A 57,671-nucleotide genomic window follows, 5' to 3' on the forward strand; every position below is an offset into this window, starting at 1 on the left:
GAGCGCAAGGATTATTCAATGCAACGGTAAAAAAAATGTATGAAGATCCAGATAGTCAATATAGAGTCTTAGTTGATATTCCATTATTTGATCCAAGTGGTGAAGGTTTATGGGCACGTTTAACCAACTTCTACTCAACATCGGGCGCAGGTGCATTTTTTATGCCTGAAGTCGGTGATGAAGTTGTTGTTGGATTCTTAAATGAAGATCCTAGGTATCCAATCATTTTAGGAAGTATGTATAGTTCATCAAACAACAAACCATTTACAGGTTTAGATCCAGATGAAAACAATACCATAAAAGCGATTGTGTCAAAATCTGGAATCAACATACAATTTGATGATGATAAAAAGATCCTAACGCTAGAAACGCCAAGTAAAAACACAGCAATTTTTAGTGATGATGAAAAAAGCATTACCATCAAAGATCAGAATGATAATAAAATTGTGATGTCTGATAGTGGAATTACTATAACGAGTCCAAAGGACATTACCATTGAAGCAACTCAAAATTTAAACCTAAAAGGAACACAAGGTGTAAATATTGAATCTTCTGGCGGTGATGTGCAAATCAAAGGACTCAATATTAAAGAATCAGCGCAAATGGAATATTCCGCTCAAGGAAGTATGACAGCTTCCTTACAAGGAGGAACACAAGCTACCATAAAAGCCGCAATGGTAATGATTAATTAAATAGTTCTGAGATATGAGTAGTGAGATATCAGATTTCTCAATACTAAAATCTCAATACTCAATACTAAAAAAAGAAACTATGCCACCAGCAGCACGATTAACCGATTTTCATGAATGTCCAATGCAAACACCTGCGGTTCCTTCTCCAATTCCGCATGTTGGCGGACCTATTATTGGGCCTGGAGAACCCACAGTATTGATTGGCAAATTACCCGCCGCACGTGTAGGTGATATGTTAACCTGTGTTGGACCGCCAGATTCGATAGTAAAAGGTTCAGCAACGGTAATGATTGGCGGAATGCCAGCCGCTCGTATAGGCGATTCAACCGCACATGGCGGATCAATAGTTTTAGGATGTTTTACAGTAATGATCGGTGGATAAGCAAAGAATCATACAAAAAGAGTTTTTAGGCTCAGGTTGGTCCTTTCCGGTGAAATTTTCATCAGGAAGCTATCAAGTGCAGCTTACGAAATATGAAGATAACATCAATGAAATGATCAATTTGATCATGCAAACCACATTTGGCGAGCGTCCATTTGAACCACAATTTGGAGCAGGTTTGCAACGATTTTTCTTCAAGGAAATGCGTCCTACGTTACAAGGAGAAATTCGAGATGCTGTAAAATCGGCATTATTAGATAATGAACCTAGAATTAAAGTTGTAGAAGTAATTGTTGAATTTAGTGATTTACAAAGTGGGCTGGTTGAAATCACTGTTAATTACATCTATAACCAAACAAATACAAGACATAATTATGTGTATCCTTTTTACATAAAAGAAGGAACCAATTTAAAGAAATAAATGAATACTGTTGACCAAAATAACGCAATGCTATCGCTTGAAAAAGCCTTAGTACCTAAATCCAATCTGATCGATGGACGATCAGAGAAGGACCAGTTGCGCATGTTGGTCGATTTTGCGAAACTGTTTAATTTTTATGAACAAGACAATACCATCAATGGAAACTGGTCTCCTTTTTTACTAAAAGATCCTGTTTTTTTGGTAGCTTCTATTGCAAAAACATCGTTTCAAAAAGCCTATACGTTATTCATAAACACCTGTATTCAAGTACAACAAGTATTGACCAAAACAGTTGAAGATAGCGTTATTTCAACAGCATTCAATCAATTATTTGACCAATTGACTACTATTTTTCAAACCATTGAAAGTTGGACAGTTTTTATGAAGAATTCAACCTATGAATACAATCTGAAAACATATATTATTAACAATGTAAAGGAAACGTATAGCTTATTACTTTGGTCATTATTAGAATTTCAACAAGTATTATCAAAACAGGAAATTATTCCTTACATACAACCTGTAGATACATTTGCTTTTGAAAATTATGATCAAAAAATTTGGAAACAGAGCAAAGGTAAAATGCCGTATTGGACAGTGTTAGGATTGCCTACATATCCATGTGAAGATGATAATACACAACAATGTTTTTATATTTCAAAAATCACGATTACAGATGTTTTTAATGCATTGCAATACGCTGGTAAAAAAATATTTTCTTTTTACAGCAATTGTATTTCATATGCAGACACAGAATTGGAAAACATCAAAAAAATTCCAGGACACTTTCCTGATACTTTATTGTTTCGCACATTTACGAATTTACTCAAAATATATCAAGCGCAATTCAATTCCTTAGCAACAGCACATTTAAACTTTTACTATCAGGATATTTTATTACAAACACCTAAAAGTACTGTTGCTGATACAGTATTTGCTGCTTGCAATTTGACAAAAATAACTGAAACATTCAGGCTGCAAAAAGATATCACTTTTGCCGCAGGCGTAGATACGAATAAACAACCTATTTTGTTTGAAACTACAAACGCGACTTCTTTAAATCCTGCTAAAATTGTAAATGCATACACACTAGCGACTGGAAAAGACACTAATACCAACACACAATTATATTTGGAAAAATTACCACCTGTAAATGTCGTTACTAAAGACGAATCAGGTGTTGTACAGCAATGGCACACCTTTGGTTCGCAGCAAAAGCCAATAGGAACAATCCATACTATGGAATTAGCATTTGGTTCTCCTTTGTTATATCTCGCGGAAGCGAAAACCAGAACCATCACAATTGCATTATCACTTTCAAATGATACATATTCAGATATTATACAAAACAATACAACCTACTATTTGAGTACAGCTGAAGCTTGGGTAACAATTCCCGCTTCAAAAAGAACAGTTAGTATCGAAAATAATGTTGCAACAATAACAATTACGCTAGCAGTAACTGATCCAGCAATTACGGCTTTTACTAAAAATCCTGACGGATATACTAGTGAATGGCCATTGTTTAAAATGTCGTTTTCAACATATAAATCGACTACGATTCCAACAACAATTTCATCTGTAACAATTGGTGTTGATGTTGTGGAATTACAAAGTTTTCAATTATACAATGATTTTGGAGCAATAGATCCTACAAAACCATTTCAACCCTTAGGACCATCACCAAATGTGAACCATAACTTTATGATAGGAAGTAATGAAATTTTTAGCAAACCTATTAGTGATATATCGTTTACAATGACTTGGAATCCGTTTCCTGCTGATTTTGATTTTGGTACGTATTATGAAGAATATAACAACTTTTTAACAGGGCAATATTCTGAAGTTCCTGTAAATTTAATGAGTGAGGAAGAACTATTTAAGCTAATCATTAAAGCCGTTGAAGATTTATTTAAAAAAGTATTGGACACTCAAAAAAAGGTATATGATCAAATTTTAACCGTAGCTGTCAATACAATAAAAACATTAGTTGAAGTTGAAATAGCTACATTAAAAAAGTTGATTGAAACAGAAGTAAAAACACTAGAAAAGCAAATCAATGCTGACCATGCTGTTTTACAAGATATCAAAAATGGATTGGAAATACTTTTCCAAGATATTAAAAAACTACTTACTGATATCGTTACGGATGTTGAAACAAATGGTAGTATAAATAAAACAAAAGTAACCGCTGCTAAAAGCACAGCTACTACAAAAATTGCTGCTACAAAAGAAGCTATTTTAAAAAAGATATCAGACTTTAAAACGACAACTTTAGCAAAATTTCCAGAAAAAAAAGAATCATTTTTAAGTAGAGTTGGACATGCAATTGGAAGCATTTTTAAGAAAGAAGAAAAACTAGCTACCTTACCATTTCAATATTCAAACTTATCCTTTTTTGTAGACTTTACATGGTTACAAAATGGATTGTGGGAAGGTTTTACAATGCAGCAAAATGATACTAATTTTTCTTCTACAACAACTTCTGAAAATTTATTTTTTTCGTCCGATGGTGCAAAAGACACTATTCCGGCAACAAGAACGTTTGATTTTGCAGGAATTGAAGTTGCTACGTCACAAATAGATCCAACATTACAACAAAAACCTTTGCAGTTGTTAGATACCACTACACTTGGCTTTTTGAAAATGCAGTTCATCTTACCAAGTTACGGGTTTGGCTTAGACTTGTATCCAAAAGTAGTTGGCGCTATTGCGTTGTATAATGGTAGATTAATCGCACGTAAAAGTAACGATTCATTAGTAAATCCACCAAACATTCCTTTTACTCCAATCGTTAGTAAAATTACAGGAAATTATAGTGCTTCTACAACTTATGATTTTTCAACCAATGAACAAACGTATCCACTAGAATGTTTTTATTACACTCCGTTTCAAAACTATAAAATATATGATATTGCAAATGGAATCATCACAAAAGATACTACTATTGGCGAATCGCCAAAGCGTACAACAGACGGAACTATTATTTCATTAACGGCATTACCATTACTACCAAACTTTACATCGCAAGGACAATTGTTTTTAGAGTTAGAAAATGTAATCGCTCCTGCGCAAGTGTCTTTCTATTTTGAACTAGCGCGTACGTACACAGAACAAACTTTTGATGAAAAAACAGTAAATTTTTCATACTTAAGCACCACAGGTTGGAACACACTACCTGTTATTTCTGATGAAACAAACGGTTTTACTTGTTCAGGAATTATTACCGTAAATATTTCTAGAGATATTACCACACAACACGATATTATGCCAGGCAACAATAGTTGGATTGCCATTGGTACTACAAATAATCCTGACGGTTTTGCAAAAACAACGTTTTTAAAAACCAACGGAATTACACTTAAGAGAATTGTAAGTGCTACAGATGTTTCTACAAATGCGCCAGAATTAAACGCAAATGTAATCTCAAGTCCTGAAAATGCAATTCCTGAAATTTCTGCAACAGTACAACCATTTCCTTCATTTGGCGGAAAAGCGTCTGAAACCACACCACAGATGAACTCACGTGTAAGTACACGTTTAAAAACCAAAGATCGATTGATTACAGCAGAAGATTATTTCAATGTAATTCGTTTGGAATTTCCTGAAGTATATTATTCAAAAACTAGTTATCATTCATCAGCAAAAAAAGTCATCTCATATCTCGTAAAACGTGTTTCAGATGCTACAGTTGCCAATGCTTTTGAGCCTTTAGTAAGCGAATGTACTGAGCTTGCTATTGAAGAATATATCCAAACTAGAGTAAATGCTTTTACAAAGATTGCTGTTTCAAATTTTACACTTCAATATGTAAAAATTACAGCGAGCATTATCATTGATTCAAACTATGAAATTTCTATAGTTAGCAAAGAAATAAATGATGGAATAAACATATTTCTATCACCTTGGATTACGAGTGCACAAGAACAAATTACCATAGACAAAGGTATCAACACAGCACAAATAGCTTCATTTATTAACAGTTTTGACGCTGTAATAGAAGTAACAACTATTTCATTTCAAATTGGCACCAAAGATTTTACCACAGGAACCATTCAGTATGATCCTGAAGCAAAAAACGAATTCACACCAGCAAACGGAACTTTAGTAGTTCCGTCATTAAACAATATAACCAACGAAAGTAGCATTACGTATAGTTTTCATATATGACAACGGAAAATCACATAGTAGACACGCAACTTCCTTTAGAGCTTGATTTCCAATCTCTGAAAGCAGCCGGACTTGCCTACATCCAAAAACATAGCAGTACAGCTTGGACAAATTTGAATCCGAGCGATCCTGGTATAACTATTTTGGAACAACTCTGCTATGCATTTACGGAACTGGGTTATTGTGCAAATTTTCCAATGAAGGACATTTTAACACAAAAAAATGGATCGCTTCAAGTAGAAAATCAGTTTTACACACCAAAAGATATTTTAACAACATCACCGATCACAATTGATGATTATACAATGTTGGTGATTGATCAAATTGCGGCTGTAAAAAACATCATTATTGCACCTATTCCGACAGCATTCCCATTTGTACAAGGCATTTATAATGTGTATCTATTGTTGGATAAAAATTATACAGATCCTACTGTTGAGCACAATCCAGAATTTGATACATTTTTCTTACTAAACAATGTTAGAAACATTGCTGAAGTATTTTTAATGCCAACAACATTAGTTGAAAAAACTTATAGCATTACAGGAAATTTAGAGTTAAAATCTGGTTATCACTATCAAGATGTATTACCAAAAATTATACAAAGTATTAGTCAATATGTATTTCCAGATGTTACCCAAACTGGATATGATAAATTGCAAAAAGAAGGTGAAAGTACCAGCGCTATTTTTAATGGACCTATTTTAAAAAATGGTTGGATTCCTTCACAAAGTATTCAGCCTAAAAAAGATACCATCCAGCCATTTGAAATCACAAAATTAATTCATGATATAGAAGGCGTACAAGCAATTTCTAATGTTACTTTTTATTATGATAGTGAAAAAGAAGACTCGGCAACTTGTAATGAAAATGAAATTTTAGTTTTTGATTTTACACAATCATTAACAAGTACAAATCAGTTAAAAATTCATTCGGAAGGAGCACAACACAATTTAGACGTAAACACCTCATTGTTAGAAGAATTCGGAAGCATGCAACAGCTTTCTTCTAAAATAAACACAGTAGCTGCTGTAGTGACAGAACCTTCGCTTCCAGAAGGTAAATTTAGAGATATTACCAACTATTATGCAATTCAAAACACGTTCCCTGAAGCGTATAAGGTTGGTTTAAACGCGGTAAATAAAAATACACCTGCGTATCAAACAGCACAATCGCGTCAGTTGAAAGGATACTTAAATGTATTTGATCAAATGTTGAGCAATCAGTTTGCGCAATTGGCAAATATTGACAAGTTATTTTCATTTAAAAATTCAATTACAGGAAGTCCTGCCGATTTAGAAAATTACAACGCAACAAAGACAAAAGAACAAAAAGAAAATCCTAAATATCCAGCACCTTTTAAAGTGTTTTCTCCAACATATTTTTACCAATCGTTGTATGGAAGCGTGCCAAATATTGAACCGTTATTACTCGATTATACAACATTTAACTTTGGTCCTGTTCTCGAAACAGAAGATGAATTAGAAAAGAAAAAATGGACACTATATCAAGAAGATCCATACAATGCATATATGTACGGATTGCTGGTTGCTATTGAAGAAGACGCTATCAATTTACAACGTAGAAATGATTTACTAGATCATTTGTTAGCACGACATGGAGAATCACCTGCGGTTATTGACACCATTATTTACGGAACGATATATTCTGGAGACGTCCTAAAAGATCGTGTGATTATTAAAAGTGTATATCTACAAAACCTAGCCACTTTATCTTATCACAAAACCAAAGCATATAATACTATTGGAAGTACAATTATTAATAATACGTTTACGGAAGTTACTGCTGAAACTATTAGCGATGTTATTAAAGAAAGTGATCCGAAAAAGCTTTCCAAAGCCTTACAATTATTAAGAACAATTATTGTTAAATCGAATGATCGTGAAACTATTTTTAATTGTAGTTATATCGATGCTTCCCAAAAAGTAACCAAGCAAGATTGCATTGATTACACAACAATTATCTTAAAAATGCAACTCTTATTAGCGTTAGAGCAACACTATATCAATTATTTACAAACATATAAAAGCTTTGATTTTTACTATCACAAAGGATTCTATTTACAAAGTTTACATCTAACCGAAATAGAAAGCTTGCAAAAAAGTACTGCGCTATGGTTAATTTCAGAACGTAAAGGTTTGATTTCTGTAGAAACGAACATTTTATTACAATCGGCAGGTTTTACAGTATACATCAAAAAAGCAATCGATTCTTTAGGTGGAAAATTTAAGTATTATAGTAATAATACAATGTTGTCATACGAAGACTTCATTATATTAACTACCTCGTTTGATAGTATGACAACTGATGAAGTAAATACAATGCTAAGTGATACTTCAAAATGGACAATGAATTTTGAAAATCCAACTATAGAAAATGATAGGTTTGATACGCTTGGAACTTCAGATTATACCTATACAATTCAAATTTCGTGGGGAACTGAATTCACTACTACAATTCACAATCCAATTTTCGACAATACATTGTTATTCTATTTTCCAGATTTTATAACGTCACTTAACGCTACAGCATACAAACAACGACTTTCCTATTTCTTAAAAAGTCAATTACCGTTGCATGTGAGTACGCGTACAAGTTATATAGACGCTACAGATATGTCCAACTTGATTCCATTATTTTCTGATTGGCATAATGCACTTCTGTACAATGGGACTAATTCTGATTTTGACACAACACTAGCAACAACAACTGCTGGACAACTGATTTCCCATTTAGATAAACTTTACAAAAAGCACGCCAATGTATAGTTCGGGAGCACATATCGTCACGCGTTGCGAATGGAAAACAGCCTTTGATTCCAAACAGCTTGCTACTGCTTTACAAATGTATATAAGTAAATGGAGTACATACAAAATGCAGCGTATTATCAATACTGTTTTTGATCATTTTTGCCCAGAAGGACAAACTATGAAGATTAAAAAATTGTCGGTTGATTTAGGCGCAATCACGTATGAAAATATGGAACGCGAGCTTCCAATTCGTTTAAAAGATGCCTTATCTGATGCTTTGTATGCGTTGATTATGTATCCAAAAAGTGGTGATCAAACTTTGGAAGTTGTCAATGCTTCAATGGCACAATTACATATTTTAAAATCCCTTTTACTAGAAGGAATATTGCCTTGGAATTATCAAGAAAGTTACGGTTCTGCTAATCATATTATGAGTTTACAGTTGGCAAACAATCGATTGGAAATCATTCAACTTATTCAAGAAATCGGTGTCAAATTAGATGTTCGTAAACGTATTGCATGGCAATTTAATGAAACGTTGATTAAAAAAATAATTACTGGATTAGAACCTAATAATCATCAACAAATTATTAGTTTTTCAGAAGAATTTGTCAAAGTTCAAGAAAAGGAAAATGTACTCAAAACAAGTACACAAGCGTTCAAGAAAAATTTATGGTTATGGATTTTAAACTATTTATTTGTTGACAGAGGAACCATTTTTAACAAAATCGCTTTTGTACGCAGTACCATTGTTCAAATTGCCAATCATTTTAATATTTCATATGATGTTTTGGTAGAATTGATTGAAGCAGCAATCAACAGAAACAAAAGATATTCTATTGTAAGTAATGACTTTATCGCAATTTTAAAATTATTATCTGAAGAGTTACATCACAAATCATATACAGAAGTTAAAACACATAAACAGCAGGAAAATTTCTGGAAAAAAGTGGTTACATATTTTAGTTCCGCTTCCGCGAGAAGTAACTCGGCTCAAAAAAATGAATTCAATGAATTGGTAATTAATTTATCAAAATTAGATGCTACGCGTTTTCAAAAAATCATCGTAAGTGTAAATCAAAAACCAGCACATTGGGAAGCAATTTTAAAAGACTTAATTCCAGCAGCTATTGAAAATTTATTCATTGCGCTGTCGCCTACACAATCTAAGAACGTATTAACACAAATTGAATTTTTAACACAGTTAAATACTAAAATAAGTTCAAAAATTGTGCCTGTACAGTTGTATACTTTAGGAATTGAATTTTGTGTAACACATCAAAATGCATCGGTTTCAAAACATGATTTCTTAACTTTTATTATTGAAAAAATTGCTAAAAAACAACAGCAATCAAAGTTTAGCATATTAAATCAATTATTAGGAACTTCTATTACAAATGCAACCACTCAAAAAGCAGCATTTATTCCTTTATTCAATGAATTGAAAAGTTTATTTCAACAAGAAATTGTGTCTGCAAAAAACACAAACAATGAAGCATTACACACTATTATAGAAACCTATATTGAAGCAATTACTACAAGTCAACTCTCAAAAAATGAAACACATATACTTGAACAGAAAATGCTTCAATGGATTACTATTTCTCCAAAAGATTTTTGGAAAACTATTATAAAGACTCCAAAAACAACGTTTATTACAGCGCATGTAACAACATTAATTGCTACCTACGGAACACAACGTTTTCTAAAAGAAGTACATCCAACAATTGCTACATTTTTACAAAAAGTACAGCATGTTTTTACGGAGATCATTGCGAAAAACTCAAAACATACTGCTACACTTCGTTCTATAGCGCACTTACTAAATGAAATCAGTTTTGCAATTATTTGGAAGGAAAATATACAAAACATTGATCACTTTTTTGTCAAGTTGCTTCTAGGCATTCAACGTAAAAAAACAGTAAAAAATAACGCTGATCTTCAAGAAGTAATTCAGTTGATATTGACACATCCAAAGATCAAAACAATTGGTTTTTCATCACAAGAATTTGTGGCAATTCAACAACAATACAAGAAGCTTTCTCAAAAAACGGTTTTGGCAACTATTCTAGAAACTACACAGGAAATAAATCAACAACAGAAAGTAGCCGACTTGTTAACTGAAATTGTTAGAACTAAGAAAATAAAAAATTCAGAATATCAAAAACATACAAAAACAATTATTACCTATTTGCTTTCCAACGGAGAACATATATACACGAATTTGATTCCTAAATTTTTAAAAGAAATTGCCAAATCGAAATCAAACTTATCTAATTCTGAAATAGAAAAAATCTTGAAAAATTGTTTTTGGCAAACGTTGGTAGTATACACTTCATATAAAGGAAACGAACAACAATTCATCGCGCTATTTGAAGCTACAATTGCTACAACGTTTTCAGGAATTCAGTTTCAAAAAGATGTTTTCAATACAGTTTCAACCATTCAAAAAGAAACTGCAGAAACTCGTTTCGAAAGGATTATAAAAATTACAAAAACAGCAAATCAGCAAGAAAAAGTAGCAGAATTACTAGCTGAAATTATCCAACCTAAAAAAACACAAAATTCAGATTATCAAAAATATACACATACAATCATTCGTTATTTACTATCAAACGGAATCAATGTACGCAAAGAACTAATTTCCACATTTTTAACAAAAATCTCAACAGAAAAACCAAATCTAAACAAAGCTGAAATACGTCAAATTTTAGCTAATTGGTTTTGGAAAACGTTGGTTTCTTATGCTTCATACAAAGGAAATGAACAGCGATTTAAAATCTTATTTGAGACCAATATAATGGAAGTTTTTTCAAACTTGAAAACTGCTTCAAACGAATTGATTTCTATTCCAACAACAAATACTAGTACATTAACGATTCCTATAGAAATAACAGCTTCCACCCTATTTGAAACGATTCAACATGAGTTGAAAAAAGGAGCTACAGCTATTCGTATCGGTAACAAAACCTATACATTTTCAGAAGTATTTACACTTGGTTTAGAGACTTCTCCAACACAAATAAGAACTATTATTCAGGAAACTGTTTATACTAAAAAACAACGTAAACAATTACAACAAGCTATCACTTTTGAGGAATTCATTATTCTAATTTCAAAAGGTTTATCAGGTTTCGCTATAGAAATGTACAAATCGTTTCACATGCTATTTGTCATTGCAAAACACTTTGGAAATACACAAATTGTTGCAACATTAGAAACGCTGTTTTGGAACGAAACAATTGTTAGTATTCAAGCAAAATCAGTTACAGAAAAACAATTGAAAACATTATTAAAAGTAACCTTTGATGAACTTTCAAATGTTGATACGTTAGATCTTTTAACTATTGTAAGATATATAAAACGCAATCGCTTAGCTATTCCAAAAACATTAAAAACAGCATTGATTACGCACCATTCTATTTTTGAAGCAATTGCTTCAACAACGCCAAAAATTTCACTTTCTAAAGCCATTGAAACTTGTATTAGAGAAGGAAAAATTGAAGCATTGAGTACTTATCTCATTACAGAATTTACAATTCCTGCGTGGTTTCAGCATAGAGAAGCGTATACATACGAAGCAATAGTAAATATCCTTATTTCGGAACAACCGTTACTTGTTTTAAAAACCATTAGGAGTAACAAAGTCTCTGAAATACAACTCACAAAACTTACACAAACGATTCGTTTTTCAAACTTAATCAAAACCGTATCAAAATTATATCCATTACAACAAAAACGACTTGCCGATCTTCTAAAATTATATGAAAGCATGGCAATGATTTCTGTAACCGGAATTGCTACCAAAGAATTGCAAGATGTACTGAGTAAAAAAGTATGGAAAGCATGGCAAACTGCAAATTGGTCTTTGATTTCGCAAACAAATATTTGGAACGAACTCTTATGGGAAATTTGTGGTAAAAAAAGCATGAAAACGCATGATTTTGTCAAAGCGATTCAAAGTATTAAAACAAGTTTACCAAGTACGCTTCAGGTAACATTTACAAGCTTATTTCCTGAAAAGAAGAAAGCTTTACAAATAGCGACAGTAACACAAAATAAAACCCTAAAACAAACAGCAATGAATACGCAACAAACTTCACTTCCCGATGAAGGAATTACAATTCCAAACGCTGGATTGGTACTCCTCAATAATTATTTCTTAATGCTTATGGAGCGTTTAGGAATTATTTATAACAACGAATTCAAAACGGAAGAAGATCAAGAAAATGCAGTGCATTATTTTCAATATATCGTAACTGGATTGACGGAAACGGAAGAATCTTTATTAGTCTTAAATAAAATAATATCTGGTCTTTCGCCAAATACACCTATCAAAAGTTCTATAGATATGACAAGCGATCAAAAACAATTAATTGATGGATTGATACAAGCCGCTATTGGATATTGGCCAGAAATTGGTCAGACTTCAATTGATGGATTCCGTGGAAATTGGTTGGTTCGTGAAGGAATTTTGAGAGAAACCGAAGAACGTTGGGAATTGACCGTAGAAAAAAGAGCCTATGATATTTTACTCACAAAATCACCATTTTCATTTTCAATTATAAAATTACCGTGGATGCCAAAACCACTACATGTTACTTGGCCATTTTAAAAACTAACAACCATGAAAAAATATAGTAGTACACCAAATATAGACAGTAGTTAGCTCGATAATGATGAGTAAATACAAAATTAAATAACCACAGTAAGGTTAAAAATTATTAATAAACCAAAAAATAAAATTTATGAGTTCTTACAATGACAATCTACATTCTAGTGTTGTTTCCTCATTAAACGCACAAGAATTAGAATTACAAAAAGTAAAGGCAAAACAAGATGCGTCTATGTTTTCGCTTTACTATGCACAAGGTGCACGAATTACAGCTTCAGAAAAACTAGAAGTTACTTCTGAAAAATATGAATATGAACAAAAAGTAAATGGACAAGCAACGGTAGATAGCGATATTTCTACCAATGTATTAGCTTCTGCTAATAATGCAAAAACATATACTGATAAATCAGTTACTAATACTTCTGTAGCCGCTTCAAACATGCAAATAGCAACCAATGCTATTGTAAAGCTAAGTAGTGATACTGGAAGTATTTTAAGTATTGTGAGTGCTGGTGATTTTGGTACTGAAATTTACGATCAAGCTAAAAACGCTGCCATATTGATGGACAATACTGCGTACGTAGCCGAAGTAGCATCGCAAAAAAGTATGGAATCATCTGCAAGTATTTCAGAAGTAAGCACAAAAACTTTAGTAGATAAAGCAACGGTAACTGATACATCTGTAAAGGATTTATTAGCAGTAGTATCTGGTGAGTTAGAAGCTACAAATACGTTGGTTCAAACAGAAACATCTGAAGTTGCTACAACTAGTACTGAAGAAAAAAAGGCAGAAGGTCAACTAGAAGATTTAAGTGTTTCTTATAGAGCTACACGAGATGCTTACAAATTGAGTAATTCCCAATTAAACTTAGATTTGACCGTACTTCCAAGTATTGCACATCAAAAATTTACGGCTTCCTTTAATATATACAAAAACCCTTTCCACTTAGAAGCCAATACTACAGATGATAAAAGTACAGCAACAAAAAGTCCTGTAGACAGCTATTATGTAATGCTTGTAAAAGAAAGTCAAAGGCAAACATTTACGATTAATAATGCAGAAACAATTGTTAATAATGGATCTACACTATCATATGTGAAAATTGATCCTTCTGATGCTCGAAATGGTAGAATATCACAAACCATTTATATTTCTCAACCAAAAGGAACAGAACTAGGTGAAGTAAAAGTATTACATGACTCTGATGGAAACGAATTCAAATTAGGAGACGATTATGTAATATTTGTATTGACAGTGTTTACAACTGAGTATAAAAAATCTATCAATACGTTTGATGATTACCTATCAGCTGCATCTATGATGTTTACGATGAAGCATACACTTAACAGACCTAGTTTTGATTCAATAAGTGTTGCGCCAATTAATAGTGCTCCTCAAAAATTAGAGTTTGATATCTTACAAAAACTTGAATTTGATTTTGAATTTAACAAACCTGCAAAAACTAAAATTAATGTAGGATACCGTTGTATATTTTTACCTGATAACTGCGAATTAATTGATGGATTATTGACAGCAGCTGATTTACAACATATAGAAAAAGGGATTGAATTCGATGAGGAAATTGCTAATTATAACTATGAAATTCATGATTTACAGCAGCAAAATGACTACTTGAAAGGTAAAAAATCAAATGATAGTGGTGCTAAAGATGTTGATACAAAAGGTATTGATGCTAAAATAGCGCACAACAAAGCTGAAATAACAAAACTTGAAATAAAACTAAAAGAAGCAGAAAAGCAAAGAAAAGCAAACGATGAGTACAAAGCAAAACCAGGCTTTTTCTTCAACACCACAATTGCAGAACAAATACCCGCTGGAAGTTATACCGATGGTAATGTAGCAGCAATTTCTTTTTCTGAATACTTTCTAAAAAAATATCCAATACTTAGTAAAGAATCGAAGGATGGAGATGCTAAAAAATTAGAAAGCACTATTAAGAAATTTATCAAAGATTTCATTGGCGGAAAGTCAATTCTTGTATTATGTGTAGACTTTGTAAAAATTCTTAAAGAAATAATTAAAGCAGAGAAGAAGTTAGAAACGCTTCTTAAAAATGAAGCACTCATGAGTGATTTCGTATTGGTTTTAGCTGGTTATACTCCATTTACAGTAAGCATGGAATTTGCTGCAGAAACTACTGACAATTTTGGAAATCGTTTAATTGGTAGTAACTCATACATTCCTGCTGTATTGGTCGTAAGTGATACTACTGAAACACAAGAGAAAATGTTCAAAAACACACTTTCTAACTTTGGTAAAACTAATCCTTTTACGTATATCGCGGCAAATCAAAGTAACACGTACGAAGCTGCAAATGAATTAGTAAACAGTCAACCACAAAAATGTAAAAAATAGAACTCATGAATATAGACACTTTATATAGAGAATCGATAAGCACACGATATGGTGTAACCGAAAGAAAAAAACAAGAATTAGATCGCCTTACACAAGAAGTGCTCAATGCACAAGGCACTGTTGAAGAATACGAAGCAATTGTAAATTCTTTAACGCAGAAATTAGATAAACTTAATGCCGAACTTGCTACTGCAAAAACAAATAAAGATCAATCACTTAGCAATAAAGATGCGGTAGACACAGTAGTAGACAATGCTAAAAACTTACTACATAACTCTGAAATTGTAGTAAATGAAACCTCAAAAGCAAATGGAGATATCAGAGAAACTGCAGAACAAGCAAACTCATTGATAAACAAATTAATTTATGCTGCTGAAATTGTGAACAAACTAGCGAACCTAGTAATTCGTAAAAAAGCGACAAATCCGCTAATTTCAGATGAATTAATCTCCTTAGTTACACAAGCACAAACTGATGCTAATAATGCCGTAGCATTAACTTTAGTGGCTTTAGAATCTGTATTTGCTTCTCAGGCGACAACTTCTGAATCTGTTGCGGCTGTAGAATTAGAAAATGAGCAAATAGATAAACTTTATAAGCTACTTACAGAAGGAGATGTAGCATTAGAGAAACCTGACAATGCAAGTATCAACTCAGCCTCTACAACAGACCTTAAAAATACGTCTATCAAAAGCTACCTTTACGAAGCATATACAATTGCAAGCGCTATGTATGATGAAGTATTGACAGCTGCAAATGATACATCGAGTCAATTAAATAGTGCAAAAGCTTCGTTGAGTAATTCTCAAGTAAAACTAGCTTCATTAGAATCTGGATTGGCGGCAGCAAACGCAGCAGCATTAGCATCTTAATTTTCAGCACCTTAGAAACAATAATTATCTCAAAACAAATACACTATGGATAACGTATCTAAAAAATTCTATAAAAGTTTTTATAACAAAACTAATGGTTTTATTCCAGCAAAACCGTTAAATCAACATATGTATCCAGGCGATTTTTTCCAGATAAAAAATGGAGAAATCATTGTTTTAGGGAATATTTTCAGAAATTCTATTGTCAACGTCGAAGATGTCGTCTTTGATGATGGAATCAAACTCAATCCTGCTAGTTGGAACTTTAACGAAGGTGTCTCAAAAGCCTATTCAGGTAGAGATAGTGGGCACAACGCTATTGAAGGAGATTTTGAGTTTAGCAAACAACTACTCACATTTGACGGATTTGGAAGTTTCTTTTTTAAAGCAGAAGCTCCCGAATCCGTAAAATTTGCTAATTGGAGTGATTTTCAACAAGAGCTTATCATTAAAATGACACAAATTATCTACTCATTTAGAGAAGTATACATTGTTACAGAAACAGCAACTGCTAAAAATTGGACATTAGCCATTGCAGGCTCGGACAAAGCCGAATTGGAAATTGCTACAGAAACGGAAAACTTTGGATTGGTCGATCTTTTTGGTCATTCCGATTCAAGAACAATTCAAGCAAGAGACATTGAATTTTATCACAGAGAAGATAAAAAGAAACCTAGTTTTTTTAAAGCAAAAAAACTCATCGTACAACCACAAAAACTAGAAACTTTTATCAGTCAATTAATCGCTGATAGAACAGGAATTGCTCCGTGGGCAGCCACTTTTTATGACTATGATTTTTATCATGACAATACATTTACTTCGCCTGTTACGATAAATGCACAAGCTTCAGTATTAGATATGCTTCAGGCTAATCAGCTCAATCCAAATACAGCATTACAATATTTTGCATGGACAAATACAAACCTTGACGATGTAGAAAAACTATTCATAGATTATGGAAACTAATGAATACATATTTGCAATTCATCAAGAAATTGATTGGCTACAAAATGTCATCAATCAAGTAATAGGGAACTATTTACAACATGAAGGTGTGGATGCACATTGGACAGAATTAGAAGTACCTGATATTGAAGAAGTAGATACTCCGTATACAAATACCATTAAAGATTGGAACTTAAATACGCTTGAACGATTGGCGCTTATACTTGCTATTACTCCGCATATTCGTCCAGAAACTTTAGATATTTTTTTCGGTCAGAATAAAATATATAATCGCGGGTTTACCGAATTTGGAGGCATTATAGACAAAGGTCACAGCGGTTTTTTACCCACAGGACAAACTTTGTTGTTTTTATTAGCAGTATTAAATCCTGAATGGCATATTGAGGTACTTTCTTTTTTCGATAGCGATCATGTATTTCAAAAAGAACAGGTATTAGACGTAGAAAATACAGAAAGTTACTTGCCAAAACTCAATGGAATACTAAGTATTAATTATAGATGGTTACACTATTTCATAACTGGAGAAAAGCGAGCGTTACAACACAGTGTTAGCTTTCCTGCACAAAAAATAACAACCAATTTAGAGTGGGAAGATGTCGTATTGAACCCTAGTATTATGGATCAAATTACGGAATTGCAGACATGGTTAACCCACAAAGATACGCTCATGAAGGATTGGGGATTGTCCAAACGACTAAAACCAGGATACAGAGCTTTATTTTACGGTCCGCCAGGTACTGGAAAAACCTTAACAGTTTCCCTTTTGGGAAAAAACTTAGGAATGGATGTCTATCGTGTTGATCTTTCTATGATTGTTTCTAAATATATTGGTGAAACAGAAAAAAATCTATCACGCATATTTGACAGTGCAGCATATCAGAACTGGATTCTATTTTTTGATGAAGCGGATGCATTATTCGGAAAACGTACGCAAGCAAACTCATCCAATGATCGTCATGCCAATCAACAAACTTCATACTTATTGCAACGTATAGAAGATTTTCCAGGATTTATCATCTTGGCTTCTAACTTAAAAGCAAATATGGATGAAGCATTTTCAAGAAGATTTCAATCTACAATTAATTTTAAAATGCCATCTGTAAATGAACGTATCATACTTTGGAAAAAAGCATTTTCAGACACCTGTACTTTAGCTCCTGATATTAATCTATATCAAATTGCTGAAAAATATGAATTGGCTGGTGGCGCTATTATAAATGTGCTTCGTTATTGTGCATTGGCAGCAATTCAACGAAACGATACGGTTGTACAAAAACAAGAATTACTTGATGGAATCCGAAGAGAGTTTAAAAAATTAAACAAAACAATGACTTTATTGTAATGAAACAATGAATATGCAACAAAAAATACAAACTGGAGAATTCTCAAGAATATTTGTCATGAATTCTTGGAGTAATCCTATTCCTGAAGTAACACGGAATATTATAGTTGCTGATGCACTTAATCATTGTATTGAAAGTGGAGAATTGCTTGTGATAGGCTATTTAATAAAAAATCAATGTGTGTTTTTGATAGGTTTTAGTAGAAACATAAACATTGAAGAAACGTTGAATAATTTTTTCCGTCAAGTTGCCTTTGAAATTGAAGCATATTATCAACGAAAAAACACATATGGAAATTACAAAATTGCAGATTCTCTAAAAACAGGTTCGTACGCATACATTTTTACACCATATCCATTTACTGACGATTATATAAAAAGTATTATTATGGGACGAGAAGTAAATCTACCGTATTATGATCCTCGTTTAGCACGGTTAGAAGATTATTTACACAATGATAATTTTTGTTCAGCCTTAGATTATGCTGGTGGAAAAAGCCCTGTACTTGTAGCTGTTAAAAGAAAAAACCAACGAATATCTTGAAAATTATGTATCAAAAAAAACAACAAAAGACTTTACAACAAAAAAGTGCTGCCAATCATATTGCAGACACCAAAAATGATGTTGTAGCATTGAAAGACAATCGTTCAGTATCAACTATACAAAAAAAGAAAAACAATACTGGTTTACCCGATAATTTAAAATCTGGTATGGAAGGAATTTCTGGTCATTCTTTAGACGATGTAAAAGTACATTACAATTCATCCAAACCTTCACAACTCAATGCACATGCCTATGCACAAGGAACTAATATTCATGTAGCTTCTGGGCAAGAAAAACATTTACCACATGAAGCTTGGCATGTAGTACAACAAAAGCAAGGACGTGTAAAACCAACCGTCAAAAAAAATGGCGTAGCAATTAATGACAATCCTGGTTTAGAAAAAGAAGCTGATGTTATGGGTGCAAAAGCCATACAACAAAAAGCTGTTTCAAATGAAACAACACAACTGCAAGAAGTAGCACAATTGGGTAGAAAAAAGCACCCTAAAAAAGCTTCTGGGACAGGAATGGCGCGTAAAGATCCTGGACATGGAAATGTAAAAAGTAAGCAACATGCTAAAAAAAGAGCTAAAAAGGATGGAAAGCGTGCGGCAAAAAGAAAAGAAGAAATAGCACGATTACAACAAAAAAGAGAAGATGATGAAAGACGCAGAAATGGTGGCGGACCACCACCTGGAGGAGCTGGAGGCGGAATAGCTGTCTAAATAGTGTATTAAAATTTTAACCATTAAAAACCAAGTAAAATGCAAGCAACTAGTATATCAAATCATGAAAGTGATTTCTTTGAAACAGGAAGAGATTCACACGGAAAAGCATTCAATTTAACAGAAATGTCTGTTCCCATTAAAGGAACTAATGAAGTGATGGACTATGTAAATTGTAGATTGAAAAATGGCGATTCTTCGTTTTATTATCAAGAAAGAAATACCAAAACACAAATTGTACTGCATTTTACAGCTGGATTTTTAAGAGGTGATGTCGCGGCTTTATCAACACCAAATAATCATGTATCTACCGCTTTTATCATTCCCAGAAATGGAAAAACACTAAATATGTGGTCGTCTGCGTATTGGTCATATCATCTTGGGAAAGGAGCCGTTGGAGGAAACAAAACTGGTTGCAAAAGAACAATTGCTATTGAAATTTCTAATATTGGATATCTAAAAAAGAAAGGCGATCAATTGGTGACTATTTATAGTGATAAAGACGATTATTGTACATTAGATGAAACATATTATTATACAAAATTAGACACACCATTTAGAGGACAAGAGTATTATGCTACATTTTCAGATAAACAATACAAAAGCCTGATAAGTTTGCTTCGTTATTTAACTGCTGAATATGATATTCCAAGAGCATTTTTACCAGAAGATAAAAGGTATATAACAGGTATTGAAAGGGAATTACCCAATTTTAAAGGGATTACATCACATGTAAATTATAGAACTTCTGGAAAATGGGACATTGGTCCTGCATTTGATTGGGAAAGAGTTATAAATGGTGTAAAAAAATAATTTCATTTTTTAAAAAACCATCACTTTTTATAGCGTGATTTAGCATACTTTTGCATGAATTCTTAAAGAAAAAATTCATGCTCAAAAAGGCAATTCAATTTATGGTAATTAGCGCATTAGCGTTTGCTTTTTTGAATGCTATTGTAAAATACTTAGGTAGTTTTAATGCATATCAAATTGTGTTTTTCAGGTCAATTGGAACCTTGGCTTTTACGATTCCTTTTTTGCTAAAGCATAAGATTTCTATCTATGGAAATAAAAGAACGCTACTCATTATTCGTGGAATTTTTGGGGTAACATCGATGTCATTATTTTTTATGTCATTAAAATATTTGCCCATAGGATCAGCCGTTTCATTACGTTACATCTCTCCTATTTTTGCAGCTATTTTTGCTTTGTTTATTCTGAAAGAAAAGATAAAACCGATTCAATGGTTATTTTTCTTAGTAGCGTTTTGTGGCGTACTTGTTTTAAAAGGCTTTGATACACAAATTGGCACAACAGGATTACTTTTAGTGATTATTTCATCATTTTTTAGCGGATTGGTTTTCATCATTATTCGAAAAATTGGAACTAGCGATCATCCAGTAGTTGTGGTTAACTATTTTATGATGGTTGCTACCTTGGTTGGTGGAATTTTGTGTATTCCGTATTGGAAAACACCAATAGGTTGGGAATGGGCTTTACTGCTTAGTTTAGGTGTTTTTGGGTATATTGGGCAGCTATACATGACAAAGGCATTTCAACTTGCAGAAACCAACAAAGCTGCACCTTTAAAATATATTGAAGTTATTTTTACAATGCTGATTGGACTAACTTGGTTTAACGAATCGTATACAATTTGGAGCGTTTTAGGAATTGTTTTAATTGTAATTGGATTAACGTTGAATACATATACGAAGACTTCAAAGTAATTTTTTATCAAATAAGAAAAGCACTCATACAAAGTACAAGTGCTTTTACATTCAATTGAAAATCTAAACTAAATAATTGAATTATTATTGTAATGTAATTGGAAACTCGGCAACTGTTGTGTCCCATCCAATTTTTAAATGAACTACGTTTTTACTTTTTTCATATAAAACAACTGATAATTGCTCTATTTCTTTTTTACTTTTTTGTGTAGGAACTGTAATACTTGCTACGTCTTTTGAAGCATCATACGAGTAATTTCCCCATCCATCATTATCAGTGTTAATTTTTAACGTCCAAGAATCTTTATTTGGAATAATAATTACTGAGTAACGACCTGCTTTTACTTTTGTATCACCAACTAGTACGTCTGTCATAAATAACACTTCCGTAGATTCGTTAGCTCCTACTCTCCATGCTTTTCCAAACTCTAATAAGCTTCCAAAAACTTCTCTTCCTTTTTTAAATGGACGTGCATAGATAACTCTGATTTTTGGTTCTAATGCTTTCTTCTGAGCATCAGATTTTGCGAATGCTCTTTTTGCAGCATTGGTTGGATAATGTGCAATATCTGTTGGACTTTTATCTACTTTAGGGAAATCCTGTGCATTTACTGTACTTACTACTGCGAAAAACGCAAGCATCATCATAATTTTTTTCATGTCTAGTTTTTTAAGTTAATTATTTTCTGGGTTTCTATTTTTGATAGTTCTTTTAATTCTTCTTTTTCGTATAATGCTGGTAAGTCCTTTAATGGTGTTCCTACTGGCGCTTTATAATTGATGTAATCTTGAAATGTAATGCCGTCAACTACACGAACATTATAAGCACTTCTAAAACGAACGCCACCACCATTTACTTGGTAATTATACGCTAAATAATCAATCTTTTTTGTCTTTTGATTGATCCAATAATGATATTCATCATCAAAATCTTCACCGCCGCCTTCTTGGTTGAAAGTAACTTTTAAAACATCATATTTTTGACCTTTGATTACAGTTTCTTCCACAAATGATTTATTTACAGCGGCATCATTCAATTTGTGTGGTAATGTTGCAAAATAAATTACAGAATTCACAGCTCCTGTAGCACTTGCAATCTTCTTTTCAGATAGCTCAATTGACTTATTATCAATGGTTCTCGAAAGTTTCCCGTTATCTAAAACATCGTGTGTTGTTTTACCATCTTTCGTACTTTCTACTTCATATACGTATGAATTTCCATCGTTTTTAAAACTGTATTTTTTATCACGGAAAATAAACTCATAATTCGCCTGATCGTATAATGCTCCACCATGTGCCTTGATAGTTTCTTGTAAAGTTTTTGTGGCTTTGTCTACGGTTTTAACCGTTTTTGTTTCTGCATTAGTTACAACAGGTGTTGTTGTTTCTGCAGTAGTAGTAGATTTTTCTTTTGTATCACAAGCAATGAAGCTGATAATCAATACAAAAGCTAAAAATAAGTGTGTAGGTTTCATGAAATCTGTTTTGATCTTCAAATCTGATTTTAACCTTTGTCGTATTAATTACAAGTCCTTTCTAATTTTAACATAATTTAACATGTGTCCTTTAGAATTTAGATGATTTTAAAAATCATTTTGCCATTCAATACGTGTATTTCTTATGTGTCTATTGGTTTAAAACACGAAGAAATACTTGTGAATTCGCGACAAGAATTAAGTAATAACTACATTTTTAAATCTTCAAATTAATATCAGCATAAGTCTAATAATATAATGAGACATTGAATCAAGTTTAGCATATAGTGTAAAAGATAAAAGAACTAGCGGTTTTTACATCATTTCAACAATTCGTTTAGTCCTTCTTTTTCAAATAAAATTCTTCCAACTTTAATATCTGACCAACCTTTTTTCAATTTATAGGTAAATGTTGGCTTATTCTCTATAAGCTCACAATCTATATAATAGTTAGAAATATGCTCATTGGAAACACTTTTGAGTTCTTGTATATGTGTAGAAATTAAAAACAGGGAATTTTCAAATTTGCTCAATCCGTTGATAGTGGTTTTACAAATTTCAAAAGCATCTTCTAGATTCGTTCCACTGAAAAGTTCATCAAAAATAGCAAAACAGCGTTTCCCGCTAGAAGCATGTTTCACTACTGTTTTAAGATTTACTATTTCCGTCATAAAATGACTATATCCATTAAGAATATCATCTCTTCTATTAATTTCGATGGAGAAGTGATTAAAAAAGGGAATTGCGCCCATAGTTGCCGGAATTCCAATTCCAAGATGCCCAAAATAAATGCACAGTCCTACTGCTTTTAAAAAAGTAGATTTCCCAGACATGTTAGGTCCGTTTAATACAATTACATTGCTTAAGGCTTCAAAATTGTTTTTTACAGGATTTTCAATTAATGGATGATAAAAATCCGTGAGTTGAATCTTTTTTTTTGTGAGTATTGGAAAAGTAAAGTTGTTTCGTAAAATGCTTGTGTTTATGGATAAGTATGCTTCAAATTCAAAGAAATTTTCCCAAAATGAAAGTACAGAACCGTTACTTCTAAGTTCGTTAATTTTCTCTGTTAATGCAATAACATGTGTGTCTTTTAATTGCTTTTCTCTAACAATATATTCGTGTTTACCAAGTTCAAAATTTGAGAAAAAAGCAAGTATTTCTTTTATATTTGAACGATATACTTCTGGAAAATTCTCTAGATTTAATCGTGTAAAATACTTTGATTCCAAGCGATGAAAAAATAATATCAATTGATTAAACTTACTGATATACCCAATTTTTTCCTGTTTGGAAGCAAACAATCTATACTTTAACTTCTTTTGTGATAAGTCTTCTATTTTTTCATTCAACAGAAAAAAATGAACTTCATTTACATATAAAACAGTATAAGAATAGTGTTTTAGAATTCTTTGATTTGCACTAAATCCTTTTAAGATGTTTTGACGTTCAATAATTGCTTCTGTTGACTGTAAAGGTCTGTTTAGAATAGCTGCAATTTTCTTTTTTGCAAACATGTTTAGAGAATAATCGAACAATGGTAATAGTTCTTTCTCAATATGTAAGTCCTTCAAGTTATTCATTCGCTATTGTATATAAAAAATACTTGAACCGTGCTATATTTTTATTTTCTAAAAACAGCATCATCAAAGTTTTCTACAATAAGAAACCAATGATTTTCAGTATCTAAGATTCATTTTTAAAACTAAAGCAATCTTCTAGAAAATCAAAGTTATTAGTAAATATTTAACGACTCAGATTAGTCATTTATACAATAGAAAAGACTATTAATAAGCAAACTTACTTTATAATTTCACAAAAATTCCGAAGAGTTCGTCTCCTGCTCGTGGAGCAATGGAATTGTGTGCTTTTTCAAAAGTTTTCACTGTAAAATAGGGTTCAAAATAACTTAAATATTCTTCCTTACTACCACCATATGGGCGTTCTTCCCCATCATCAGTCAATTCAAAATTAAACCATAAACCTACTAATTTTCCATTTACACTAAGTAATTCTTCCATGTGTTTTGCATACTTTTTTCGCGTTTCTGGTAAGGGTGGAAATGAGCAAAAAAATGTTTGTTCTAAAACTAAATCATAGCTTCCTGTATGTGCAAAGAAGTCTTCACACACTAAATTGTCATCAGGAAATTTAGGATTTCGTTGTTTGAATTCTTGCAATGGAATTTCGGAAATATCCAATATATATACGTTTGTAAAACCTTGTTGAATTAGGTATTCCGCTTCATACGCATTCCCGGCACCTGGAATTAAAATCTTAAGATTTTTATCTGTTAATTGATCAATATATTCTTTTAAAGGAGTTGATGGCGAACCAATATCCCAACCTGTACGTTTGTCTTTATAACGTTGTGACCAATATTCTTTTATAGCATCAGAATTCATACAAATAATTTTAAGTGTAAAGTTCTGAAAAGAATTTGAGTTTTACTAAAAAACCCTTGCTTCTTCTAAAAGAAACAAGGGTTTAAAGAGTAATTAAAAAACTGCTTATTATATATGTAAAGTCTTTAATATCAAAACCAACCTTTTATTAATTACATGCATCTAACGCAGCAGTTAATTCATCATCACTATTAATTGTAGCTTGTGTTCCATCTTCATATTCAATATTCATTGGATATGTAGGTACAAATGATACAGCAGCTCCTAATCCATCAATGTAAGTAAAGAACTCTTCATCATCATTTACGGTAACTACGTTTCCGCTATCGTCAACTAAAGTAATTGGATATACAATTTCGAAACAGTTTGATCCGCAATCATCACAAGGCTCAATATCATAACATTCGTTATAAATTGCATCAAAACCAGCATCATCGTTGATTGTTACAATTACACCAGTACTTGTTGCTACTGTAATTGGATATGAAAATCCTACACCATTTGGAATTGAAAACAACTCTAAATTGCTAGTCACAGTAACCGTATTTCCGTCATCAGTTAATACATCTAATGGAAATATAAATTCGAAGCAATCGTTTCCAACAACAATATCATCTCCAATACAGTCTTCAATAACTGCAATGAATTCCATTTCGTCATTAATAACTACTTCTGAACCATCTTCCAATGTTATTGTTACAGGAAAAACAAGTGTTCCTTGCATGCCAGCAGGAGTATTTTGGCTTTGCATATAAGCATCTAATTCTGCTTGATTGTTTATTACTACAGTAACTCCGTTACCTTCAAATGAATATGGGAAGTTTATAGTAAAACAATCTCCGCTGGGATCTTCATTTCCATTATCAAAAACATCATCTGCATGATCAGAAGAAACGGCGTTGCGTGCATATGCTGTTAAACCTGTTTTTAAAGCAGCATTTGTCTCCGTAGCTTGCTCTTCAGGAATTACATCTGTGTTATCATTACTACAGGAAAATGTAAAGATGGTTATTGCTAAAATAAGTGAAAATTTGAGTACGTTTTTCATAAATATTTAATGTTTTTTTTGGTTTCAAATTATAGACAACTGAGTTACTTTTCACCCTACCTTTTCAAAACTACAGAAAGAAAATATTTTTTATTTATTTGATTATCAAAACATTAACCATTAAAAAAAAATACATACATTTGAAACCTAACAATACACAACCTAATTTTTCAAGCTTTTGAAACCAAAAAAATCAGTCTGCGAGTCTAATAATTTTGAAGCTATTTTCAGACAGCATTCAAGGACATTGCGAAACTACATTTTTTATAAATGTGGCAACGTAGATTTGGCTGAAGATTTGGTTCAGGAAGCCTATATAAAGTTATGGAACAATTGTAAAAAAGTTCCGTTTGCGAATGCTTTATTTTTTCTTAAAAGAGTTGCCAATAATGCTTTTTTAAATGTTGTAAAACATCAAAAAATCGTATTAGAACATGAAAAAATTCCAACTTCAGAGGTCACTATTGAAGATCCTGAATTTCTATTGGAAGAAAAAGAATTTATGCAAAAACTAGAAAATGCGATCGCCAACTTATCGGAAAAACAACGTGAAGTTTTTTTATTGAATAGAATTGATAAGAAAACCTATGCAGAAATTGCTATTTTTCTGGATATTTCGCAAAAGGCAGTTGAAAAACGAATGCGAAATGCTCTAAAAAAATTACGTGTAGAAATTGGTAATGTTTAAAAGGTAGGGTAAACAAAAAGTTAGTTGTCTGTTATATAAGTGAGACGTCATGAATACTGAAAAAAATAACGAAATCGATATTGCAAAATGGCTTAGTGGAGAACTAACTCCAGAAGAGAAACATGCTTTTGAACAAACAGAGGACTACAAAGCCTATGCAAAAATCATCAATGCTACGGATAAATTACATGATCCAGCATATGATGAAGATGCCGTTTTGTCAAAAATTCAGCAAAAGATTACTGTACAACCTAAAGTTCGAAAACTGAATTCTCGTTACGTATATTCAGGAATTGCAGCTGCATTGGTATTACTTTTTGGATTGTATTTTTTCTTGAACAATACCGCAAAATCAATTACTACAGATTTTGGTCAGCAATTTGCATTTACACTTCCTGATGGTTCTGAAGTTACGTTAAATTCAAAATCAACGCTAAGTTACGATAAAGCTAATTTTAGCAATGAACGAATACTTCATTTAGATGGCGAAGCGTATTTTAAGGTTACCAAAGGCTCTTCTTTTAAAGTAATTACTGATGAAGGAATGATAGAAGTTTTAGGAACACAATTTAATGTAGATACTAACGATGATTTTTTTGAAGTTCGCTGTTATTCTGGAAAGGTAAAAGTTGTGAATGATCAAAAAGTTGAACGTATTTTAACCAAAGGGAAAGCACATCAAACGTATAAAAACGCAGTAACTGATTGGGATTTTGATGCAGCCAAAACATTGTGGATTGCTGGAACGCATACTTTTTCAAACACTCCATTTTTACAAGTGATTGATGCATTAGAAAATCAATATGAAATTACTATAGAAAACTCAGAAATATATAAAGACGAACGTTTTACAGGTCGTTTTTCAAATACAAACTTTGAATTAGCGCTTCAAACAGTTTTTGAAGCTATGAATATTACCTATACACTAAAAGATAACACCATTACGCTCTCGAAAAAGTAAATGAAAAAAACATATTTGGTATATATTTTTCTTCTATGCTTGCACGCTTTGCATTCTCAAGAACGTGACATAAATTCTAACTCTAATCTTTCTCTTAAAACCGTACTTTCTGATATTGAAAAACGTTTCAATATTAGTATTTCTTACAATGCTAAAATTGTTGAAAACAAAACTGTTTTACTTTCCAAAAACACACTTGAACTTTCTGAAATTCTTTCATTAATTACGAAACAAACAGGATTGGTTTTTAAAAAACTTTCTGGTAATACATATATCTTGAAAGTAACGAATCCTAAAAATAAACCAATCAAAAAAACACCAATTGATTTAGACAAAGTTATTATTTCCAACTATTTAACTACAGGATTTACTAAAAATACAGATGGTGCTATTGAAGCAATTCCTGAAGATTTTCAGACATTACCTGGTTTTGTAGAACCTGATGTTTTGCAAAGTGTACAGTTGATTCCTGGCATACAAAGTCCGGATGAAACTTCTACCGGATTAAATATTCGTGGTGGAACGCCCGATCAGAATTTGATACTTTGGGATGGTATTAAAATGTATCAGTACGATCATTTTTTTGGAATGATTTCTTCCTTTAATCCATACTTGATTGAGAATGTAAAAATCTATAAAAACGCAGCTTCGACACGTTACGGAAATCATTTGTCAGGTGTTATTGATATTGAATCTTCTTCTAAAATTCCAGCAAAAACTACTGTCGGATTGGGTACAAATATGATTTATGCAGATGCGTTTGTGAAGTTGCCAATTGGCGATAATGTTGCTGTAATTGCTTCGTTACGACGTTCGTATTCAGATCTTTTTGAAACGGTTACTTTTGATGAATTTTCAGAGCAAATTTTTCAAAACACAAAAATTACAGAGAATACTGGAACTTTTAGTGACGTGCTTTCACAAACGAATAATACATTTTATTTCATCGATTTTACAGCCAAAGTAATTGCGAATCTTAACAAAAATAGTACACTTACCGTCAGTTCTATTCTCTCTAAAAACGAGCTCGATTTTGAATCAAAGTTTGATGAAATTAACCAACGTACAAAAGATGATTTGTTCATTAACAATTATGGTGTTGGTGTTTCTTGGAAAAATAATTGGAGTAAAAAACTAAGTACAGAAGTGAATATGACGACTTCTCATTACGATTTTAAATATGTTGGTCAAGAATTACTGTCAAATTTGTTCGATTATGAAACGGTGAAAGAGAATGGTGTTACTGATATTGGTTTACATATACAATCGGAATATAAATTAGACAAACAACATCGTTTTATTGGTGGTTACGAACTGTCTGTTAATGAATTAGACTATACTATTGGAAGGCGCTCTGATGTAATTTTTGATCCTGATTTTTTGATTACTTCTGAAGGTTCTAAAAATACAGTACACGCTATTTTTGCAGAACATCATTTAAAATTTAAAGATTGGACTATTCAAACAGGAATTCGTGGAAACTATTCTACAACACAAAATGATTTCTTTTTTGAACCACGAATTCATGTTTCAAAGAAGTTAAACAATCAGTTTACAACTACTTTTTCTGCAGAACGACAATATCAATTTATCAGTCAGATTATAGAGTTTGAAACACAAAATTTTGGATTAGAAAATCAGGTTTGGGTTTCGGCAAATGATGCTGATATTCCTGTATTACGAAGTGAACAAGTAAGTCTTGGCGGGAATTTTCAGGAAGATAATTGGAATGTAGATGTAGAAGCGTATTTTAAAAAAATCAACAATTTAACGTCACTCACCAGAGGTTTTGATATTGATACACGTTCGCTTTCTATTGGAAAAAGCACCATTGCTGGGTTGGACGTATTGGTAAAAAAACGCTATTATAATTTTTCAAGTTTGGTGAGTTATGCTTTGACAAGAAATGAATTTCAATTTGACGATTTAAACAATACAAAAGCATTTCCTGGAAATTTTGACATTCGTCATTATTTAACTTTGATTCAATCTGCAAAGTTTGGCGATTTAGAATTGTCGCTTGGTTGGCGTTACCGAACTTCACGTCCATATACACTCGCAACTGGTTTAGAAGGAACTACTACAAACGATATTATCATTCAATATGGAGAAACAAATGGCGAACGTTTAAATCCGTATCATCGTTTGGACTTTTCGGCAACGTACGAGTTTAAGCCTTTGCGAAAGAAAGACACCAAAGTTTCTCTTGGGTTTTCTTTGTTAAACATATACAATCAGAAAAATATTTTAAACAGAAATTATCGCATCATTTTGAATAGACAAACTGCCGAATTCCAATTGCGTACTATTGATAAAATTTCCTTAGGTAGAACTCCAAACTTTATGGTTCGGTTGGAGTTTTAATACGTATTATGACTTATCCGAAAGCGCTTCAATTTCTTTGATTACATCTGCATAGTATACTTTAAAACATAGGTATCCATTGCGAATATGATAACTATCTAAGAATTTATCTTTTGCTTTTTCAAACTGAATTTTGGCTTCTTCTTGTTTTTGTAATCCTTTATAAGCTAGTCCTGCATAATAATAACTATCTGGATAATCTTCTGTGATTTTTAGTTGATTTTCAAAAGCTTTTAGCGCTTTTTCGTATTGCTTATTTTTCACATACAACATTCCTAATGTATGGTAATCTGTTAGTCCAAAATCGTCTTCGCGTTGGTAACTTTTTAGGCAATTTTCAATTGTTTGTATTCCTTTTTCATAATCGCCTAATTTTGCATACGCCATTCCTAACAAAATCCGCATGTCTTTATCGCCACCAGGACTGAGTTCGTAAATAAAAGCATTCGGAAGCTTGTAATATCGTTCTAAATCTTCAATACAACGTTTGTAATTTCTATTTTGAAAATACCAATATGCGCGATACGTTAGGTGAAATCTTGGTTCTAATTCTACTGCTTTATCAAGCAATTGTAATCCTTCTAGTATGAATCCTCTTTTAAAATATGGAACCGATTTTTCCATGTACGCCCAAGCGTAATTTGGATTGAGTTTGATGATAGAATCAAACATCATTTGTGATGCTTTGCTTCCTTGTTTTAGCTCTTTTCCTTTGTATGCAAGTTCACAGGCTTTGCGTTCGTTGCTTCCTTCAGGATATAATAAACAATTTCCTTGACCGTATGCAAAAGCCGAAAAACATAAGAGTATGATATATGTTACTTTTTTCATGATGGTAAAATGTTTCCGTTTTTAATTTTTATGATTAGGAATGTATATCCATCATGACTTTCTCCTTTATATATGGGATGATTCCAATATTCTAGATTTTTTACGTTGGTTATAATTTCTTTTTTTAAAGAAGCTATGCATGTAGTTTCCTTAAAATCTTCATCTACAATTTGCCAACGAAATCTCCCTGACTCATTTTTACAATTGACTGCAAAACGCACGAAGAAATAGCCTGTAAAAGATTCAAATTCAGGTTGTTTTTTGTAAATTTCTATCAATTCTTTTTCCATTGCAGGCGTACCACCTGTATACGAAATTCGGCCTCTATGATGCAATACATTTGTTGTATCACAAAATTTAAAATTGACATCATCTAACTTTGGATCAAAAGGTGTGTCACCAATATGTTCACTATAAACTGGTATTATTTCTTTTTCACTTTCTTTCTGTGTATTGCAACCGAAAGCAAGCAATAGTAACGTTGCTAAGTATATGTAGGTTAATTTTTTATTCATGTTGTTTGTAGTTGGGTATTTTGCATAGAATTTACGAATTTCTCATTGAAAAATCGGAATATTCCATTCGATAGAAAAAACCTGTAAAGTCAAACACTGATAATAGTTCTGAATGTGTTTTGGTAATGGTTTCTGCATTCGTTGTCATGAAGTTATAAATTTTTACGCCATCTTCTACAAATACTGATTTTAAATCGCCAAAATGTGCAATTATTGCTTCCATTTTTTTGATGTCTACTTCATATTTTTTCAGATACAATGCCAATCTGGTTTTTGCATCTTGTTGTTGTTCGTTTGTAAATATGTTCGATGTTATACAACTTTCTAAACACATCATTGCTGATACATTCATAAATAGATTATTAAAAAGTGTGTATACATTTCTTCGATCTTCCTCATCTTCTATAACTTCAGAAGCGCGTGTACGATGATCTATCTTGAACATTTCTTGTTGATTGTGAAATAGTGATGTGTGCATTATTTTACCTGTAAGCTTTCCTACCTCATTAATAAAGTATATTTCATCTTCTTTTTCTTTCCCATTAGGAATTGTAATAAATAAGCAACCATTGGCATTTATAGAAGCAAACGATCTGCTAAATCTATCTTTTAATTGATAAAATACACATTTTTTCAAACACATTTGAATCAACGAAAAATGATTAGGAATACTATTTCTCAGATGTGTTATAGCTGTTGTTAATGAAGAAATATTTTGAGTGAATAATGCTTCATTCATAATTAATTCTTCTTCCTTTATAGGATCATTCATTGAGACTATTCCTAGAATATTTCGCAGCAATGGCACTCTATACTTTACCACTTCAATTGTCGTATCTGGAATAAAATGTAATTTTTCAAACGGTGTTGCTTCTCCTTTTTTTAAATATCCAATTGTGGGTACGTATCCAATTCCTTCCGTGTTACAGATAGCATGTACGTTTAGTTGTTGCATATCCGTTAAATATCCTTGCATTAACTCAGGCAACATTCCGTCAGGAAAAACCTTTTCGGCTACTTGTGTTCTGTTAAAGTATGCCATTAATAATGGTTCTATAAAAATTTGATCGTCTTCTAAGTTCAATTTTGTCAAAATTGAAGCATCTTCTTTATAGATTAGTATTCTAATAACATCAGCAAGTTCATTCTGTTTTTTCGGAATTAGTGTTGTAAGCATAGTTCGGTTTTTACACATTAAAAAACGTTTGATAAAATAAGCAAGCAGAGATTACACATCACGATGTATGTTATAAATCTCTGCCTGACATTGTTTATTTATTAGTAAACTAAAAAGATATTTTAGTTACTTCTAGTACTTAATGGACTCGCTGGTGCAGCTGTAGCCGAATGTAAGTGACAATTGTCTGTATGGCACTCATTGAATGGCTTAGCTAAACCACCTGCGATAGTGTTTAATAAATCTTCTGATACTATTGAATCTGCTTTTTTTGCTAACTCTGCGAATGATAATTTACTCATAATTAAAATAATTTAAAGGTTGTTTTACTTACTCTATTAAGGCTTTTCAGTTTTCGCCTATTTGCGCGCACAAATGTTTTTCAGATCAACTAATTGATCTATATATGTTAAGAGTTCAAGTCTGAAAATAGCTTGAAACTAAAGTTGTATGCTTGATTAGAGAAATCATATGCATCAATGATGCTTCCCCATTTTTTATTAATTTCTTCAAACTTATTTTTGATAGAATTCACAACATCTAATCCTTTTTGGGTTAGCATGTTTTCCATTCCGTCATAATGTTTGATTACAATGTCCAGTATTTGTAAGTCGATATTACATTTTCGTTGATAGAATCCAATTCTTGCCAAAGCTTCTTTGTAATAATCTCCTTCAAAAGCATTTGCTGCAATACATTCATCTAAACAATAGAATGTGGTGTAATACGTGTATAATGCATGAATTAAGATATTGACAGTTCTATGGTCTGGACTTCCTAAAATTTCTTCTACAGATTGTGAAGCATCTATTTTATAGAACGTTGATTTTTTAAACATCAAGTTGTTCATGATTACATGTCCTGTTTGATGTGCAATGTCATCTATAAAAAATATTTCGTTGTAATCTTCTTGATATACATTAAAAAATGCTAAGCCAAGTGCATTTCCACTTGCAAACGAGTTTGAATTATTCGGATCGGTTTTAAACAAATAAATGTATTCACAACATTGATCTATAAGCTGATATTGATCCGGTACGTGTTTGCGAATCAAATCCATTGCATTGTTGAGTTGATCAATACGATCAGTATATAATTTTTCGTCCCACAATTGATCTTCTGCTGGTGTTTCTAAGATTACTTTTAAAAATGGTGTTGGACATCTTAAAATTTTCACGGACGAATCTTTTACTCTAACTGTTGGTGCAAAAGGCTTGTCTTCTCCTTTTTTGAAATATCCAATTGTTGGCACATAGGCTATTCCTTCATCATTATATAAATGATTCAATTGTAATGTTTGTTTTTCAACATGATAACCTTGCATGAATTCTTCTAACAATGCTTTTTCTTCTTCTTCCGAAAATGTTTTAATGACTTTATGTCTAAAGAATGCAAATAATAACGGACAACAGAAAGTTTCATCATTATCAAAATCTATCTTTTCTAAGATATGCGGAGCTTCCTTATAAAGTAAAATCTTTACAGTGTTTATTTTTTCATTGATATCAGAAATTATCGAATCTTTTTCTAGTAACTCCGCCATACGATTTAGTATTAGTTTTTGTTTATACTATATTACTAACTATAACCATAAAATCCTACATTTATTTCAACACTAAACGTAAGATATTTCAAATACCTATTATTTTTTAACAGAAATATTTGATTTTAAATATTTACAAAAAATACACAAAAAGCCTCAAAAGTGTTGATTTTTAAGCAAAAAACATCATTTTTTGAAGATTTTTAACAGTTTTCAAAAAGTGAATTTGTAAGAAATAATTTTTTCAATTTTATGATTTTTTTATGAAAAAGAAACAAAAAGTTAAGGATCAATCTTACTATTTAATAGTAAAAATAGTATTAATTTAGTAGTAATTGTAGTATGTTTTTGTTGCAAAAATTCTAGGGAAGTAAAAAAATAGATGAAATTTGACGTAAAGAATTACATTTCCTTACAACTTAAAAAGATATTTTTTTAAATTTATTTAAACAAAACTTAGGTATAACGATTCTATTAACGTTTTAGCTATTGATTTTTAAACTCCCTATTTTATATTAAGTATCTTTACACCTTTGCATGAAACTAAATTTTTTTCATGTGTGTATGATATGAGTTCTCCTTTAGCAAAAGATAAAAAAAGTTTCTTCGACAAACTCTTAATTCGATTCCATAAGAATGCTTCGCACAGCAATCGGATTGCGATTTTGAGTCGTTTGTTTACTCAGAAAATTCAAGAATTAGCGATACAAAAAGAGACAATTACATTACTGGATATTGGTTGTGGTGATATGAAAATCACCAAGATTTTGGCTGAACAAAATAAAAATTTACAAACGACAGGTGTTGATATTTACCCGAATACACGAAACTGGAAAAACTATGTTGCTTTTGATGGAAGAACACTTCCTTTTACCGAGAAGAGCTTTGACATTATATTGTTTAGTGACGTTTTACACCATGATTATGAAAATTTAGATCAATTGATCAAAGAAGCCAAACGCGTTTCAAATTTTATAATGATTAAAGATCATTTTGAGTATGGTTTTTTCTCTAGAACGCTTTTACAACTTGCTGATATTGTTGGAAATTATGGCTACGGTGTTTCTATTCCGAAGCGTTATTTTACTAAAAAAAGGTTTCAAGAATTAGTGAAAAAACATCAACTCACGGAAATTAAACAACAATGTCCTGTGTATTTGTACAATCATCTTCCGCTGGTAAAGTATATTTTTAAAGGAAAGTATCAGTTTACGAGTGTGATTAAAACTTAATGTTTTATATTGATTATCCAATAGTTATTTCCAAGGCTTCATTAGGAATTTCATTTTCAAATAATTTCGTTAGAATTAAGTTTGATCTTCTCACTTTTAAGCTTTCAGAATTTTTGAATTCAATAATATAATCACCAGAATATAGAATATCCAACACCATAATTCTTTTTGCTATTTTCTTAAAGTCATAAGACTGAACTCTCCACATCGTTTTTTTCGATTCTACAATCATTCCATTGTCTTCTTTCTTAAAAACCAAAGAAAAGTCATTCATTTCTACACTCCAACCACCTAATACTTTTATATTGTATATTCCCGTAGTTAGATAAATCTTTTGATTTTTTTTGTGAATATTGAATGGTCCTTTCATAAATACATTTTAAATCACCTTTAAAAAACTACATAAAAAGATTATACTTTTGACTTAATGTTTCGCTTCAAACCCAAGATACTAAAGAAGAAACTAAATAATATTATTTGCAACCCTAACATTACGGTAAAAACTGCTGGCACTATTGTCCGTAAGGTTTCTGCGGGTTTTAAATCACTAAAACTTGTAGCTTTCCAAGCTAATAACCCATCAACACTTAAGTAGATTCCTAAAGCAAAAATTAGAAATCCAGCAATAAGTCCTTTTTCTAAATTGAAATATTTGAATAGATTATCATACCGATCACTTTTGGGTAATAATCCATTTTCTACCGCAAATATTTTGGTTAATCCATAAAATGCTAAAAATTGAAATCCAACCACTACAGCACTTGCTGTATATAATAATGTATGTACATCAAAAACGATTCCTGCGAATGTAATTGGTTGTATAATTAAGATGGTTGATACTATCATTCCAATGATAATCATCAAAAATGCTGGATATAAAAATAACCAACGTGGACTGTATAATAGTAAGAAACGTAAGTGTCGCCAACCATCACGCCAGGTATTTAAATGTGGCGGACGCGAACGTCCATCGGGATATAATATTGTTGGAACTTCTGCAATGGAAAGTTTGTTTAGTTTTGATTTTACAATCATTTCAGAAGCAAATTCCATTCCTGTAGTATTCAAGTGCATTTTAGCAAACGCTTCTTTTGAGAAACCTCGTAAGCCACAATGAAAATCACCAATTTTTATATTAAAAAACAATCGTCCAATAAATGACAATACAGGATTCCCTAAGTATTTATGTAGAAAAGGCATCGCACCTTTTTTAATTCCACCTTTAAAACGATTCCCCATCACCAAATCATTTCCTTCTCTTAGTTTTTCTAGAAATGGTGTTAACGCAGCAAAGTCATAACTATCATCTGCATCTCCCATAATAATATACTTTCCTAAAGCTACATTGATACCTCCACGCAAAGCACTTCCGTATCCTTTTTCAGCTACAGAAACAACTCTAGCATTTAGCTTTTCAGCAATAGCTTGCGAACCATCTGTACTACCATTATCAGCCACAACAACTTCTCCATTCACTTGATGTTTTTTAAAGAAAGATTGTGCTTTTTTTATACATATTCCTAATGTCTCAGCCTCGTTAAGACATGGCATCACTATCGATAATTCAGGACTCATACATTTTTTTGTTAAGCGAATTTAATAAAATAAAAACTGTCAAGAAGAGAACCCAATCATTATAAAATGTAAATCGGATAATTGTGTGCATTCCAATGGATACGATGACAAGATTACTGATTAATAATGTAGAAATTAAGAGTAGTATTTTATACGTTTTTGTGTTGTGTTTTAAAACACCTATGAAACTAGAAAGTAGTACACACAAATAGAGAAATACAAATGTTGTTCCCCTAAAACCATGAAATAGATTTCCAATATACAGTTTAGTCCATTCTGAAAAATTATCCAAAATTAAAGGTGCATACATATTAGAAGTCATTTTTTCAAGCGCTATATACTTTTCATCTTCAGAAAGCGATTGATCAAAAATAGCATTCCCGTTTTTGAAAATTGGCCCCATCGTAATACTTGCAAATTCTTGTATGTATACTGACGTTTTATCACGATTAATTCTTCTTTCTAAGTGATGAATGTTTAATTTTTTTTGAGCTAAATCTTGATATGTGTTTTGGAAAAATTGCTTTTCTTTTACATCATCAAAAATGGCTTCATCCTCTGTATCAGACACATAAAAAGCAGCCGTAATAATATTCATTCCTTTCCACGGCGTACTCACAAAATGATTATGAACAACCTTATGATAAGTTCTATCTACAAGTGATGTTATGAAAGGCAAACACAATAGTAATAGAATTGACAATCTATATTGTTTCCATTGTTTTTCTTTGAGGTAAACCCAGAAAATCATCAAAAACGCAACAGGAATTAAATAGATAAATTGATAACGTGTAATGAGTAATATTCCTAAAATTGGTAATGCACAAAGAAGCTCTTTTTTATTTTTTGAAACGAAAAAAGCGATGTAATGCCCAATTACAATTAAGTATAAAGCATACGAAATTGCCTCTGAAAGCACATTGTTCCCTATACACAAACCCACAAGATATGGAAGCAGTAATACCACTGAAAAACAACAACTATAAAAATTATTTAATAGCTGAATACTTTGTGTTTTCCGAATGAAAAAGTATACCGAAAAACAACCTATTGCTGTTTGCAGAAAAAGTAATGCAGTATCAAAATTACTTCCGAAAATTGATTTGATGAGTTTTAGAAAAATGGAATACCCAGGTGTGCGATTGATCATCATATTAAGATACCCTGTAGAATCTGGAAAATATACTGCAGGTTTTCGAAGTACTACAACAAAAGTAATTAGGAATAGAATTCCCATAAAAATGTTACGTTGTATATTGCTAACCTTCACAGAGTAAATTTTGGTAAAAGTATGTATATATTTTTAGATTTCTGTGAATGCGCTTGTGAATATCATCGTTATGATTGATATGATACTTTTGACTACTTTTAAATTGTTTTTAAGAGTTGACTTAAACTTGCTATTACCAATTCAGCCATGCTTTAAAATCGCTTGTTTTTTGTCTGCTAACGATAAATTCCTGATCGCGCTCATGAAGAATAGATAATTTGACGCGATGATTGAAGTATGGATTTATTTTTTGAATTGCATTTTTGGCAACAATTTGTCCACGATTGATTTTGTAAAATTGATCCGAATCAAAGGAATTAAATAATTGATCTATGGTTTCATCAATAATGTAACGTTTCCCAGCAACTACACCAAACGTAATGCTGTCTTCCGAATATACATATAACAAATCAGTAATTTTAATTTGCACAAAACCTGTTCCTTCTTTAACCAATAAACCTGTTCGTTTTTTAGCGGTTTTTAGTTCTGTTTGTGTTTGAATACTAGTTAATAATTGTTTCAAAACTGCATTATCTATCGTTGAAGGATTGCTGGATTTTGTGAATTTACCCAATGCTTTTTGCAGATCTTCTTGCTGAATTGGTTTTAATAAGTAATCCACACTATTTACTTTAAATGCCTGAATTGCATATTGATCAAACGCTGTGGTAAAAATAATTGGCGCTTCGACCTCAACTTTTTGAAAAATTTCAAAGCTTAAACCATCTGCTAGTTGAATGTCCATAAATATCAAATTGGGCATTTCGTTCGTTTGAAACCAATCAACTGCATCTTCAACTGAGTCAATAACATCTACCAAATTGTACACAAAGGCGCATTTTGTCAACATGTTTTGCAACTGATTTGCTGCACGAAATTCATCTTCTATAATGAGTACATTCATGATTTTGTTTTTATGTCAGATGCTAGTAATAATGGTAATGAAACTGTAAATTCATTACCATCGTTTTCAATTTTCGGTAATCTATTTGAAATTAACGCATGTCGTTTTTCAATATTGATTAATCCTAGTTTTGTAGATGGCAATTGTGTTGATTTTGTTTGAATTTTGTTTTTTACAACAATAAAATCATCTTGTATTGTTACGTGAATAGTTAGCGGTTTTGATCTAGAAATGACATTGTGTTTGATTGCGTTTTCAAGTAATAACTGCAAACTCATAGGAACAATCATACGATCTAAAACGATTTCTGGAATACTCCAATTCAACTTTAAATTATCACCAAAACGTTCTGTTTGAATGTGAATATAGGCACGTGCAAACTTTAGTTCATCCCGTAAGGGAATTATATTTGCATCATCAGAATCTAAGATAAATCGGTACACATCTGATAACTTATCTACAAACTTTTTTGCATCTTCTTTTGTATTTTGATCAATAATATCGCGCAATGTATTTAAGCTATTAAAGAAAAAATGCGGTTGCGCCTGATTGCGCAATGCGTCTAATTGTGCCAACACAACAACTCTTTTAGCTTGTTCTTCTTCTCGAATAGATGTTTTTAATTGTAAGTAAAAATAAATTGCTTCATAAATTGCCATTACCATGACACTGATAATTACAATCGGTAACAACACGCGATATCTTTCTGAAAAGTAATAATTCTGATCAAATATATATCCTAAAAAAGTACCTCCTATAGCATCTATTGACGTTACTGTGATAACAATAGAAAGAAAAAGTAATAAGGCGCGTTTTCCAACATATTCAATTGCTTGATACTTTTTTCGCAACCAAATAAAATTAAAACGCATTACAAACCAATTACAAATAGAGAAAAACAAAGAAACACTCCAATTGATAATTGCTTCTCCAAAAGGGTAGCGCATAAACGAATTGGTAAACATATAATCCGTTACAAAACTGAGTACAATGATCCCGATAATGACAAACCATACATCATTGAATCCTATATATTTTAAACGTTTTTCTTTGTTTAGTAACATGATCTTTAGTTATAGTTTTAGTAAAGGGGTAATCCTTGTTTTGCTTGATAGAACATATGTGTAATCCAAGCAGCATACAATAGTCCAAAAATGATGGTTGTAATTACTTGATTTTTAGTCGTTGTTTTCCATTTTCTGGAAAGGATTAATGCGAATAACGGAATAATTTGAATACCGTGCAATCCAAAGAAATGTGCAACACGTAAATCTCCAGCAACAGTACTCCAATTTACCAACGGCAATCCGTCTCCTCCATCAGCTACGCCAACATTGTGTGCCATTTGACTAATCATTTGTCCGCCAACCCAACTTCCAACAATGACAACAACCCAACCTATAAATATTGCTACTTGAACAGGTTTTGCGACTTTCATTTTTAATCGAGCAGCGTCAAAAGCAAATAAAACCATTAACAATACATTGATTGCGATTAAAATTCCCATTGCAGCAAATAGCAATCCGTCAAATAATGAATCTTGATTATAATGTGATTGTACGCCACGTGAAGCCTGATAGAAAATAATTCCAATCTCAAGCAGAAGTGTCCATGAAATAATATTGTTTAAAATGTTTTTCTTTCGTGTTGAATACGGATATTTCGTCATTAAAAAACCTACTGTAAATATATATATAGCTCCAGAAATACAGAATTTTAAAGGTTTCACCCAAACATTTACACCCGCTAATGTTCTATCATCTATCAATAATCCGCCAATACATATAATTCCTCCAACGACATGTAACATTACAATGGTGAATAATATTGGGCTTGCATTTTTTACGGTACGAATACTATTTTTTAAGAAATTCATAGTTAGGCTTTTTTAAGTTTAATAGCTTTCATAATTATAAAAAGTAAGAAACCTATAGGTCCAAACATAAAACTACCAAACAAACATGGAATGATTAGTAAATGATGAATTTTTAAAGTTTCATTTTGATTCAGAATCCACATTCCTATCAATAAATCAAAAGCGAGATAATGCACCCAACCTGCCAATACTGCGTTCTTTTCTGTAAACAATGCCATGACAGATGTAAGGCTTCCAAAGTCCATAAAACCACCTATTTGCATTGCTTGAATGATATAAACCACATAAATAAGTGATAAAATGATTGGAATAATTTTATAATCGATAAAGAATCGAGTTACTTTCCATTTTGGTAAGAATATTAATAAAGCCCACATAAAAATAGCAAGCTTACTGACTAATGAAAAAACTTCTGATGGTGTCATAGATATTGATTTATAAAGTTCGTTAGTTTAATTGATTGGTTCAAAAGTGCATTGTTTTCCTAACTAATAGGATAATTTTCTGCTGAATTGTCGTAAATGGTAATTGAATTGTTTCTTCCTAAAAAATCATTACTAAAATATCATCATTTATGGCTATTGTTTCAAGCAAAAACTACTTATAACTTCGCTAAGTAAAGTTTACTAAATATCAATGTTAATAAATCATAAACAGTCTAAATAGTACGGAAACCCATAAGGCAATGTAAATTCTTATGTTTTATTTTGTTTTTTGGAATCGTACTTAATGTTTTTTTAACCTATTTCTTACGTTAGCAAAAAGATATTCAGTACTTTTAATATGTTAAAAATTTAACGTTTTTATGTTTTATAAAAACACATTGTCAAACAATAGATAGTTTTTCTATGGTCAAAAAATACTTGTTCGCATTATGTTTAGTTTTCTTTTCTATACAACTAACAAATGCCTCATTATCAGGTTCAGAGAATATAAGTGTTGTAATAATGCCCGATGCAACAATTAATGTAGATGAAATCACTGTTTGTCAGTATAATGATTCGCCAACTATTACCTTTACAGGTTCTGGCGGAACAGCACCGTATACGTTTACGTATACTATAGGCACAGGAATGCCACAACTCATCACTTCTACAGGAGATATAGCTACTTTAGAAGTTCCTACAGGAAACGACGGAACTTTTACATTTACATTGACAGCTGTTGAAGATAGTAGCTCAACGATGCCAACTCCAATAACTGGACAAGCAGTTACTATTGATATTACTTTAGGGCCTGATCCAGACATAAACGGTCCTGGAAGTGGAGGATTTTCTAATGGAATTCCTGTTTTTAGTTCATGTGATAGTTCTGGGCCTACACTTTCTTTTTCTAATAATTCATCAACAAGAAATACGATAAATCAAAGCTATACAATAGTATGGGGAGATGGTACACCAGATTTTACAGGTAGTGATTGGGGATTACTTAATCATGATTACAGTCCAGGAACTTATAATATGATTTACACCATAATTGGAGACAATGGCTGCACTACTGTACAAGAATATATTGTATTTATAGGTTCAAATCCTGCAGTACTATTTGGAAGTGCTGGAAATGACGGAGTTATATGTAGCGGATCTTTCTTGACTATTCCAATTGACGGAACAGAAAATAATCCACCAGAAACAACGTATACTATTTCATTTAATGATGGTTCGCCAGATGAAGTATTTAGTCATCCACCGCCAGAAAATATTATACATACATTCACAACTTCCTCATGTGGAGTAGACAGTAATGGTTTTTCAAATTCATTTTCTGCAACAATGGTTGCAGAAAATTTATGTAGAAGTACCGAAGTACAACTTGTACCGATTTATGTAGCAACAGAGCCAGAAGCCGATTTTACAAGTCCTAACGACCCTATTTGTATAAATACTGAAGTTTGTTTTGACAATACATCTACAGGAAATGAAATTAATGGTGGTGACGGAAGTTGCTCTACAAGTCCAAATATTGTCTGGGATATTACCCCAAATACATTTACATTAATTAATGGTTCTTCATTAGGAGATGATTTTAATTCTACAAACACTTCGCTTTGGGCAGCTGGATCTAACACTTTATGTGTTAACTTTACTGCAGCTGGAACATACACAATTACACAAACTGCAGGAAATGCGTGTGGTATTGACACCATATCTCAAACTATATGTGTGGAAGCACCCATAAATCCACAATTCAATTTAAGTGCAAACAACGGATGTACGCCTTTAGCAGTTATAACCACAAATATAACTGATGAATCTACAAGTTGTGATCCACCAACATATCAATGGCAAGTAACCTATACTTCTGATTTTTGTGGTACTACACCTGCCGATTGGAGTTTTACCAATGGAACATCTGCAACTTCAGCAGAACCATCGCTCAATTTTGTAACACCCGGAACGTATACAATTCAATTAGCTGGCACAAATACGTGTGGTACTGAACAAACGACACAAGAAGTAATTGTAAAACAACCTCCAACAGCCGCTATTGATCCTATTGGAATTATTTGTAATACAACTTCAATTTCACCATTAGCTATTATAAACACATGTACCGATAACCCAGGAACTGTTTCGTACGATTGGCAGTTTCCAGGAGCAACACCAGCAAATTCAAGCATGCAATCACCAGGAACTATTGAATATGGAATGCCTGGAACCTATACTTTTACACTCCAGGTAACTAATGATTGTGGTACTTCAGAACTTGTGACTGAAACATTTACAATTGGCGATGTTCCGGTTATTACAAATACCGATTTAACACAAGAAAGCTGTTCAGGAAACTTAACGACACCTATTAACTTCACCTCTTCTGTAACAGGAACTACTTATACATGGACAGCGGTAGCAACGTCAAATATTGCGGGTTACTTATCTTCTGGACCTACAGATAATATTCCTGCACAACCTATGTCAACAATCGACGGCACAGCAGGAACTGTAACCTATACAGTAACTCCTTCAGTTGGAAATTGTGATGGAGATCCTGTTGATTTTGTAATCAACGTAAATCCTGCACCAGAAATTACCACGCAACCACAATCTAGTATGGTGTGTCAAAATGGAGCAGCAAACACGCTAAGCGTAGCTACTTCTGGAGCTTCACCGCAATATCAATGGTTTAGTAATACAACAAATAGTACTACAGGAGGAACTCCAGTTGCAGGAGCTACAAATCCAAATTTTGATCCTCCAACAGATACTGTTGGAACAGTATATTACTATTGTGAAATTACATTTATTGCTGACGGATGCTCGTCTTTAAATTCGCAAGTAGCAGAAGTTGAAGTCACTCCAAATGCAAGCATTACAACACAACCAACACCTACGCAAAGTTTATGTGTTGGAAGCACAATAGAAAATTCGTTGTCCGTTGCTTTCACAGACGGAACTGGAACCGTTTCTTATCAGTGGTTTAGCAATACTACGAATAGCAACACAGGTGGAACTGCAATTGTAGGTGCTACAAATGCTAGCTTTACACCTGCAATTTTCACAACAGCTGGGAATTTTTATTATTATGTAGAATTATCTTTTGCCGGAAGTGGTTGTAATGATATTGTAAGCGATGTTGCTGAAATTATTGTTTCAGAGTTACCTGTAATTGACTTACAACCGATTGCCACACAATCGCTTTGTCAAAACACAACTCCAGAAACATTAGAAATACAAGCTTCTGGAGGTTTGGGGACATTTTCGTATCAATGGTATAGCAATACTACAAATAACAATGCTGGCGGAACGGCAATTACTGGCGAAACAAATACTACGTTCACACCACCAACAGATACGGTTGGCACTTTATACTATTATTGTGAAATTTCTCAGCCACCAAATGTGAGTTGTATGATAGTGAGTAATCCTTCTGAAGTAATTGTAAATGCAGCTGCTACAATTGATTCGCAACCACAATCACAAGAATTATGTTTAGGCGAAACTGTTACTGATTTAATAATCAGCTATAATAATGGAGTTGGAACGCCAATTTTTCAATGGTATAGCAATACAGTTGATGATACAACAACAGGAACTATGATTGCTGGAGCAACAACTAACACCTATACTCCAATGGTTTCTTCTATTGGAACCAGTTATTATTATTGCACCCTTACGTTTGCTTCTGGTGGTTGTTCAGAAATTACTTCTGATACCGCTGAAATTATTGTGAACGAAACGCCTAACATTAGCAATTTTACAGAAACACTCTGTAGTGGAAATAGCTTTACCATTGTTCCAGATACTTCTAATGGAGACATTGTTCCAACTAACACAACTTACACATGGACAACTCCTATAGTTTCTCCTGCAGGAAGCGTTACTGGAATAACTACAGCAACCACTCCACAATCAGATATAACACAATCTTTAATAAACACAACTGATGCTACAGCAACAGTAACATATACTGTAATACCAACTTCAGGAAACTGTAACGGAACACCTTTTACTATAGCAATTACATTAAATGCTGCTCCAGAAGTTACCATGCAACCACAACCAAGTACAATTTGCCAAGATGGAACACCTAATACTTTGAGTATTTCTCTAGGAAGCACATCAGACACACCACAATATCAATGGTATAGTAATACGACAGATAGCAACACTAGTGGAACTGCAATTGCAGGTGCTACGAATCCTAATTTTGACCCACCAACAGATACAATCGGCACTCTATATTACTATTGTGAAATTACGTTTGTTTCTGGTGGTTGCGCATTAATAAGTTCACAAACTGCTTCAGTAACGGTGACGCCAAATCCTACAATCTCAGATCAACCAACCATGACACAGAGTTTATGTGTGGGAAGTACAATAGAAAACCCTTTAGCGGTACAATTCACTGACGGAACAGGAACAGTTTCATATCAATGGTTTAGCAATTCTATGAATAGTAACACAGGTGGAACTGCAATTACAGGCGAAACTAACGCAGATTTTACACCTCCAATATTTACCTCAACAGGAAGTTTCTATTATTATGTAGAATTATCTTTTACTGGAAGCGGCTGTAATAACATCGTTAGTGATGTTGCAGAAATCATCATTGTGGCTTCTCCAATGGTAGATGCACAACCAATTGCATCTCAAACATTATGTCAAAATAGTCCTTCACAAGTATTAGAAGTACAAGTTTCTGGAGGTTTGGGACCATTTTCGTATCAATGGTTTAGTAACACAACAAATAGTACTACAGGAGGAACTCCAATTGCAGGAGAAACCAATGCAACATTTACACCACCAACCGATACTGTTGGCTCCGTGTATTATTACTGTGAAATTTCACAAGCTGCAAGCGTAAGTTGTAATGCTATAAGTAACCCTTCTGAAGTTATTATAAACCTTGGACCACTTATTGACACACAACCACAATCACAGGAATTATGTACAGCTGACACCGTAAACACACTGAATGTGAGTTTCGTAAATGGTGTTGGCACACCAACATATCAATGGTATTCGAATACCGTTAACGACACCATCACAGGAACTATAATTACTGGCGAAACAACAGATTCGTACACTCCAAACACCACTGCAGAAGGAACTACTTATTATTACTGTATAATTACATTTTCTTCTGGAGGATGCTCTGAAATCGTTTCGGATACAGCAGAAATAATTGTAAATGAAACACCAGTAATAAGCAACTCTACTATAACAATTTGTAGCGGAAATAGCTTTACAATTGCACCTGATACTTCTAACGGTGATATTGTTCCTATGAATACTATGTATACATGGACAGCTCCATCTATTTCACCTGTAGGAAGTATTACAGGTGCAACCGCAGAAACGAATCCACAAACAGATATTAGTCAAGTATTGACAAATACAACAACTTCACCCGCAATTGTAACCTATACAGTAACACCAACAGCAGGAGTTTGTGCAGGAAACACTTTTACAGTAGAAGTCACAATAAATCCTGCTATTACACCTAATATAATGATTACCAATATTGAGTGTTTTGGAGATAATGATGGTGAGATTACTACAAATATTACGGGCGGAATTCCATTTGCAACAGGAACACCCTATATTATTTCTTGGACAGGACCTAATGGGTTCACCTCAAATGACGCTTCAATTTCTAACCTTGAACCTGGGAATTATATCTTAACGGTTCAAGATGAAGGTGGTTGTCCTTTTTCTGAAACATATACCATTACAGAACCATCAGAACTCATTTTAACCATCGATACAGAAACTTCGGTAACTTGTTTTGGTTCAGCTGATGGTGAAATTGCTGTTACAGTTTCAGGCGGAACTCAAAATTACACCTATAGTTGGACACGAAATGGTGCGCCTTTTTCTACAGACGAAGATATTTCAGACTTAACTGCGGCAACTTATGAACTGACTATTTCAGATGCAAATAATTGTGGTCCAATTGTACAATCGTTTACCATTACAGAACCAGATGAATTAGCTGTTTCATTGGCAAATCAAATGAATTTAGCATGTTTTGGAGACAATTCTGGAGCAATCGAAATAAATGTAACTGGGGGAACACCAACAGAAACGACTCCAGGTGTTTTTGAATACACCTATGCTTGGACAGGTCCAAATGGTTTTACTAGCACTTTACAAAACCTAACAACACTTGAAGGCGGAACATATAATCTAATAGTAACGGATGCTAATGGTTGTGAAGACAACTTAAATGTTATCTTAACGCAGCCAGATGAAATTGAAATTTCTACTACGTTTACTGAAATTTTATGTTTTGGAGATAACGATGGTTCTATAACGATTACAAATATCACTGGCGGTTCAGGATCGTATACAATTGAATGGAGTAATTTCGGTGAAGGAATGAGTCAGACAAATTTATCTGCTGGCGATTATACAATTACTGTAACAGATTCCAACAACTGTACAGCATTTGTAACCGTAACAATTCCAGCACCACCAATATTTACAATTGAACCTGTGGTAACGCAGATTTCTTGTTTTGGTGCAAATGACGGTAGCATCATGCTAAATTTTCAAGGTGGGCAAGACCCTATTGATTTCGCTTGGGCGGATGATCCAAATGCAGGTGTAGAACGAAATAATCTTGGGCCTGGAACTTACACTATCAATATTGTAGACGCCGTCCCATGTACCATCACGGAAACGTTTATCATTCTTGAACCTGCAGAACTTTCACTTGCAGCAAATATTACCAACGCATTGGATTGTGATGATCCAAATTCTGGAGCCATTAATCTACTAATCACTGGAGGAACACAACCTTTCACAGTCAATTGGTCTAATGGTGCCAACACAGAAGATTTAGACAATATTCCACCAGGTGATTATGTCGTAACTGTTGTCGATGCCAATGGTTGTGATATAAATGCAACATATACCGTTGTACGTCCATCTCCAATAGAGATTGCCGTTGAAACGGAAACTAATGCCAATTGTAACGCATTTACCGTAAATCAAGTATTTACAGCACAAGTTTCTGGCGGTGTTCCTCCGTATGATTTAAATTGGTCAAGCGGAATAGTTACCGGAGCCAATAATGAAATGATGACAACTTCGCAAAATGGTTTGGTCATTTTAGAAGCTACGGATGCGCTTGGTTGTGTAAGCAATTATACCTTTGAAGTTGATGTTCCTGTATTGAGCAATCCTGATTTTGAATTATCCTCTATTGGGTTTGATACATATGGAATTTATTCACAACTCGATCCAATACAATTTACCAATACGACAACAGGCGATTTTACAAATGTTTCTTGGAATTTTGGTGATGGAAACTTTTCCAATGAAGAAAATCCTTTACACACCTATGCATCCCCAGGAAGCTATACTGTAATTCAAACAGTAACTTTTCCGGGAGATTGCGTTTACGAAAGAGTCATTACTCTATTAATTGAAAAAGGATACAAACTCATTATGCCAACAGCATTTACACCAAATGATGATGGTTTAAACGATTTTTTCCGACCTGTTTTTATCGGCTTAGACAATATGCAGTTAGATATTTATGACACATGGGGAAGTTTAATTTATTCTGAAACAGGAGATGATATCCAAGGTTGGGACGGAAAAATTAAAGGCGAACTTGTCGAAAACGGAAATTACTATTACACATTTACTGCTAAAACATTTTTTGGATCTATCGTTCGCGAAAATGGACCACTTACGTTAATACTATAATTGCAAAATGAAATTAAAAATATGCCTCTTTATTATTGGTCTATGCTTCATTCCTAGAATGGAAGCACAAGATCCTATATTTTCTCAATACTTTTTAGTGCCGCAAACTATCAATCCTGGTTTCGCAGGGTTTCTAGAAACTACACACATAGGAATTGTTCACAGAACACAATGGCCCGCATTAGGTTTACGAATTGATACCAACTATGCGTTTGCAAGCACATGGTTTCCGGAAGCAAATAGTGGTGCAGGAATTAGTTTTTTAAATCAGCGCGAAAGTCAAAGTGGCTATGTCTTTTCTCAGTTTAATGTAAATTATGCCTACCAAGTTCAACTAAGCGACGATTGGTATTTTAGGCCTGGAATAGAATTTGGTCGCGGTTGGAAAAACCTAGGTTTTCAAGGATTGTTATTAGAAGATCAGATCAATATACAAACGAATGTGATTAATGCTACTTCTATAGATTTGTTATCCTTAGATGATGGAAGAATTGGTTTTTGGGATATTTCTGCTGGGTTATTGTTTAACACAGAACAAGCTTGGATTGGCGTTTCGGCAAAACATTTAAACAGACCAAATATCTCCTTAACAGTAGATGGAAATGTACCACTAGAAACATTTTTCTCTATAAGTGCAGGATATGAATTTTTAGTAACCGATTTTATTGATATTCGTTTCTTACCATTTGAAACACGCTTGATGGTTACAGGAAATTATATGCATCAAGGTCGTTTTAACCGATTTGATTTAGGAACTTCGCTCTCGGTAGGACGCTTCTTTTTAGGATCAACCTTGGTAACAAATCCTTCTAAAAATAGTGGAAATAGTCATTTATTAACTTCTATTAATGCATTTACAGGCTTACAGTATACAAATTTCCGATTTGGAATTTCCTATGATTTTAATACTTCTAGAATTGGACGAACTGGTGGTGTGTATGAACTTTCATTAACATATCAATTTGATTCAGAAGCAAAAAGATGTTACGGTTGCCCAGATTATCAGAAATAAAAAAACCTCCTCCAAAACTATCGGAGGAAGTTAATATACAGAAACCGTTTTAGGCAAACTAAACTACAGTAGTACAACCTATTGGATCAAATGTTGGCGGACAAATCATGATCATTGAACCTAACGTTGTAGGCGTACCATGCGTTGTGATTCCACCTTTTAAACTTGCAGTGTCTCGTTCGTTTAATTTAGCAATGTTCGCTTTTTTAATTTGTAGCGATTTTTTTATAATTTGTTTTTTCATCGTATAAAAATTTAAAAATAATTACTCCTGAATACTCTAAATCGGTCAGGAATTCCGATCTTAATTGATTCCAAAAATATATTGGAAGCAATCTGTAAAAGAATAATCTATACTGCAGGAGGTATCGTACATAAAATACTCGTACAGTCCTCAAATAATGTTATGGTAATTGCTACTGTAAGACTAGATCCACCATGTAACGTTTGAGTTTCATTTTTGTTTAATTGAGCAATACTCGATTTACGTATTGTCAATAATTTCTTTTTATTACTTTTTTTCATAGTATAAAGTTTATAGTTAATTATTCCTGAACATTTTAAGTTGGACAGGATTTCCAACTCCGATTGCAATCTTAATAGAATCTAATGTACAAATCACCTAAATATCAACATGTTAACAAGAAGTAAAGTTGATTGAAAAGGATTTAAAATATATGTTCCATGATTTAATATTATTCTTACGCATATCTGCTAAAAACCTCAACATAAGGTTCGAAAATAATTAGTGAATAGCACACTATTTGATGAAGTGAAACGGTTGTTATTTGATGTAAAAGCATTATATAAACACCATGAAACGCCTTTTTTTGATGTTAATGTTGATTTGAATTTATGTGAAAAAAAAATAATTGTGTATTTTCTTGCAAACAACTACTCTTTATGGAAATCACTACACTAATTATAGATGATGAACCGTTAGCGCGCCTACGAATTAGAAATCTGTTAACAGATCGTACACAGATTCAAATACTAGATGAATGTAGAACAGGCAACGAAGCTGTCTCTAAAATTAAAGAACATACACCCGATTTGATTTTTTTAGACATTCAAATGAAAGATATGACAGGGTTTGAAGTACTGGAAAAGCTAACAATTCCTAAAAAAACATTGATTGTTTTTGTTACAGCTTATGATGAATTTGCGCTAAAAGCATTCGATTATTTAGCTTTTGACTATTTGTTAAAACCTTTTAAAGACGAACGATTTTATAAAACCGTAGATCATGTCATAGAAACACATGCTCAGGAAAGTCATAGAGCGTTTAACCAACGCTTAGATCAATTATTAACAATGATTAAAACTCCTAATCAATATGTAAAAAAAGAGTTTTATCACAATTTGCCCATTCGAACTGGAAATAAAGTTCATTTCGTAACCATCACTGATATCATGTACATTACGGCGTCTAGCTATTATGCAGAAATTCATACAAAACATAAAAAATATGTATTGAGAATGTCGCTTACGAAACTAATTCAGAAGTTAAATCCAAATACATTTGCACGAATACATCGATCTACTATCTTAAATATTGCGTATATAAGTGAATTGATCCATTCAAATTTTGGAGAATTGGATGTACGTATGAAGGATCATCACATATTCCGGATTAGTAAAACGTATAAAAAGGAATTTCTAAATAAAATAGGAATATAAGATGGGTACTCATAAATCAAATACAAACTTGATAAAAAAGTATCTAGATGTAAAGTTGATCAAGATCCTTGCTTTATTTTGTCTAATAACTGTTATAGTTGTCTTTTTTCAAATATCATATTTTAAAATCCAAAAAGAAGAAACCTATGATTTGTTAGATAATTTTATAAAACACTTCCTAGTAGATTGGGTTATCATTTGCCTATTTATGTCAATTGTATCAATGATTACGAGAGCATTTTTTCTAAAAAACATTCGTTCTATCTATATTATTTTGTTTCATTTAATTGTATCACTGTGTTTTGGCTGGGTATATTCGTTTATACATTCGAGCATCTTATTAGTTCTAGGAAAAATAGATTATTCTGCATTCCTTTATTATACTTCTTTTAATATGACGATTGCTTATTTATCAAGGACTTTCTTGTTATATCTTGGAATGACGGGAATTATTTACACCTATTATTATAGTAGCAGATTAAAAACAGCCGAATTGCAAAGAGCTTTATTAGCCGAACAGTTGACACAAACCCGAATGAGCGTATTAAAATCGCAGTTACAACCACATTTTTTATTTAATACGCTACATAGTATTTCTTCATTGATAGAAACCAACACAAAGCAAGCGCAAAATACACTCAACGATTTAAGCGATCTTTTAAGAGAAGTCATAATCCTTAGAGAAGATCATTTTAACTCCTTAGCGCAAGAATTATACATCTTACAGAAGTATATAGACATCATTTTAATCCGTTATTATGATCATTTGACTATTACGACACATATAGCTCCAAACATTGAAGATACACCTGTTCCACTTATGATGATGCAGCCTATTGTAGAAAATGCCATAAAACATGGATTTACCGGAAATACGAATGCATTACAAATTGAGATTTCTATTATTGAGAAAGATGAACAGTTACTTTTTGAAATTAAAAATAATGGTACACCAATAACTAGCACATTGGATGAACTAGCAAGCAAAGGAAGTGGACTTCATAATATTATAAGTCGTTTGGAAGCACTATACCAAAATAATTATAGTTTTGAGATTGTAAATTTGGAACAATGGGTTGTTGTAAGCATCAAAATCTTACGATATCAAAATGATGTGCTACAAGACTAGTAGAAAAGTTAAGTTTATTAGATTATTTAAACGAACAAAACACTTAGAAAGTTATCAGTTTAGAGATGTAAACGCATAAAAAAAGCCATCATTTCTGATGGCTTTTAAAAGCTTTGCTCCTCCTCAAAGACTCGAACTTTGGACCCTCTGATTAACAGTCAGATGCTCTAACCAACTGAGCTAAGGAGGAGTGTTATTGCTTTTTGCGGTTGCAAATATATGCTATTTTTTATTTCGAACAAATATTTTATTTATTTTTTTAAAAAAAATTTATTCTCCGTATTAAGTTTACTTAATTAGGTTCCAAATATCGTTTCCAAATATGACAACCATTAAGCTCATAATGATCACAAAACCTATGATTTGACCTATTTCCATTACTTTTTGAGATGGTGCTTTCCCTACAATTATTTCATATAATAAAAACATTACATGCCCTCCATCTAATGCTGGAATTGGAAGAATGTTTAGAAATGCTAGCCAAACTGAAAACATTGCCATAAAGCCCCAAAAGAATTGCCAATTCCAAGTTGTTGGCATAATTTCTACAATTCCAATTGGTCCTTTTACTTGTTTGTATCCTTGAATTACAGGATTGAATATTAGTTTGAATTGTTTTACCTGACGCACTAATACATTTATTGTTTCTTCAAAACCTCTTGGCACTGCTGCAAAGAATCCATATTCTTTAGTAATGGCTAGTTTTTGTTGTGCTAATGCAAGGTCTGGTATTACACCTAAGCCTAAACTATCTGAAACTTTTGCCGTAATATCTATAACTTGATTTTGTCTTTTAACTTTTAAAACAATGGTGTTTCCTGCGCTTTTTTGTATTTCTTCAGTAAACTCATCCCAAAATTCTAGTTGAACGTTATTTGCAGTTATAATTTCGTCTCCTGCTAATATTCCAGCTTCTTTGGCATACGTACTATCTTTTACTTCACCAATAGTTAATGAATTATATCTTGGAACAACTATTTGCCTACCTCTACGTTCTAAAGCAGCTTTTTTACCTTCATCACTTAAAGGTACCGTTACTTCTTTTCCACCTCTCATTACTGTTACATCATCACCAAGTAACAAGTCCATGTTTAGGTATTTGTCTAGTTTCTCTACAGGTTTTCCATCAATTGCAATGATGTTATCTCCTGTTTTTAACCCAATTTTTTCACTAACACTATCAAAATATAGTCCGTGTTCTATTTTGTTTACTGGAATATAATTTTCTCCGTAATATGTAAATAATGCAATGTAAATGAACCAAGCTAGCAAGAAGTTAACAATAACACCACCTAACATGATGATTAATCGTTGCCAAGCTGGTTTTGAACGGAATTCCCAAGGCTCTGGTGGTTTTTCCATTTGTTCTTTATCCATGCTTTCATCAATCATTCCAGCAATTTTAACATATCCTCCAAGTGGAAGCCATCCAATACCATATTCTGTATCTCCGATTTTTTTCTTTACTAATGAAAACCAAGGATCGAAGAATAAGTAAAACTTCTCCACTTTTGTTTTAAAAAGTTTCGCTGGTATAAAGTGCCCCAATTCGTGAAGAATCACTAAAATTGAAATGATTAAGATGAACGATGTAATCTGAATAAATACTCCCATTTAGGTATAAAAATGTTTATAGAACGCACAAAAGTAAGCTTTTATGACAACTTAAAAAAGGGACAAACCTACCTATGTGTATTTTTTAAAATATTTAAATGGAAATAGTTAATAATAGTGGCTTATTTTTCAAATGAAACTGCTGTAGTTTTTTGTGTAGTATCTTCGATAGCAGGCTTAATTTCTAAATCAGCAACTGCCTCAATATCAATTCCAATTGTATTATTTCTTGAGATTAAATCAAATTTAGGATCAAAAATTACATCAGCAATTTCAAAACCTACAGTTAATGTAAATTCCTGACCATTAAATGTATTGTCTAAAGTGATTATTTTTTCTTCTCCTTGTGTTCCAATAACTAAGAAAGGTACATTCATTTCAAAATAATCTACTTTTCTGTTTGATTGCTCTTGATTTACTTTGATGTTTAATCCGTTATTTTCAGACTGATACCAAGCTACATCATATGAAGGATATCCTTCTCCATAAATCCAATCGTTGAAGAATTCTGTTAAATCTTCTCCACTCGTTTTTTCTAAATGCGCTTTCAATTGATCTGTACTTGCATACCCATATGCCAATTCTTCATCATTTAAATAATTTCTTATTCCTTGAAAAAATTCAGCATCACCTAGCTTATTACGTAACATATGAATTACCATAGCGCCTTTATTATAGGTTAGACGTGAACTAAAAATACGTCCAACATTATCTAGCTTTTCTTCTTTTACATATACTGAACCGTTTCTTGATGTTGTAATATCAGCAACTTTTCCACGTTTCCAGTTGATAAAATCTTCTTCTCCGTCTAAATGATTTTCAACTAAACCAGATAAATAGGTTGCGAATCCTTCATTTAGCCAAATGTCACTCCAGGAATCGCAAGTTACTTTATTCCCAAACCATTGGTGTGCTAATTCATGTGCAATTAATGATCTACTGAAATTCCCCATAAAAGAAATTGTAGAATGCTCCATTCCGCCACCATAAGCAAACTCTGCATGACCATATTTTTCATCTTTAAAAGGATAGTCTCCAAATAAATCTTGAAATAAATTCATGATATCAACTGTTACTTTCGTGTATTCTTCTGCTTTTTCTCTTGATTCTGGATATACATAATTTACAATATCAAAACTTTCTCCATGGTTTTCAATCGTTTGTGAAAACACTTCGTAGTTTGTTACCGCCATTCCAATTAAGTAAGAAGGAATTGGGTAATTGTGTTGCCAATGTGTTGTTACTAAATCGCCATTTGTTTCTTCAGAAATAATCATTCCATTAGAAACGGCTTTGTATGCTCTTGGTGCTGTAATAACAACATCTATTTGATCAATCTTATCGTTTAAATCTTGCTTACATGGCCACCAGTCTCTTGATCCATAAGGTTCAGAAAGTGTATATAAAGATGGTATATTATTGTGTGTAGTTGTTACGAATCCTTCTCCACGAGCGTTTCTATTTGGAGTTCCTTCGTATATAATTGTTACTTTCTCAGTTGCGTCTTCGCAAAGTCCTTTTGAAAAAGTGATCGTTAATTCATTATTTTCGTGTGTAAAATCTAACGTTTCTTCGGCTGAAGTTACAGAAGCTACTTCTAGATTGTCAGACAAATCAAAAACGATCTTATCTGTGTTTTCTAATGTACGGAATTCCGTAGTTACTTCACCTTTAATATAATGTTTTGCTGGATCTACTTCGAATTGAAGCTTGTGATATAATAAATCGTATGAAGCTGTATTTTCGTTTGCTTCAAACTGTTGCAACTGAGCTGCCTTATTATGTTCTCCTTTTACCACGTCAATCAGTTCTTTACCTGATTGCGCATTGGCGATAAAAGCACATAAGAAACCAATGGCTAAAATGGTATTCTTCATATGTAGTAAGTTAGATTTGGGACAGACAATATAGGAATTTTTCCTAGTCAAAAATAAAAATCGTAAATTTGCAGAGGGTTTTTTCGATGAATACCCCAAAACTAATCGACGAACTGTAAATTTATCCGTTAAACGAACTTTTATGTTATCATTTTTCAGCAAATACAGACTTTTTGCGATTGTAATGCTCTGTTTATCAGCAATTATCGTATCAGCCTTCTACTTTACACTTAAACGAAAGGAAACGCTTCCTATATATCAACCTGCTAATGTAAATGTCGAATTAGTTGACAATTCCATACAACATGTGAGTAAATATCATAAAATAAATGATTTTTCTTTGACCAATCAGAATGGTGAAACTATCACTCAAGAGGCATATAAGGGGAAAATTTATGTTGCTGATTTTTTCTTTACAACTTGTGCAACTATTTGTCCTATCATGACAAAAAATATGGCTGACATCCAAAAAGAGATCATGAATGATAGAGATATTATGTTACTTTCTCATTCAGTAACTCCTGAAATTGATACCGTAGCGCAACTAAAACGCTATGCTATTGAAAAAGGTGTAAATGATGAAAAATGGAATTTAGTTACTGGTGATAAAAAACAGATTTACGATTTAGCACGCAAGTCCTACTTAGCTGTAAAATCGCAAGGAGATAATGATTACGGAATGGTACATACCGAAAATTTTATGCTAATTGATAAAGAACGACGTATTCGTGG

43 protein-coding genes and 1 tRNA gene (2 of these 44 cut by a window edge) are annotated in these 57,671 nt (G+C 32.5%); 23 read left to right on the top strand and 21 right to left on the bottom strand.

Annotated features, from left to right (window positions below; all coding sequences use genetic code 11):
* The 14 genes from vgrG to Q0828_RS17190 all read left to right on the top strand — a co-directional run.
* Positions 1-692, top strand: the end of a protein-coding gene (gene vgrG, locus Q0828_RS17125; protein ID WP_298423880.1) for a type VI secretion system tip protein VgrG. The gene continues 1,105 nt to the left of window position 1, outside the view; 692 of the gene's 1,797 nt are visible here — the last part of the coding sequence; the start codon falls outside the window, past its left edge; the stop codon is at positions 690-692.
* A 79-nt stretch (positions 693-771) separates the two neighbouring features.
* Complete coding sequence (locus Q0828_RS17130) at positions 772-1,074, top strand: PAAR domain-containing protein (RefSeq protein ID WP_298424346.1); 303 nt, start codon at positions 772-774, stop codon at positions 1,072-1,074.
* Positions 1,067-1,495 carry a GPW/gp25 family protein gene (locus Q0828_RS17135; protein ID WP_298423882.1) on the top strand — a complete coding sequence of 143 codons (429 nt, stop codon included), beginning with the start codon at positions 1,067-1,069 and terminating at the stop codon, positions 1,493-1,495. The genes Q0828_RS17130 and Q0828_RS17135 overlap by 8 nt, the downstream gene beginning before the upstream one ends.
* Positions 1,496-5,665: a hypothetical protein gene (locus tag Q0828_RS17140; RefSeq protein ID WP_298423884.1), complete on the top strand. Its 4,170-nt coding sequence runs from the start codon at positions 1,496-1,498 to the stop codon at positions 5,663-5,665.
* Positions 5,662-8,454 (top strand): hypothetical protein, encoded by a 2,793-nt coding sequence (locus tag Q0828_RS17145; protein ID WP_298423888.1) that lies wholly within the window; start codon positions 5,662-5,664, stop codon positions 8,452-8,454. Before Q0828_RS17140 ends, Q0828_RS17145 begins: the two co-directional genes overlap by 4 nt.
* On the top strand, positions 8,447-13,051 hold the full coding sequence (locus tag Q0828_RS17150) for a contractile injection system tape measure protein (protein ID WP_298423893.1): 4,605 nt from the start codon (positions 8,447-8,449) through the stop codon (positions 13,049-13,051). Before Q0828_RS17145 ends, Q0828_RS17150 begins: the two co-directional genes overlap by 8 nt.
* A 133-nt stretch (positions 13,052-13,184) precedes the next feature.
* Positions 13,185-15,428 (top strand): hypothetical protein, encoded by a 2,244-nt coding sequence (locus Q0828_RS17155; RefSeq protein ID WP_298423896.1) that lies wholly within the window; start codon positions 13,185-13,187, stop codon positions 15,426-15,428.
* A gap of 5 nt (positions 15,429-15,433) precedes the next feature.
* Positions 15,434-16,300 (top strand): hypothetical protein, encoded by an 867-nt coding sequence (locus tag Q0828_RS17160; protein WP_298423899.1) that lies wholly within the window; start codon positions 15,434-15,436, stop codon positions 16,298-16,300.
* A gap of 45 nt (positions 16,301-16,345) precedes the next feature.
* Positions 16,346-17,266: a hypothetical protein gene (locus tag Q0828_RS17165; protein ID WP_298423902.1), complete on the top strand. Its 921-nt coding sequence runs from the start codon at positions 16,346-16,348 to the stop codon at positions 17,264-17,266.
* Positions 17,256-18,608, top strand: a complete 1,353-nt coding sequence (locus Q0828_RS17170; RefSeq protein ID WP_298423905.1) for an ATP-binding protein — start codon at positions 17,256-17,258, stop codon at positions 18,606-18,608. The genes Q0828_RS17165 and Q0828_RS17170 overlap by 11 nt, the downstream gene beginning before the upstream one ends.
* 13 nt (positions 18,609-18,621) lie before the next feature.
* Positions 18,622-19,152: a hypothetical protein gene (locus Q0828_RS17175; RefSeq protein WP_298423908.1), complete on the top strand. Its 531-nt coding sequence runs from the start codon at positions 18,622-18,624 to the stop codon at positions 19,150-19,152.
* A gap of 5 nt (positions 19,153-19,157) precedes the next feature.
* Positions 19,158-19,877 (top strand): DUF4157 domain-containing protein, encoded by a 720-nt coding sequence (locus tag Q0828_RS17180; RefSeq protein WP_298423911.1) that lies wholly within the window; start codon positions 19,158-19,160, stop codon positions 19,875-19,877.
* A gap of 39 nt (positions 19,878-19,916) precedes the next feature.
* Positions 19,917-20,690 (top strand): N-acetylmuramoyl-L-alanine amidase, encoded by a 774-nt coding sequence (locus Q0828_RS17185; RefSeq protein ID WP_298423914.1) that lies wholly within the window; start codon positions 19,917-19,919, stop codon positions 20,688-20,690.
* Positions 20,691-20,767: 77 nt separating this feature from the next.
* On the top strand, positions 20,768-21,604 hold the full coding sequence (locus tag Q0828_RS17190; protein ID WP_298423917.1) for a DMT family transporter: 837 nt from the start codon (positions 20,768-20,770) through the stop codon (positions 21,602-21,604).
* A gap of 84 nt (positions 21,605-21,688) precedes the next feature.
* On the opposite strand, the gene Q0828_RS17195 is transcribed toward Q0828_RS17190, so the two are convergent.
* The 5 genes from Q0828_RS17195 to Q0828_RS17215 form a co-directional block, all read right to left on the bottom strand.
* On the bottom strand, positions 21,689-22,264 hold the full coding sequence (locus Q0828_RS17195) for a DUF2911 domain-containing protein (RefSeq protein WP_298423920.1): 576 nt from the start codon (positions 22,262-22,264) through the stop codon (positions 21,689-21,691).
* A 2-nt stretch (positions 22,265-22,266) separates the two neighbouring features.
* Positions 22,267-23,079 (bottom strand): DUF6503 family protein, encoded by an 813-nt coding sequence (locus tag Q0828_RS17200; RefSeq protein ID WP_298423922.1) that lies wholly within the window; start codon positions 23,077-23,079, stop codon positions 22,267-22,269.
* Positions 23,080-23,399: 320 nt separating this feature from the next.
* Positions 23,400-24,662: a hypothetical protein gene (locus Q0828_RS17205; RefSeq protein WP_298423925.1), complete on the bottom strand. Its 1,263-nt coding sequence runs from the start codon at positions 24,660-24,662 to the stop codon at positions 23,400-23,402.
* Positions 24,663-24,884: 222 nt separating this feature from the next.
* Positions 24,885-25,484, bottom strand: coding sequence for a methyltransferase domain-containing protein (locus tag Q0828_RS17210; RefSeq protein WP_298423928.1), 600 nt, complete (start codon positions 25,482-25,484; stop codon positions 24,885-24,887).
* Between the two features lie 148 nt (positions 25,485-25,632).
* The gene (locus Q0828_RS17215; RefSeq protein WP_298423931.1) at positions 25,633-26,532 is read right to left on the bottom strand and encodes a hypothetical protein; all 900 of its coding nucleotides are present in this window, start codon (positions 26,530-26,532) and stop codon (positions 25,633-25,635) included.
* A gap of 178 nt (positions 26,533-26,710) precedes the next feature.
* Between Q0828_RS17215 and Q0828_RS17220 the strand changes: the two genes are divergently transcribed.
* Genes Q0828_RS17220 through Q0828_RS17230 form a run of 3 tightly spaced genes read left to right on the top strand, consistent with a single transcriptional unit; the run spans position 26,711 to position 30,545 of the window.
* The gene (locus Q0828_RS17220) at positions 26,711-27,220 is read left to right on the top strand and encodes a sigma-70 family RNA polymerase sigma factor (protein WP_298423934.1); all 510 of its coding nucleotides are present in this window, start codon (positions 26,711-26,713) and stop codon (positions 27,218-27,220) included.
* Positions 27,221-27,269: 49 nt separating this feature from the next.
* The gene (locus Q0828_RS17225; protein WP_298423937.1) at positions 27,270-28,181 is read left to right on the top strand and encodes a FecR family protein; all 912 of its coding nucleotides are present in this window, start codon (positions 27,270-27,272) and stop codon (positions 28,179-28,181) included.
* Positions 28,182-30,545, top strand: coding sequence for a TonB-dependent receptor (locus Q0828_RS17230; protein ID WP_298423940.1), 2,364 nt, complete (start codon positions 28,182-28,184; stop codon positions 30,543-30,545).
* A 6-nt stretch (positions 30,546-30,551) separates the two neighbouring features.
* Here Q0828_RS17230 and Q0828_RS17235 read toward each other — a convergent pair whose 3' ends face one another.
* The 5 genes from Q0828_RS17235 to Q0828_RS17255 all read right to left on the bottom strand — a co-directional run bounded on the left by Q0828_RS17235 (position 30,552) and on the right by Q0828_RS17255 (position 34,611).
* On the bottom strand, positions 30,552-31,376 hold the full coding sequence (locus Q0828_RS17235) for a tetratricopeptide repeat protein (protein ID WP_298423943.1): 825 nt from the start codon (positions 31,374-31,376) through the stop codon (positions 30,552-30,554).
* Positions 31,373-31,891: a hypothetical protein gene (locus Q0828_RS17240; RefSeq protein WP_298423947.1), complete on the bottom strand. Its 519-nt coding sequence runs from the start codon at positions 31,889-31,891 to the stop codon at positions 31,373-31,375. The genes Q0828_RS17235 and Q0828_RS17240 overlap by 4 nt, the downstream gene beginning before the upstream one ends.
* Positions 31,892-31,922: 31 nt before the next feature.
* On the bottom strand, positions 31,923-33,068 hold the full coding sequence (locus Q0828_RS17245; RefSeq protein ID WP_298423950.1) for a hypothetical protein: 1,146 nt from the start codon (positions 33,066-33,068) through the stop codon (positions 31,923-31,925).
* Between the two features lie 122 nt (positions 33,069-33,190).
* Positions 33,191-33,370 (bottom strand): hypothetical protein, encoded by a 180-nt coding sequence (locus Q0828_RS17250; RefSeq protein WP_298423953.1) that lies wholly within the window; start codon positions 33,368-33,370, stop codon positions 33,191-33,193.
* A gap of 107 nt (positions 33,371-33,477) precedes the next feature.
* Complete coding sequence (locus Q0828_RS17255) at positions 33,478-34,611, bottom strand: hypothetical protein (RefSeq protein ID WP_298423956.1); 1,134 nt, start codon at positions 34,609-34,611, stop codon at positions 33,478-33,480.
* A 569-nt stretch (positions 34,612-35,180) separates the two neighbouring features.
* Between Q0828_RS17255 and Q0828_RS17260 the strand changes: the two genes are divergently transcribed.
* Entirely contained in the window at positions 35,181-35,843 is a 663-nt protein-coding gene (locus Q0828_RS17260; protein ID WP_298423960.1) for a class I SAM-dependent methyltransferase, read from the top strand.
* Between the two features lie 13 nt (positions 35,844-35,856).
* On the opposite strand, the gene Q0828_RS17265 is transcribed toward Q0828_RS17260, so the two are convergent.
* From Q0828_RS17265 to Q0828_RS17295, 7 genes are all read right to left on the bottom strand, one after another.
* Positions 35,857-36,213, bottom strand: coding sequence for a hypothetical protein (locus tag Q0828_RS17265; RefSeq protein WP_298423963.1), 357 nt, complete (start codon positions 36,211-36,213; stop codon positions 35,857-35,859).
* Between the two features lie 41 nt (positions 36,214-36,254).
* Positions 36,255-37,418, bottom strand: a complete 1,164-nt coding sequence (locus Q0828_RS17270) for a glycosyltransferase family 2 protein (protein WP_298423966.1) — start codon at positions 37,416-37,418, stop codon at positions 36,255-36,257.
* Positions 37,408-38,688 (bottom strand): hypothetical protein, encoded by a 1,281-nt coding sequence (locus Q0828_RS17275; RefSeq protein ID WP_298423969.1) that lies wholly within the window; start codon positions 38,686-38,688, stop codon positions 37,408-37,410. The genes Q0828_RS17270 and Q0828_RS17275 overlap by 11 nt, the downstream gene beginning before the upstream one ends.
* 133 nt (positions 38,689-38,821) lie before the next feature.
* The gene (locus Q0828_RS17280) at positions 38,822-39,592 is read right to left on the bottom strand and encodes a LytTR family DNA-binding domain-containing protein (RefSeq protein WP_298423972.1); all 771 of its coding nucleotides are present in this window, start codon (positions 39,590-39,592) and stop codon (positions 38,822-38,824) included.
* A complete protein-coding gene (locus Q0828_RS17285) occupies positions 39,589-40,656 on the bottom strand; it encodes a histidine kinase (RefSeq protein ID WP_298423975.1) in 1,068 nt (355 codons plus the stop codon). Before Q0828_RS17285 ends, Q0828_RS17280 begins: the two co-directional genes overlap by 4 nt.
* Before the next feature lie 17 nt (positions 40,657-40,673).
* A complete protein-coding gene (locus Q0828_RS17290) occupies positions 40,674-41,468 on the bottom strand; it encodes a hypothetical protein (RefSeq protein WP_298423978.1) in 795 nt (264 codons plus the stop codon).
* A 2-nt stretch (positions 41,469-41,470) separates the two neighbouring features.
* Positions 41,471-41,893, bottom strand: coding sequence for an ABA4-like family protein (locus Q0828_RS17295; RefSeq protein ID WP_298423980.1), 423 nt, complete (start codon positions 41,891-41,893; stop codon positions 41,471-41,473).
* A gap of 423 nt (positions 41,894-42,316) precedes the next feature.
* On the opposite strand from Q0828_RS17295, the gene Q0828_RS17300 reads away from it, so the two are divergent.
* Together Q0828_RS17300 and Q0828_RS17305 are read left to right on the top strand one after the other, a co-directional pair.
* Positions 42,317-49,627, top strand: coding sequence for a PKD domain-containing protein (locus Q0828_RS17300; protein ID WP_298423983.1), 7,311 nt, complete (start codon positions 42,317-42,319; stop codon positions 49,625-49,627).
* A 7-nt stretch (positions 49,628-49,634) separates the two neighbouring features.
* Positions 49,635-50,639, top strand: a complete 1,005-nt coding sequence (locus Q0828_RS17305) for a PorP/SprF family type IX secretion system membrane protein (protein ID WP_298423985.1) — start codon at positions 49,635-49,637, stop codon at positions 50,637-50,639.
* Between the two features lie 58 nt (positions 50,640-50,697).
* On the opposite strand, the gene Q0828_RS17310 is transcribed toward Q0828_RS17305, so the two are convergent.
* Positions 50,698-50,883 carry a class I lanthipeptide gene (locus tag Q0828_RS17310; RefSeq protein ID WP_298423988.1) on the bottom strand — a complete coding sequence of 62 codons (186 nt, stop codon included), beginning with the start codon at positions 50,881-50,883 and terminating at the stop codon, positions 50,698-50,700.
* Positions 50,884-51,542: 659 nt separating this feature from the next.
* Here Q0828_RS17310 and Q0828_RS17315 point away from each other — a divergent pair.
* Complete coding sequence (locus Q0828_RS17315; protein WP_298423991.1) at positions 51,543-52,319, top strand: LytTR family DNA-binding domain-containing protein; 777 nt, start codon at positions 51,543-51,545, stop codon at positions 52,317-52,319.
* 394 nt (positions 52,320-52,713) lie between these two features.
* Positions 52,714-53,448 carry a histidine kinase gene (locus Q0828_RS17320; protein ID WP_298423994.1) on the top strand — a complete coding sequence of 245 codons (735 nt, stop codon included), beginning with the start codon at positions 52,714-52,716 and terminating at the stop codon, positions 53,446-53,448.
* Between the two features lie 116 nt (positions 53,449-53,564).
* Here the strand turns inward: Q0828_RS17320 and Q0828_RS17325 are convergent.
* From Q0828_RS17325 to Q0828_RS17335, 3 genes are all read right to left on the bottom strand, one after another.
* Positions 53,565-53,638: transfer RNA gene (locus Q0828_RS17325), tRNA-Asn, on the bottom strand.
* 98 nt (positions 53,639-53,736) lie between these two features.
* Positions 53,737-55,062 (bottom strand): RIP metalloprotease RseP, encoded by a 1,326-nt coding sequence (rseP, locus tag Q0828_RS17330; RefSeq protein WP_298423997.1) that lies wholly within the window; start codon positions 55,060-55,062, stop codon positions 53,737-53,739.
* A 122-nt stretch (positions 55,063-55,184) separates the two neighbouring features.
* The gene (locus Q0828_RS17335) at positions 55,185-56,939 is read right to left on the bottom strand and encodes a M1 family metallopeptidase (protein WP_298424000.1); all 1,755 of its coding nucleotides are present in this window, start codon (positions 56,937-56,939) and stop codon (positions 55,185-55,187) included.
* A gap of 142 nt (positions 56,940-57,081) precedes the next feature.
* Here Q0828_RS17335 and Q0828_RS17340 point away from each other — a divergent pair, with 142 nt between their 5' ends.
* Positions 57,082-57,671, top strand: the 5' portion of a protein-coding gene (locus Q0828_RS17340; protein WP_298424003.1) for an SCO family protein. 79 nt of this gene lie beyond the right edge of the window; only the first 590 of its 669 coding nucleotides appear in the window; its start codon is at positions 57,082-57,084; the stop codon falls past the right edge of the window.

The organism is uncultured Kordia sp. (genome assembly GCF_947496985.1).
GTDB lineage: Bacteria > Bacteroidota > Bacteroidia > Flavobacteriales > Flavobacteriaceae > Kordia.

Excerpts from the sequence above, each read along its gene's own strand:
- Q0828_RS17130 (WP_298424346.1), top strand. The coding sequence starts at position 772 with ATGCCACCAGCAGCACGATTAACCGATTTTCATGAATGTCCAATGCAA.
- Q0828_RS17140 (WP_298423884.1), top strand. The coding sequence starts at position 1,496 with ATGAATACTGTTGACCAAAATAACGCAATGCTATCGCTTGAAAAAGCC.
- Q0828_RS17145 (WP_298423888.1), top strand. The coding sequence starts at position 5,662 with ATGACAACGGAAAATCACATAGTAGACACGCAACTTCCTTTAGAGCTT.
- Q0828_RS17150 (WP_298423893.1), top strand. The coding sequence starts at position 8,447 with ATGTATAGTTCGGGAGCACATATCGTCACGCGTTGCGAATGGAAAACA.
- Q0828_RS17155 (WP_298423896.1), top strand. The coding sequence starts at position 13,185 with ATGAGTTCTTACAATGACAATCTACATTCTAGTGTTGTTTCCTCATTA.
- Q0828_RS17160 (WP_298423899.1), top strand. The coding sequence starts at position 15,434 with ATGAATATAGACACTTTATATAGAGAATCGATAAGCACACGATATGGT.
- Q0828_RS17165 (WP_298423902.1), top strand. The coding sequence starts at position 16,346 with ATGGATAACGTATCTAAAAAATTCTATAAAAGTTTTTATAACAAAACT.
- Q0828_RS17170 (WP_298423905.1), top strand. The coding sequence starts at position 17,256 with ATGGAAACTAATGAATACATATTTGCAATTCATCAAGAAATTGATTGG.
- Q0828_RS17175 (WP_298423908.1), top strand. The coding sequence starts at position 18,622 with ATGCAACAAAAAATACAAACTGGAGAATTCTCAAGAATATTTGTCATG.
- Q0828_RS17180 (WP_298423911.1), top strand. The coding sequence starts at position 19,158 with ATGTATCAAAAAAAACAACAAAAGACTTTACAACAAAAAAGTGCTGCC.
- Q0828_RS17185 (WP_298423914.1), top strand. The coding sequence starts at position 19,917 with ATGCAAGCAACTAGTATATCAAATCATGAAAGTGATTTCTTTGAAACA.
- Q0828_RS17190 (WP_298423917.1), top strand. The coding sequence starts at position 20,768 with ATGCTCAAAAAGGCAATTCAATTTATGGTAATTAGCGCATTAGCGTTT.
- Q0828_RS17195 (WP_298423920.1), bottom strand. The coding sequence starts at position 22,264 with ATGAAAAAAATTATGATGATGCTTGCGTTTTTCGCAGTAGTAAGTACA.
- Q0828_RS17200 (WP_298423922.1), bottom strand. The coding sequence starts at position 23,079 with ATGAAACCTACACACTTATTTTTAGCTTTTGTATTGATTATCAGCTTC.
- Q0828_RS17205 (WP_298423925.1), bottom strand. The coding sequence starts at position 24,662 with ATGAATAACTTGAAGGACTTACATATTGAGAAAGAACTATTACCATTG.
- Q0828_RS17210 (WP_298423928.1), bottom strand. The coding sequence starts at position 25,484 with ATGAATTCTGATGCTATAAAAGAATATTGGTCACAACGTTATAAAGAC.
- Q0828_RS17215 (WP_298423931.1), bottom strand. The coding sequence starts at position 26,532 with ATGAAAAACGTACTCAAATTTTCACTTATTTTAGCAATAACCATCTTT.
- Q0828_RS17225 (WP_298423937.1), top strand. The coding sequence starts at position 27,270 with ATGAATACTGAAAAAAATAACGAAATCGATATTGCAAAATGGCTTAGT.
- Q0828_RS17230 (WP_298423940.1), top strand. The coding sequence starts at position 28,182 with ATGAAAAAAACATATTTGGTATATATTTTTCTTCTATGCTTGCACGCT.
- Q0828_RS17235 (WP_298423943.1), bottom strand. The coding sequence starts at position 31,376 with ATGAAAAAAGTAACATATATCATACTCTTATGTTTTTCGGCTTTTGCA.
- Q0828_RS17240 (WP_298423947.1), bottom strand. The coding sequence starts at position 31,891 with ATGAATAAAAAATTAACCTACATATACTTAGCAACGTTACTATTGCTT.
- Q0828_RS17245 (WP_298423950.1), bottom strand. The coding sequence starts at position 33,068 with ATGCTTACAACACTAATTCCGAAAAAACAGAATGAACTTGCTGATGTT.
- Q0828_RS17250 (WP_298423953.1), bottom strand. The coding sequence starts at position 33,370 with ATGAGTAAATTATCATTCGCAGAGTTAGCAAAAAAAGCAGATTCAATA.
- Q0828_RS17255 (WP_298423956.1), bottom strand. The coding sequence starts at position 34,611 with ATGGCGGAGTTACTAGAAAAAGATTCGATAATTTCTGATATCAATGAA.
- Q0828_RS17260 (WP_298423960.1), top strand. The coding sequence starts at position 35,181 with ATGAGTTCTCCTTTAGCAAAAGATAAAAAAAGTTTCTTCGACAAACTC.
- Q0828_RS17265 (WP_298423963.1), bottom strand. The coding sequence starts at position 36,213 with ATGAAAGGACCATTCAATATTCACAAAAAAAATCAAAAGATTTATCTA.
- Q0828_RS17270 (WP_298423966.1), bottom strand. The coding sequence starts at position 37,418 with ATGAGTCCTGAATTATCGATAGTGATGCCATGTCTTAACGAGGCTGAG.
- Q0828_RS17280 (WP_298423972.1), bottom strand. The coding sequence starts at position 39,592 with ATGAATGTACTCATTATAGAAGATGAATTTCGTGCAGCAAATCAGTTG.
- Q0828_RS17285 (WP_298423975.1), bottom strand. The coding sequence starts at position 40,656 with ATGTTACTAAACAAAGAAAAACGTTTAAAATATATAGGATTCAATGAT.
- Q0828_RS17290 (WP_298423978.1), bottom strand. The coding sequence starts at position 41,468 with ATGAATTTCTTAAAAAATAGTATTCGTACCGTAAAAAATGCAAGCCCA.
- Q0828_RS17295 (WP_298423980.1), bottom strand. The coding sequence starts at position 41,893 with ATGACACCATCAGAAGTTTTTTCATTAGTCAGTAAGCTTGCTATTTTT.
- Q0828_RS17300 (WP_298423983.1), top strand. The coding sequence starts at position 42,317 with ATGGTCAAAAAATACTTGTTCGCATTATGTTTAGTTTTCTTTTCTATA.
- Q0828_RS17305 (WP_298423985.1), top strand. The coding sequence starts at position 49,635 with ATGAAATTAAAAATATGCCTCTTTATTATTGGTCTATGCTTCATTCCT.
- Q0828_RS17310 (WP_298423988.1), bottom strand. The coding sequence starts at position 50,883 with ATGAAAAAACAAATTATAAAAAAATCGCTACAAATTAAAAAAGCGAAC.
- Q0828_RS17315 (WP_298423991.1), top strand. The coding sequence starts at position 51,543 with ATGGAAATCACTACACTAATTATAGATGATGAACCGTTAGCGCGCCTA.
- Q0828_RS17320 (WP_298423994.1), top strand. The coding sequence starts at position 52,714 with ATGACGATTGCTTATTTATCAAGGACTTTCTTGTTATATCTTGGAATG.
- rseP (WP_298423997.1), bottom strand. The coding sequence starts at position 55,062 with ATGGGAGTATTTATTCAGATTACATCGTTCATCTTAATCATTTCAATT.
- Q0828_RS17335 (WP_298424000.1), bottom strand. The coding sequence starts at position 56,939 with ATGAAGAATACCATTTTAGCCATTGGTTTCTTATGTGCTTTTATCGCC.